Origin of the sequence: Burkholderia sp. LS-044, from assembly GCF_004803625.1 — a bacterium.
GTDB lineage: Bacteria > Pseudomonadota > Gammaproteobacteria > Burkholderiales > Burkholderiaceae > Burkholderia > Burkholderia cepacia.
In genome coordinates, this window is record NZ_SSWO01000008.1 from 56859 (window position 1) to 114322 (window position 57464).

The window sequence follows — 57464 nt, forward strand, 5'->3', positions numbered from 1 at the left end:
CGTGCATCGTTGCATCCATCGGCGTCGACATCATGCTCCTGGGCGCCTGCACGGGCTCCGCGATGCCTTCGCGGTCGATCTGTGCCGCGAGTTCGGCGGCCATCGTGAAATCGAGGTGCAGATACAGCGCGAGCAGCGGGCGCTCGGGCGTGGCGTCGGTTTCCATGCTGAACGGCACGGGCACGGACACCGCCAGGTAGTGATGCTCGTCGTACAGATAGCGCTCGCCGCCGAAGTAGCCGCGCTTGCAGCCCTGGCACACGATCACGATGCCCGGGTCGTACAGCACCGGCGTGCGCGACAGCGCGCGGTTCGACCGCAGGATGCGCACGCTCGGCAATGCCGTCAGGTTGTAGCCTTCGTCGGGCGCCAGCGCGCGCAGCAGCGTCACCAGACGCTTCCGGTCGCGCGGCGGCAGCGATGGGGATCGGGCGGAGGCGGGCTCGAGGCTCATAGTTTTGTGCAAGAAAATCAGCGGAATCGGGCTTATTCGACGGGGGTCGTCAGACTAGTATGCACGCTCCAATCGACATACGGGAGAAGCTCACATGGCATCCGCAAACCTCATGCTCATTACCGGCGTCAGCAGCGGCTTCGGCCGCGCGCTCGCGCAGGAGGCGCTTGCCGCAGGTCACACGGTGGTCGGCACCGTGAGAAGCGCGCAGGCGGCGCAGGCTTTCGAAGCGCTGTCCGCGCGGGCATTCGCGCGCGTGCTCGACGTGACCGACTTCGATCGCATCGACAGTGTCGTGGCCGAAATCGAGGCGAACGTCGGGCCCGTCGACGTGCTCGTGAACAACGCCGGCTACGGGCACGAAGGGATCATGGAAGAAGCGCCGCTCGCGGAGATGCGCCGGCAGTTCGACGTGAACGTATTCGGCGCGGTGGCGATGATGAAGGCGGTCGTCCCGTTCATGCGCGAGCGGCGGCGCGGGCGCATCCTCAACATCACGTCGATGGGCGGCCACATCACGATGCCGGGCATCGCTTACTACTGCGGCAGCAAGTTCGCGCTGGAAGGCATTTCCGAAGCCGCCGGCAAGGAACTCGAGCCGTTCGGCATCGCGGTGACGGCCGTGGCGCCGGGTTCGTTCCGCACCGACTGGGCCGGCCGGTCGATGATGCGCACGCCGCGCTCGATCGCCGATTACGACGCGATCTTCGACCCGATTCGCCAGGCGCGCGAGGAGAGGAGCGGCAAGCAACCGGGTGATCCGGTGAAAGCGGCGCGGGCGATACTCGCCGTCGTTGCGGCGCAACATCCGCCGGCCCATCTGCTGCTCGGCAGCGATGCGCTGCGGCTCGTGCGCGGCAAACTCGCGGCACTGGACGAGGAAATCCGGGCGTGGGAGGCGGTGACGGTATCGACGGATGGTTGAGGGGCGTAAGTCGAGATGTGAGCTGTCAGTTAGTCAGCGTTAGTTCAGGTCTGGGATTGCTTCGTCAGGGCCGTGATCGACCCCGAGCTGCCATTCGACTCGGTGGGTCCTCAGCGGCCGCTGTCCAACTGGAACGGCCACCGTGGCAGGCGTACGCGAAGCCGTGTGCCACGACCGCGTCCTTCCACTCCGCATTGCTACGCGAGCACCGCGCGCAGTACGCCTCTACGATTGACCGATCTGCTGCGCAACGTTTGGCGTCGTGCGGCCATCCGGTATCGATCGAGTAGACGAGTCGTCGAAGTTGCGCAGGCAGGTCGTTCCCGATTTGCAACCAAGGATTGGTCGACCGTCGATGACGGTCGGGCACGACTGCTGTTTCAGGCGAATGCCGGCTGGTTCTTGACGCTGGGACGTTCCCGCATTCTCGTGTACCAATCCAGCAGCGCCCCGCACTCCGCAGGCACGGTTAACTTCACGATTGACGCAAAGACGAGACCGCCGATGACGGTGATGTCGGCCATAGAGAAGGCATCCCCAGCGACAAACGGCTGCTTTTTCAGGACGTCATTGAAGTAGTGCATGCCCCTCAGGGCTTTGTCGCGCTGACGAAGCCCCCATTCGGCGTTCTGATAGAGCTCGACGTTGGGTCCCAACCCTGGCGTGGCATGGTGGAAATAGACACTGATTGCGTCGAGCAACTCCAGCTCGGCGCGCTTGCTCATCATGTGGATCACGCCTTTTTCGAGTGGTGTCCTGCCGGTCAGCGTGGGTGCGCCATCGAGCGTATCGAGGTATTCGGTAATGGCTGTGCATTCGGCGATGCACGTTCCGTCGTTTAGTTCGAGGACCGGCAGCGTTCCCGAGTAGTTTTTCTCGGAGATGAACTCGGGCCTTTTGTGCTCCCCCTTGTAAAGGTCGACCATCACGAACTCGACGCGCGATCGCAGACCTTTCTCGGCCAGGGCGATACGGACGCGCGTCGGATAGGGGCCTTTGGGGAAATCGTAAATCGTCATGATCGGGAGTTGGGTTACGTCGAAATCGGTGGTGCTGAAAGCCATGCGTGCCTCTCTATGCGGTTTGTCACACGGGGTCGGACGATATGGGGAGTGGATATCCACATCTACCTAACGTTCGTTAGGTTTACAGTAGAAGGTATAATTGCCGGTGTCAACGGTCGTGGAGGCGGTAGCAGAGTGAAGAACGAGTCAGGCTTGAGTTCCAGGGAGCGAATCCTGGTGGCCGCCACAAAGATTGCCCAGGCGCACGGCTACAGCGGGCTGAACTTTCGTGATCTCGCTGAAGCTGTCGGCATCAAGGCCGCGAGCATTTACCACCACTTCGCAAGCAAGGCCGATCTTGGCGCAGCGGTGGCGAGGCGGTATTGGGAGGAATCGGCAGCTGCGCTGGATGCGATTTTGGCCGAATCCGCAAATCCGATCGATTGCCTGCGCCGCTATCCCGATACGTTTCGCAAAGCGCTTGAGCATGGCAATCGCATATGCCTGTGCAGCTTCATGGCTGCCGAATCTGATGACTTGCCGGAAACGGTGACGAAAGAGGTCCAGACTTTTGCCGATGTGAATGTTGCGTGGCTGAGCAAGGTGCTGTCCGACGCGGCCGTGGTCAGCGCCGAGGATAGCGAACGGCGTGCTCGCGCCATCTACGCCGCCGTCGCTGGCGCTCAGCTCATTGCCAGGAGTCGCTCCGATATTTCTGTCTATGACGGGTTAATTGAAAGTTATCGCATTGCGGGTCTTCTGCCGGCATAGCCGCATCGAGCAAGTCGGCTTTGCGGACTTTCGTCTCAGCGAGGTACGGACGGCCGCTTTTCGCAGTGAACGGATCTACGAACGTAGGATCAGGCGTCACCCATGATGTCGCTTCCTGATCGAATGGGGCCGGCCCCGCTCCGTGACGGATGACCGGCGCAGATCGACCCACTCCAGCCGGTCGCCGTGCCAACAGTGTAAGGGCAGGTAACGGAGCACTCCGGCCGGAAACGCCGTTCGACGGGGGAAAGGAGTCGAGGTACGGATCGGAGGGGGGCGGAAGCGATGGTGGGGGCACGAAAAGCGTCTACGGCCTCACAAAAGTCGCCGCGCGTCCATGTGCGCGCCGCGCGCCGGTCAAAGCAGCCGTGGCGTGCCGACCCAGACCAGCACGGCTTCGTCGTCGCGCGTGTTGGTCCAGATAGGCGGAATTGTCGATTCATAGTGCGCGCTGTCACCCACGCCGAGCACGAACGTTTTGCCTTCCAGCGTGATCGTCACTTCACCGCTGAGCACATGCACGAATTCCTCGCACGCGTGCGTGGTTCCTTTGCCTGGTCGCTCGCCGGGCGACATGCGCACGAGAATCGCTTCGAGTTGGCGGTCGCCCGGCCGAATCGACAGGCGCGCGAGCAGATCGGCGGAATCGGCGAAGGCGAAGTACCGCAGATCCTTACGGCGTCGCACGCAACTTTCCTCGGTCGGCGTATCGATGAAATAGCTGGCGGACACGCCCAGCGCTTTCGCGATGCTCGCGAGCGAAGTGATCGACGGGCTGGCGTGATCTCGCTCGACCTGCGAAAGAAAGGGCTTGGAAAGCTGCGAGACGGTCGCGACGTCGTCCAACGTGCGACCCTGGCGCTGGCGCAGCAAGCGAATCTTGCTGCCGACGGAGACGGAGCGCCGGGTTTCGACCGTTTTCGATGCCATTGACCTGCCTCATTTCTTCAGTGCTCGTACCGCCTCTTAACGCGCCGGCCTCCAGATTCCGACCGACCTCATTAGTCGGGCCTAGTGCGACCATGCATCCGTTTGCTCGCCCAGCAACAACCTCCGCGCCAGGGCCAGCGCCTCGTCTTTCGTCGCAACCGTGAGCATGGGATAGCCCCAAAATTTTTCGTATACCAAAGCGAACGCCTTGGTCGCCAGTCGCTTGGCGGTATTCGGTTCGATGTAGATCCCTGCCTTGACGAAGGTCCGCAATTCGCTCTTGTGGCGTTTCATCCAAAGCGAGGTTTGCTTCCTTTCTTCCGGCGAATGTTCGTGTTCGCCTTTATCAAGCCCCTCGTCGTTGAGTAAGACGAAAACTTCCTTCCGTGCGAGCAATCCCTCGAACTCGGCAAAAGGCGAGACTGTGGGGTCGGTGCCTGGTGCGTTTAGTCGCATCCAGACCAAGGGGAACTTCGAGGCGTCAATCAACATGCCAATACTCCTTCGGCGCATCACGGGAAATAGCTGGCAGTCCCACTTCGTCAAGAAAAATGGGATACCCCTCCGGACCGGCAGCGCAATAGCCCTGGCGAGCAGAACGACCAGCATGGTCAATCACACGATACCGGCGGAATGACTGGACGTCATTGCACAAGTTGGCCATAATATTTTTCAATTAGGCCAGCGCCTCATCTTGGATCCGAAGCCCGATACGCATCATGTCAAGCATTGCCATCACCGATCCGGCCGTGGCCAAGGACGTGGATAACCTGCCCCGGCCCGTTGTCGCCCTGAGTGCCATGTCGGTAGCCAAGGGCTGGGAACATGCGAGGCATCGGCACCGCAGGGCGCAACTGCTTTACTCCGTCCGTGGCATCCTCAACTGCGAAATCGAAAACGGTGTCTGGATCGTGCCGCCGCAATGCGCGGTATGGATACCGGGAGACTTGCCCCACTCGGCACGGGGATCCGGTGAAACCGAATGTCATTGCCTGTTCGTGGAGCCTGATGCCGCACCGGATCTTCCGAAAACCTGCTGCACGATCTCCGTCTCGCCGTTGCTGCGCGAGTTGCTTCTGAAGGTGGCCGGCTTCCCCGCGTCATACCCGCCGGGCGGCCGGGAAGACCGACTGATTGCCGCGTTGCTGGATGAGTTGGCGGCGGCTCCGGTAGAAGACCTGCATTTGCCGATGCCGCGTGATCCGCGATTGCGCCGACTCGCGGAAATGCTGTTGGCCGATCCTACCGACAAAACTTCAAAGGGCGATTGGGCCACCCGCATTGGCATGAGCGAGCGAAGCATGAGCCGGCTTCTGCTGCACGAAATCGGCATGAGCTTCGGACGCTGGCGCCGGCAACTGCATGTGATCCTTGCGCTTCAACGCCTGACCATCGGCGAAAGCGTGCAAACGGTGGCGCTGGAACTGGGTTACGAAAATGCCAGCGGGTTCATCACCATGTTCCGCAAGGCGGTAGGCAAGCCGCCAGCACGATACCTTTCCGATCGAACGACAAACGCGCAGTCTGATGCCGTACGCGGCATCGTGCTTCCCGATTAAGTCTCACCTTGAGTGGAGCGTGCCGTCGTCCACCGAGCATGGAGGCCAGGCAGCAAAAAGCGGCGAGGCGCTGTCAGATCGGGCGACCTCGGTTTAAGGTCACCTATTCTCTTCTCCTGCGGAACGGCCGACATTCCGCACACGTCACGGTGATGGTAAAAGCTGGCTCGTTGTCGAGATCGAAGCCTTCCTTGGTCGCCAGTGATCGGAGATGCTCGTGCAATGCCCGATCCTCAATAAAAACCAATCGCGCGCCACAGCGGCAGCGCACGGTGTCGTTCTGAAGGTTCTTCCTGTCCGGCTTGAGCGCGTAGAGTGCGCGGCCTTGTGCGCCCTCCGTACGGACCAGCAAGCCGGAGGTCCATAAATCATTCAGCGCACGGTAGATCGAGGCCGGTTTGAGGCTGTCGAGTTGCGTGCAGAGGATGCGATAAATTTGACTGGCATCCAGACAGCGCGGCGCCGCCTGTTCCAGTACGGACAGGACACGGGTACGAGCGATCGTCGGTCGCAGTCGGCTGGCCGCCAATCGTTGTTCCTGAGACGACATCGGCGGTGTGGTCGCCGGACAGGCTGATGTGGTGTGCTTCATCGTGTGTTTGCCAGACGGCAGGCTCCTGCTACCGAATGATGTAATCAGGTCAATGATCCGAGGCGGGTCGTCGTGCGGGTCCATATCCGTATTCCTTCGCTATGCTGAACTTCCGGTTGTTCGCGACAACGCGGAGCCGCGTGGCTAATGGTTGGCATCAGACATCGGCGCGACGGTGAGATCGCCCACGCGCCGATGCCCTCAAGCATTACTGCGTACTGGCCTGTTCCCAGCCACCGCCAAGCGCCTTGAATACGCTGACTCGCGCAGAACCGACTCGCTGGTCAGCAGCGGCCACCTGGGCTTTCGCGTCGATCAGACTGGTCTGTGCCACGATCACGTCGAGGTAGCTGATGGAGCCGGCGCGGTAGCGCTGGTCGGCCAGCCGGAAGGCATTCTCGGCACGGTTACGCGCCTCTACCAGCGCATCGCGCTGCTGCATCGCCGCGCCATAGGCGCTCAACGATTGCTCCGACTCCTTCAGTGCATTCAGCACGGCACCGTCGAAGCTGGCCAGCGACGCCACGCTTTGTGCCTTCGCCTGCGCGATGCGACTTCGAGCCACCATCATGTTGGGGAACGTCCACGAGATGAGTGGCCCAAAAGAGAAGGACAAGGTGCGATTGCCTTTCAGGTAGTCGTTGCGCAGGTAGTTACCCGAAGCGCCCAGCGTGACACGCGGATAGAGATCCGCCACGGCCACGCCGATGCGGGCGGTATCCGCCGCCAGTTGGCGCTCGGCCTGACGCACGTCGGGGCGACGACGCAGCAGCGCAGTGCCATCGCCGACCGGCAACGCACCGGAAATCTCGGGCGCCTTGGTGCAGGCACGCGCCGGTTCCGGCACTTGCGAGGGCGTGCGCCCCGTCAACGCGGCCAGCTCGAACAGTGCGGCTTCGCGCTGGCCTTGCAAGGGCGGCAATGCGGACTGGGCCTGGGCTAGCGTGAGGCCAGCCCGTTCGACATCCAGATGCGACGCCGAGCCCGCGTGCGCCTGGCTGTCGATGAGATCCAGGCTGCGCTGGGCCAGTTCGACGGACGAGCGCGCCACGCCGATGGACTCACCGTAGCTGCAGGCGTCCACATAGGCCCGCGTCGTCTCCGCAACAACAACGACCCTGGCGGCATCGTAGGCGGCGGCGACTGCATCGGTGTCGTCGCGGGCAGCCTCGATGTCGCGCCTGACCCGACCGAACAGATCGAGTTCATAGGAGACGTCGAGGCCCGCGCTGTAGCTCCATTGCGCGGGGGCCTGGCCAGTGCCGGACCACGTGGTCTGATCGCGCCCGTATCCCACGCCTCCTGACATACTGGTCGAAGGGAATTGCCCGCTGCGCGCTTCCGTGTAGATGGCCCGCGCGCGATCGAGGTTGGCCATCGCCACGCGCAGGTTGGGATTGGCCGACAAGGCTTCCTGCACCAGCTTGTCGAGCGCGGGGTCGTCATACAGCTTCCACCAGTTCGCGGGCAGCGCTTCGGCAACATCCGTATTGGATGGGCGACTGACGAATGGGCCTGCAGCGGTTTCCGGTAAGGCCGGCGCGTGGTAATCGGGGCCGCTGGCGCAACCTGCGGTGATAACGGCAACGGCCACTGCCATGAAGGCAGCGCGCGGAGAGGGAAGCGTCGCCGGACGCGACACAACAGGCATCGCAGGAACCGGTTTAAAGGGCGACATCGGGAGCCTCCGCAGTAGCGAGTTCGCGGGCGCGAGAACTTTCCGCTGTTGCCCGGTGATCCTTGGCAACGAAGCTGTAGATGGTGGGTAGTACGAACAGCGTGAAGAAGGTGCCGACCATCATGCCCATCACCACCACGATGCCGATGGAGAACCGGCTGGCCGAGCCTGCGCCGTCTGCAAACAACAGCGGCACAAGGCCGGCGACCATTGCCGCGGTGGTCATCAGCACGGGACGCATCCGCACCGCCGCTGCCTTCTCGATCGCCTCGATGCGGCTCAGGTTTTCGTGGTGCTGGATATGGTTGGCGAAAGTGACCATCAGGATGCCGTGCTTGGAGATCAGGCCGATCAAGGTGACCAATCCGATCTGGGTGTAGATATTGAGCGTGGCAAAGCCCAGCCACAGCGGCACCAGTGCGCCGCAAACCGCCAGCGGCACCGTCACCAGGATCACCAGCGGATCGCGCAGGCTCTCGAATTGCGCCGCCAGCACCAGGAAGATCACCACCAGCGCGAAGCAGAATGAGATCAGCAGACGGTTGCCTTCCTGCACGAACTGGCGGCTGTCGCTGAGCCAGTCCACACTGGTGCCGGGCGGCAGCGGCTGCGATTGCAGGAACTTCACAGCCTCGCCCATGCTCACGCCCGGCGCCGGCAGCATTTCGAGCGTGGTCGAATTCATCTGGCCGAACTGGGTGAGCTGGTTCGCTTGCGGGCGCATCTCGACATGCGTCACGGTCGACAATGGCACCAGTGCGCCGGAGGTCGTTTTGACATAGAAACGCCCGAGGTCTTCCGGTGTCATACGCTCGGCGCCGCGCACTTGCGGGATCACGTCATAGGAGCGGTCGTGGAAGTTGAAGCGATTGACGTAGTTTTCGCCGACCAGCACGGCAAGGGTATCGGCGACAGACTGCATGGTCACCCCCATTTCGCTGGCCTTCGCATTGTCGATCGTGATGTGCGCCTGCGGGCTGTCGTAGGACAGGTCGTTCTGCACGTAGAGGAACAGACCGCTGGCATAGGCCGCTGCCTTGATCTTTTCGCCGGTCTCGTACAGCGTCTTGAAGTCGTCGGGCGAGCGCAGCACCATCTGCACCGGCAGGCCGCCGCTGGAACCCGGTAGCGGGGGCAACTGCACGGCGGTCAACGTCTCGCCGTCGATGGCGCCGCCGGCGGCTTGAATCTGCCCCTGGATCTCGGTGGCCGACCGCTTGCGTTTCGACCAGTCCTTGAGGATCGCGCCACCCAGCATCATGTTCTGGCCACCGGCGGAGTCGCCGATGTTCATGAAGCTGCTGTCGAACTCGGGAATCTGCTCGAACAGCTTTTCGATCTGCTGAGCATAGCGGGCGGTGTAGCCGACGCCCGCATATTGCGGGGCCTTGGTGACGACGATGACGGCGCCTTGATCCTCGGTCGGCGCCAGTTCGCGGCGAGTGCCGGTGAACAGCACCGCGATGGCGGCCAGCACGGCCACACCGACCAGCAGCACCGCACCGCGAGCGGCTAGCGTGCGGGCCAGCAGGCGCCCATAGAACGCCGTCAGCCCTTCCATGTAGTGCTCGACCCGCTTCGCCAGCCGTCCCTCGCCCTGCCTGGAACTGAGCAGCATCGAGCTCATCACCGGCGAGAGCGTCAGCGCGACCACTCCCGAGACGATGACCGAGCCGGCCAATGTGAAGGCGAACTCCTTGAACAGCGCGCCGGTCAGTCCACCCATCATGCCGATTGGCGCATAGACCGCCGCCAACGTGATAGTCATGGCGATCACCGGCCCGACGATTTCGCGTGCGCCGAGCAGGGCCGCGCGCACAGGTGTCAGCCCCTCCTCAATGTGTCGATGGATGTTCTCCACCACGACGATGGCATCGTCCACCACCAGACCGATCGCCAGCACCATCGCCAGCAGTGTCAACAGGTTGATCGAAAAACCGCAGACCAGCATCAACGCAGCGGTACCGACCAGCGACAACGGAATGGTGACGACCGGAATGATCACCGCGCGGAAAGTGCCGAGGAACAGGAAGATCACCGCGATCACGATCACGATGGCTTCCACCAGCGTGTGTTTGACTTCCTCGATCGAAGCATTGACGAAGCGCGCTACGTTGTAGTTCGGCGCTACCGTCAGTCCTGGGGGCGCCATTGCGCGAATCCTGGTCAGCAGTTCGTTGGCCTGCTTGACGATCTCCAGTGGGTTCCCGGCCGGCGTGGGCTGGATGGCGACGAAGATCGCGGGTATGCCGGTGGCGAACGAGAGGCTATTGTAGTTTTGGCCGCCTATTTCCACGGTGGCGACATCCGACAACCGCACTACGCCTCCGCCGGGGCTCGACTTCACGACCATCTGGCGGAAGTCCTCGACGCTGCGCAAATCGGTGGCCGCGCTGATGTTGGTGACAGTCAGCGCGCTCTTGAGCTGGCCCGGCGCGGCCTGCACGTTGTTGGCGCGCAGCGCGGCCGATATCTCGCCGGCCGACAGCCCGCGCGCGGCCAACCTCACCGGGTCGATCCAGATGCGCATGGCCAGCGTCTGGCCGCCATAGACGTCCGCCGAGGCCACCCCCGGAATGCTGGTGAGCAGAGGTTGCGCAACCCGCGATGCGAAATCCGTCACTTGCGGAATCGACAGCGTCTTGCTGTAGAAGGCGATGTACTGCACCGCTGTACCGCCCTCGGTGGACTTGCTGATGACCGGATCGGTGATGCCCGCCGGCAACTGGTACTTGACCTGCTGCACCTTGGCAAGGATTTCGGTCATCGCGCGATCGGCGTTGGCGTTGAGCACCAATCGCACCTTGATCTCGCTCTTGCCTTGCGTGGTGGTCGAACTCAGGTATTCAATACCGCTGGCCGTGGCGATGGACTGCGCGATCGGCGTGGTCACGAAACCCTGCATCACGTCCTGGGTTGCCCCCGGAAGCGTGGTACTGACCGTGATGGTGGCGTTTTCGAGATAGGGGTATTGCCGCACAGGCAACAGGAAAATCGACGTGGCGCCCATCAGCAGAATGAGCAGGCTGACGACCAGTGCCAGGATGGGCCGACGGATGAAGATGTCTGTAAAGCGCATGGCGTGGTTTCCTTTACCGCGCGCTGGCGCTGGAGGACGCAACGGCCGGGGCGTCAGGAGTCGCCGTTGCCGAAGGGGGCGTGCTGTTGATTTTTACGGTCGCACCGGGCGGAAGACGGTTCTGGCCAGCCATCACCACGATGTCGCCAGGCTTGATGCCTTGGGATACCAGAACCTCCTCCCCGAGCCGGCGGCCGGTGATGACCGGCACGGCAACCGCCTTGCCGACTCCCTGCGCGTCGGCGCCTTTCACGACCACCACGCTGTCACCAGAGGCCGAAGTCTGGATCGCCGTCAGCGGCAATACGATATTGTCCGTCGTGGCGGGCAATACCAGCCGCGCCGTCACATACATGCCGGGTTTCAGCAACCGGTCGGCATTGGGCAACAGCGCCTGAACGGCCACATTACGGGTTTCTCCATCGATACGCGGTTCGATGGCGCTGATCCTGGCGGTGAATACCCGCCCCGGCACAGCATCCACCGTTACCTGAACCGGTGCGCCCGACGTCAGCCTGGGCATATCCTGCTGCGGCAACGTGAAGTTGACATAGAGCGGATCGAGCTGGGTCAGCGTGGCGATCGCGTCACCGGCATTGAGATACTGACCCAGGTTGATCCGTCGGATACCTAACTGACCGGAGAACGGCGCGCGAATCGATTTTTGCTGAATGCGTGCGTCCAGTTGCCGGACTGCCGCGGCAGTCTGGGCAGCGTCCGCCTTATGTTGTTCGAGCAATTCGCGCGGTTCCGCGCCGGTAGGCGCCAACGCTTGCGAACGCCTGAGTTGCAACTGGGCGAAATCGGCTTTGGCCACGGCAGCGGCACGATCTGCTTGTTCGGGGGCATCGTAGAGCTGAATCAGCACCGCCCCTTCCTTCACGGACTGGCCTGCGTCGAAATTGACGGCGGTCACTCGCCCCGAGGTATCGGGAGCCAGCAGCACTTCATGCACGGCTTGCAGGCTGCCAACGGCCTGCCACTCGTCGGCCACACTGCGAGGCTCTGCGCGGATCGTCGAGACAGGCATCGGCGGCATGGCCTGTTGTTCTGCGCCGCCGCTTCGAACAGCGCGCCAGGCATACAGCAGGCCGAAGACAACGACCAGCCCAACAACGCTTATGACAATGGGTTTGGTACGGGAGATAGCGGCGGTGCTCATGCGCGCCCCGCTCGAGCAAAGGGGATCGAGATGGCGCTTGAACGGCCGCGCATGGCCGATCTACCGATGATATGTGAGTGCACGGGTATTCCTCGGGAAGGACGAAGTACTCGGCCGGCCAGAGAACAGGCATGGCAGGCCACGATGAGGCGCAGCCTACCCGTGCAGCCACACTTCTACATTGCGAAATCTAGTCAATTTATTTCGCAATACGGCCATCTCGATGGAAAGACATACACTTGGCCTGATTGAACAAGGAATTGGCCAAATCTCGCTACGGAGGTGTGTCGGCGAATCGGTAAATTGACGATCCCGATAATGCAAATGAGTCTCGTTTAATGTCTAACACGCCTCATATTGAAGGGCAATGTGCGGTACATCGCTCTCCCTTTCATCAATCCCTTGGCAGAAGTTCAGGTTCGATCGATGCGATGCGCGAAGGGCTCCCGGCGTGTGGCTTGCGTGTCGTCCGTACCGTCCGACATACATTGCTCAACGCAACGATTGCCGCAGCCGTCGCCGTCGCTGCTCCAGACGTGTTCGCTACTGAAGGAAAGCAAGCGCAATCAACCACTGAGTCGCCGGATAGCGGCACGTCGGCATCGAGCGCAGAGAGCACAGTCCTTGAGCCCGTCACGGTCACCGCCCGGAAAACGACCGAACGCCTTCAGGATGTGCCTGAAAGCATCACGGTTTTGCAGGCGAAGACCCTGAAGGAATCGCCCTTCGATCCAGGTGTGGCTATCGCCGGCCATGCGCCCAATGTGCAATGGGTCAGCCGCGCCACAGGCTCCCAGTGGTTCTCAATTCGCGGTGTCAGTTCACTTGGGACGCCTGCCAACTACTCCGATGGCACGATCGCATTCAATGTCGATGGTGTGCCGAACAGCATGATGAGCGCGTCGAACATGTTGCTCGATGTCGACCATATCGAAGTGCTGCGCGGCCCCCAAGGCACGCTATGGGGAACCAATGCGCTGGGTGGCGCCATCAACGTTGTCACGAAGCAGCCTGACGGAACTCGGGATGTTCACGTGACAACCGAGGTCGGCGAACACGGCTATCGCATGGGCGAGGCAGTTCTTGGCGGCAATATCGTGCCCGGACAACTTGACGGACGGATGGCGATCCGTTACGGCCATGAGAATGGCGATATCAGTAGCCGTTACACCGACAAGCTGGGCAAGCGCGACATCGGTGCATTCCGTGGAGGACTACGCTTCACGGGGCTGGACGACACGATCATCACAGTGACGGGTAACTATCTGCATGATCAGGCTAACTCCCCGCTCTATGTCCTGCGTAGCGCCAGTCAGTTTCCGACCAGTGGCATCCTGACCGAGCCGGACTTGAAGACAACGCAAGCGGGCGCCACCGTGACCGTCGAGCATTTTTTCAAGAATTTCCAGCTCACTTCCATCAGTTCCTACCAGCACAACAAGCTGGAAAGCGAACTCGATCTCGTGGACAAACTTGTCTATGACGCGATCGGGTTCCCCGCATCCAGTAACGTAGGCCACTCAACGGATCAGGAGAACATCTTCAGCCAGGAGATTCGGCTGAATTCACTCGAGGGTGCCCCGGTTCGCTGGGTCGTCGGTGCCAGTGCCATGCGAACCAACAGCATACGCTGGTGCAGCAGTACGCAGTGCGCGCCGCCTCCGTATTCCGGCTCAGTCGCGATGAAAAGCAATCTCGACACGACCAACCTAGGACTGTTCGGGGACGTTTCGATCCCCTTTGCGAACCGCTGGGAGTTCTCGATCGGCGGCCGGGTAAGCCATGACAATATCGAGATGAAGCAGGACAACTCCCTGGGCCTCGCTTCGCTGACCGGCTCCAACTCAACGTCGCAAACCTATCCGACAGGTCGGGTAGCACTATCCTTCAAGTGGACGAACGACATTCAAAGCTACGTGTCGGTTGCTCGTGGTCACGCGTCACGGGTGTACCCGCTTTTTAGCTATCCGGTCGATGGCATCGTGGGCAACCCCTATCCGGCCGCTTTGGGGTGGACTTACGAAGCGGGCGTCAAGGCCGATCTTCTTAGCCATCGTCTTCAGATCGATGCCAGCGTCTATCACAACGACATCAAGAACGGTGTCATGTCCTATCTCGATCCTTCGCTTGGCGCCTTTCGGACAACATATCAGGACTACAAGACCAGTGGTTTCGAATTGCAGGCGCGCGCGCTCATCGCTGAAGGCTTGAGCTTCTCCGGGGGCGTCGGCTACATCCATAGCGAACTCGGAGCCAACGGCGCCGCAGTCAATACGGTCACTGGCAATCCTGTTCCGAACACACCGAAATGGACGGCGACGGCCGGGCTGCAATACGAAACCTCAGCCAAGGCGATTCATTTGCCTGGCAAGCTCTCCGCCGACCTTCAATACCAATACACAGGCAAGCGCACCGCGGACATCGACAAATCTTATTACCTTGATGCCTATAGCCTTGTGAATGCCCAGATTGGATGGAAAAACAAGGATCTCGAAGTCTATCTGTTCGGCCGGAATCTTTTCGACAAACGCTATGAAACCTTCGGCAGCCTGTACTCCGGCATGCAACTGGTTTCGGTCGGTCGCGGCCGTACCTTGGGGGTAGGCCTGACCAAAAGCTTTTGATTGCCGCCAGTAGGGTCGTTTGGTCATCTAGCCGCCCCAGCGCATCGAGAGATTTCACGTTATGGCGAGCAAGGGGCAGCACTATCGGATCGTATTCGCGGGCTGTGGCGTGACTGGCCTGCCGATCGCGTCCACAATCGGTGCTCGAACTGTGCCCGAGCGTCCCCCCAGGCCCACCTGATGGTCCGTCGCGCGGTGGCGCGCGCCACCTTCGGCACGGCGCTGGAATGGTTCGACTTCGCGTTGTACGGTGTCGTCGCGGCGGCGATCTCCGAAGCTGTTTTTCCGTCGCTCGACCCGACCGCGTCGCTGGTGAGCTTCTGGGCGGGACTCGCGGCCCGTCCGCTCGGCGCGGTGATCTGCGGCACGCTCGGCGCAACCTGATGCTGGTCACGGTGTCGGTGATGGGGCCGTCGTCGTTCCTGATGGGCCTGTTCACCGTCACTTCATCAAGGGCCGTTGGCGACCCACGTCTGCTTCTCGAATCCGCTCGGAGTCGACGGCGGCTTCAAATGTGCAACCGCCGTTCGAGGAACGTAGAAGTGTGTGCAGATCTCGGTGGAGTTGACCTGCCTACGGCGAGTGAGTTAGCGTGGCAATATGCAACGCAATCTGATTCCTTTCGTGACTGTCATTACAACGACGACCATCGGCAACGGTGGGTCGTCCTTGATGCGCACGCGGTAATCATCGTCGCTGCATATTTTCAGGGGCCCCGCCGGCAAAAGACGGGGCCTTTCGCGTTTACGGCTGATCGTCTTTCGTCGGTATCACACCAGCACGGAGTCGTCATGAGCAAAGTAGATCATCACAGCCGAAATTGCGAACAGGAGGTGATGCTTGTTATCTCGATTCAAACCCTTCCAGGCAAAGGCCACGAGCAAATCGCGGCATATGAAAAATTAGCGCCGCTTGTGCGCGCGGAGCAAGGCTGTCTCCAGTACGATCTCCATTCCGTCGTCGGCGACGAAAATAGATTTGTCTTGATCGAACGCTGGGCGTCAACTGAAGCATTGGCGGCACACGACGTAACGCCTCACATGATTGCGGCCGATGCACATAGCCCGACCTTCAGGGCGGCACCGGCACGGGTTTTACAACTTGCTCCCGATAGCCTCGCGTAGTCGATCTGCCAACGCAGCCCGCGATCGGGGCCGACCCAGATAGCGTAGTGATGGGCCGCCCGTCGTCAGGTGGACTTCTGCTGAACGCCCGTCGTCAGAGCTAGACAGGCCGCTCGCACGCGAAGTGGCCATCTTTGGTGACGAACATCCGAATCGGCTTGCGACTCATTCGATATCTCTCGGTCGCGAAAGTCCGCTGTCCCGCGCGGCATCGACATTCGACTGTCGTTGGAAGCGTGCAGGTGTATGGCGCATTATGACCGAACCGAGTCAGACGATCTGACGCTGTCTGTTCGGTCCAGTCCAGCCTTATACAGTTGACGCAGCGCCATCGTTCGCCCTTCGGGCGGGGGAGGGGGCACGTTGGTCGGATTGTTTACGGCCGCTTGCATCGTGGCGTCATCGTTTAACAATACTGTCCGATAATGGCTCCCGGCCAGAGTGCCATGTTCATCCACGTCACAGGAGCATCGCGATGCCATACGTCACAACGAAGGATCACGTCGAGATTTTCTACAAGGACTGGGGCCCGAAGGACGCGCAGCCCATCATGTTCCACCATGGCTGGCCGCTGTCGAGCGACGACTGGGATGCGCAGATGCTCTTCTTCGTCCAGAAGGGCTACCGCGTGATCGCGCACGACCGGCGCGGCCACGGCCGGTCGGCGCAGGTGTCGGACGGCCACGACATGGATCACTATGCGGCCGATGCGTTCGCGGTCGTCGAAGCGCTCGACCTGCGCAATGCGGTGCATATCGGCCACTCGACCGGCGGCGGCGAAGTGGCGCGCTACGTCGCGAAGCACGGCGAGCCGGCCGGCCGCGTCGCGAAGGCGGTGCTGGTCAGCGCGGTGCCGCCGCTGATGCTGAAAACCGATTCGAACCCCGAAGGCTTGCCGCTCGAGGTGTTCGACGGCTTCCGGAAAGCGCTTGCCGACAATCGCGCGCAGTTCTTCCTCGATGTCCCGAGCGGCCCGTTCTACGGGTTCAACCGCGAAGGTGCAACCGTGCATCAGGGCGTCATCCGGAACTGGTGGCGGCAGGGGATGGAAGGCAGCGCCAAAGCGCATTACGAAGGCATCAAGGCGTTTTCGGAAACGGACCAGACCGAAGACCTGAAGTCGATCTCCGTGCCAACGCTCGTGCTGCATGGCGAGGACGACCAGATCGTGCCGATCGCGGATGCCGCGCTGAAGTCGATCAAGCTGCTGAAGAACGGCACGCTGAAAACCTATCCGGGCTATTCGCACGGGATGCTGACGGTCGACGCGGACGTCCTCAACGCCGACCTGCTGGCTTTCGTGCAGGCGTAACGGTGACGCTCGGCGCAGGCCCGCTTCGGCGGGCTGCGCCGTTTTTGGACGGCTGGCGGCACCCGGTAACCGTGGCCGGTAGCGCCCGTCAGCCCCGTCGCGCCGTCGCCCAGGCGGCCGGTTCGCCGGCCGCAGGGCTCAGCCCGGCCCGTTGAAGCGGATGCCCGGAAACGTCAGGCGCGGCATCCGGCCTTCCAGGAACGTGAGGAGTTCGCGCACCTGCGCGGCTTTGCCGGAGTCTTCCGGCCAGACGAGGTAGTACGCGTCGCCGGTATTGACGGCCGTCTTGAACGGCAGCACGAGCTGCTTCTCGTCGATTGCCGTCGCGCACAGCGCGAGATCGCCGATCGAGATGCCGTGGCCGGCGATGGCCGCCGCGATGCCCTGTTCGAGCATGTCGAACACCTGCCCGCGCGTGATGTCGACGTCCAGGTCGTGCCCGCTGCCCTTGAGCCAGCGGCGCCAGTCGCGCCGGTCGGGCGACGGGTGGATCAGCTCGCACGCCGCCGGATTCGTGCGTGCGACCGTCGCGGTCGCACGCGAGCACACCGGAATCAGCCATTCGTCGAACAGCTTCACGCACTGCGTGGCCTCGCCGAACTTGCCCGTGCCGAGCAGGATCGCGCAATCGTAGGATTCGCTGAAGAAATCGACGGTGTCGACATCCATCCACACGCTCGCGATCTGCACCTCGAATGCGGGCCGCGTTTCGCGAAAGGCGGCCAGCGCGTCGAGCAGCCAGCGCATCGTGAGCGTGGACGGCGCCTTGAGCCGCAGCACGTCGCGTTGCGACTGGAACAGCATGCAGGCTTCCTCGATTTGCCGGAAGCCGCGCCGCAGGCCCGACGCGAAGATCTGCGCTTCCGCCGTCACGGTCATCCTGGGGCCGCGCCGGACGAACAGTTTCCGGCCGAAGTAGGCCTCGAGCGTCCTGACGTGCTTGCTCACCGCGCTCTGCGTGAGGCTCAGTTCCTCGGCGGCAAGCGTAAACGAGCCGGTGCGCGCGGCGCTTTCGAATGCGCGCAACGCGTAGACAGGGGGGAGCGGTTTGGCCTTCACGGGGTTTGAATATGAATAAAACTCATGTCATTCGACAGGATTTTCCGTTTTTCAGCAGCAGGCCGGGCGCGCCATACTGCAAAAAACCGTGCAATCCGCCGCGCTGAATCCAGATGATGCCATCGTAGCGCGCACGCGCGTCGATCCATCCAACAACTTTTTGTCATGGCACTCCATTACCCGCTGCTGTTCGCCTATCTCGCCGCGATCGTGCTGCTCATCGCGACGCCCGGCCCCGTCGTCATGCTCGTGGTCGGCACTGTCGCGCGGCGCGGGTTCCGCCAGGGCATGCTGACCGCGGTGGGCGCGAATGCCGCGAGCCTCGTGATGATCGCGGGGGCGATGCTGATGGTGTTCGGCGTCGTGCTCGTCAGCGATCGCCTGCTCACGGGGTTGCACGTGGCGGGTTGCGTCTTCATCGCGGTGCTGGCCGTCCGGACGCTGCTCGGCGAATGGCGCGCCGGCCGTACGCGCGACGGCAACGGTGCCGCACCAGGCGAACCGGCGTCGCAGGCGTGGCGCTTGCCGGGTGTGGTGCGCGGCTTTCTCGTCGGCATCGCGAACCCGAAGGACCTGCTGTTCTTCGTCGCATTCTTTCCGCAGTTCGTCGGCATCACGCCGGATTCCCGCGTGAGCCTGGCCATCCTGGCCGCGCTGTGGATCGCGGTCGATTTCACGATCATGACCGGCTACATGGCCGCGATCAACCATCCGCTGATTCACCGCAAGCAACGATGGATCACGGCCTCGTCGGCGGGTGCGCTGCTCGTGATTGCGCTTGCCGGGCTCGGCGGCGCGATCGCGGGTGGCGCGTAAGCCAGCGGGCGATCTGCGTTACGTTTCGTTTGTCCTGTTTTTTGTCGAGCTCAATCATGTCCGGCACCGCCCCGACTTTCTCCGAGCACCTCTTTTCCTATGGCACGCTGCAACTCGAACCGGTGCAGCTCGCCACCTTCGGCCGCAAGCTCGACGGTCGCGAGGATGCGATGCCCGGTTACGCGATGACGATGCTGAAGATCGACGATCCGGAGGTGGTCGCGACGAGCGGGAAGACGCATCATCCGGTGGTGGCTTATACCGGCCGACCGGGCGACCGCGTCACGGGCACCGTGTTCGCGATCACGCGCGAGGAGCTGCAGCACGCGGACGACTACGAAGTCGACGCGTATCGCCGCGATCGCGTGGTGCTGGAATCGGGCGTCAGCGCGTGGGTGTACGTGGATGCGGGTTCGCCGCGCCCGGAATGAATCCGGGGCGCGGGAACGATCGACGTCGTCGCGTGTTTCCCGCTACCCGTTGCGCAGGAACACGACATAGCCGCGGAACCACGGGTTTGCCGCGAGGTAGGGCGGCGCATCCCATTCGCCGCCCTGGATGATGCCGATGCGAAACGGCAGCTGCAGCCGCGCGACGCGCGGCAGGTAGTCCGCGTAGTCGGGGATCGTGCGGCGGCCCTGGTAGGTCTGCACGACGACTTCGTCGACGATCCCCCTGAGCTGGTTGACCTGGTCGGTATCGATGCGGCTGCTCCAGTCGAGCAGCCCCGTGATGCTCAGCCGGCAATCGGCGGGCAGCGTCTCGCGCAGCGTCCGCAGGAATTCGAGGTAGTCCTGCAGGTGGCGCGTGCGTGCATCGAAGTCGATCTGGATACCGGTGATGGTGCGACCCGACGCGCGCCAGCGTTCGAGTTGCGCGAGCATGATCTGCGTGACGCGCGGCGTCCAGCGCAGCGTATGCGCACGATAGACGAGCCACACGCGCGCATGAGGCGCGGGTGGCAGCGCGACGCCCTGTGCGATGACGCGTACTTGCGACTCGTCCCGCGGGGAGGCCTCGATCTGCCCTTGCAGCACGTAGACGGCGCGGGCGCCGCGCACGACCGCCTGCGGTTTCACGCCCGCCCACAGCCAGAACGTGTCGTACTGCGCGGCATCGACGGTGCCGGCCAGCGCGACGCGTCCGGCCAGCAGCAGCGCCATACACGTGATAAACGCGACATACGCGACACGCTTCACGCGGCGCTTACCAGTAGTAGCGGAGTTTCTGCGCCCACACGCTGCCCGCGTAGCTGGCCTTCAGCGTATCGAACCAGCGCTTGCGCACGTTCTTCGGCACGTCCTTGCCGCCGCATTCGTTGGAGCCTGCCGGCGCATAGCACCTGATCGCGCGGTAGTACGCATACGCGCGGTCGGTCGGATTCGCCTGCGCATCGGCCATCACCGTCACGTAGCTCGACATCCGCTCGTACGGCTTGCCTGCGAACTGCGACGGCGCCGCGCCGAGCGTCGGCGGCACGCGCGCGGCGTTCGCCGCCGACGCGTTGCGCATCCACGGAGGCACCACATCGCCTTCGAGGTTGGCCGTGAGCGGGTTGACGCGCACGAACTCGGCGAGGCAGTTCAACCCTTTCGCGTCGGCCGGATTCTGCTGGAGCGTCGCCGCGATGTCGCGCGCGGACGGGCACGTGTAGCCGTCTTCGGTTTTCGCACCGGACGCGACGAACGGCTTCAACGGATCGGCAGGCGTGCCGGACACCAGCGCGGCATCGGCGATGAACTCGGCGTAGTGCGAACGCGTGAGTTCCTTGTACAGCAGCGTGTACAGCGCGGTGTCGCGCAGCGCGCCGCCGGCCGCCGGGTTTTGTGCCTGCGCGCGCAGCAGGTCCGCGTTGGCGGCGCGCCGCAGCAGCACGGCGCGGATCGCGGCGTTCTGCACGGGCGAATCGTCGGCGAACGCATCGTTGACGAGCCCGGCCTGTTCCAGGTTGATCGCGAGCGCGAGTTCCAGCGCCTCGCGCTGGAAGCGGAATTTCGCGAGCGGGATCAGGTCGCGCCACAGCTGGCGCGCCTTGTCGGCCTGGCCGCTATCCTCCAGCGCGAACCCGCGCAGCGCCTGCTGGCTCAAGCCGAAGTAGTCGAGCGGCTCGGCGGGCGCCTGCGGCAGCAAGGCGAGCGCGGCGTCCGGCTTGTGCCCGATCTGGACATACCAGGTCGCGAGCAGGTAGTCGTAGAGCGCGGGCGCGTTCGCGAAGCGCGGCTTCTGCGCCTGCAGCTCGTCCAGGGTCAGCGGCTTGCTGCGGCTCGAATCGCTGTTGTCCGAGGTGCGCATGCGCAGCAGGTCGACGGTCGCGAGCACGGTCGGCGACTGGATCTGGCGCGCATCGAATTCCGAGCCGAACAGCAGCTTGCTGTCGAGTTCGTTCGCCAGCTGGATCAGCGGCACGTTCGACGTCGCCGGCGACCAGCGCGCGAGCGCGTGGCCGTACAGGTCGGCCTGCTGCGTGACGTTGCCGCCGAGCCACGCGACCCGTCGCAACAGCCCGTTCGCGGAGGTCGCGTAGCGTCCCTGCGGATAGATCTTCAGGTAGGTGCGAAACACCGTATTCGCGGCGTCGAGCGACACCTTCGTCACGCGGCCGAGCGACGGCGTCGGGTTGTCGTTGTCGAACACGTTGGCCTGCGCGGCGTTCAGCTGCGCGCGCCCGGCCATGTAGAGCCCGGTTTCCTTCAGCCACGGGTTCGCGCTGTGCGACGCGTTCGCGAAGGCCCGGGTCGCGGTGAGGAAGTCGGCGCGGTAGAACGCGTTCGTGCCGTCGAGGTACGCGGCGAACTGCTGGCCGAGCGGCGACTTGACCGGCGGTTTCGTCCACGCGGCGCTCGCGGCGCCGGCGGCGCAGGTCTTCTGCGCGATGTCGGCGCGGGCCGCGCGCAGGCGTGCGGCTTCGTCGGCGGGGAGGCCGCCGGCACCGCCCAGTGCGTCGTTGAACGCGTCGGCGCCCGAGTTCATGCTGCGGCAGATGCTGCCTTCGCCGTCGGCGTAGCGGTTCGACGACGCGTCGCCATCCGCCGCGTTGTCGGCCTTGGCGGTCGTGTCAGGCTCCTTCTGCCCGATGTAGATCCACCCGGAGAAGTCCATCGGAAACGGCACGATGATCTGGTTGATCCGGTCTTTCGCGGGGATCGTCTTCGGGTCCGGAAACGCCTGCGCGACCTTGGCGCTGTCGACCATCATCAGCATCGCGTTGATGCGCGTGTCGTTCGCGGGGCTCAGCATCGGCAGGTTGGCGCACGAGTAGGCGGTCTGCCGGAGGGTGGTGGGCGCGTAGCAGCCATCGTCGCCGCTGGCATGGGCAGCCGGAATCCAGAACAGGCCGGCCGCCAGCGCGGCGAACAGGTGTCGGTGCAGCAATGGGTTTCTGGGCATTTTTTTCTTGTGCCGGGTGTGGGGCCGCAGCGGCCGGGTCTCTCAGGTGAGGCGTTTCGCCTCGGCGCGTATCGTACCGCACCCGCGGCCCCGGCCGCGAGCGCGCGCAGGCGGGCCCGCGAAATGGAAGTCCACTCAGTGTGGACGCATCGCCACCTTGAATCCGGACCGCCTGAATTAAGATGCAGCCGGCAGCGACGGACCTTCGACGATAGACGTCGGTCGTCGTCCTCGCTGCCCGAAGGGGGCGGTCTGCCGAAGGCGGTGTTCGCATCGATCCGCACGACGGAGCCGAGCATGACGGGGGCGAACGGACGCCGGTTTTCGTGCCTGTTCAATAGCATTGCTTATCAAGAAACCGGTCGGTGCGGTACAGCGTGTCGGCGAACGGCAGACGAGAGTAAGCCGGAAAGAGAAAAAGAGGATTCCGATGAAACCCATTGCATGGATGGTCATGGCAGCCGCGCTCGCGCTGTCCGCATGCGGCGGTGACGACGTTGCCACGAACGGCGGCGCATCGTTGTCGTCGCCGAACAATCCCGGTTCACCTTCCGGTTCGACCTCGCCCGGCGGCGGTTCGAATGGCGGTTCGAACGGCGGCTCGAATGGCGGGCCGACGGGCGGCGGGACCACGCAGCCGCAGGCCGGCTGGTCGAAGGCCGCCGCGGTGGACGGCAAGGGGCCGGAAGGCGAGCCGAGCGTGACCATCGACGCGAGCGGCAACGCGCTCGCCACCTGGATGACCAACGGCACGGCCGGCACGACCGGCAACGAGATGTGGGGCGCGCGCTATGTGCCGGGCTCGGGTTGGGGAAGCGCGACGCGGCTCGACACGAGCGACGGTTCGCATGCGATGAATTCGCTGACCGGGGTGCAGCCGCAACTGGTCGGCAACGCGAGCGGGCAGGCGGTCGCATTCTGGACCGAGTGGACGCCGGGCCCCAACACGTACGCCCTGTGGGCGCGCCCGTACACCCCGAATGGCGGTTGGGGCACCCCGGTCGCACTGGTGCCGGACATGGCCGGTTCGTCCTATTCGGCCGGCATGGACAGCCAGGGCAACGCGCTCGTCACATGGACACAGTCGATCAGCCTGCTCGACACGCGCATCGCGTGGACGCGCTATACGCAGGCCGGACAGTGGTCGCCGACGGCGCTGGTCCAGATGCCGGTGCAGACCGGGCCGGGCGCGGTGACCGGCGATACCGACAACGTGAGGCCGATGCTGTCGGTCCTGTCGTCCGGCCGCGCGGTGCTTGCATGGCGGCAGACCAACCATACGAAGTCGGCGCTGTGGACGGCCACGTACGACGCGACCAACGGCTGGACCAACGTCAACCAGGCCGTATCGAATACGAGCCTGTTCACGACGATCATCTCGCCGGTCGCCGGCATGGACGCGAAGGGCAACATCACGCTGCTCTGGGGGCAACTCGACGTGACGGGCGGGAAGATCTACACCGCCACGATGTCGCAGCGCTACGTCGCCGGAACCGGATGGCAGCCCTCGCAGCCGGTGGCGCCGGCGATCGCCGAGCCGACGGGTTTCATCGCGACGCCGATGCTGGCCGTCAACGAAAACGGCGTGGCCGCCGCGATGTGGGCGGAAGGGGGCGCGGTCCTGCAGGCGAGCGTGTCCGATGCCGGCGGAAACTGGGGGGCGCTGCAGCGGCTGACGGAACACCTGAACGGGGCGGCGCTCCAGTACCCGCCGCTGGTGATCGACGCGGCCGGCAACGTGACCGTCGCCTGGCAGGACACGGGCACACCGAACGCGTCGCTCCTCCTCGTGGCCGGCTATCGGAACGGGGCGTGGAGCACGTCGACGCTGGATCCGCAGGACGGGTCATGGCCGGCGCTGGCCGTCAATGCCGCGGGGGCGATGGCGCTCGTCTGGCAATCGTTCGTCGCGAACGTCGGCAGCCAGATCCAGTCCAGCTTTTTTACGCCGGGCTCGTAATCGTGCCCCACCGGGAATTCGAAGGAGAAACCATGAAGCAGATCCTGCAATGCGCCGTCACCTTGCGGACGGCGCTGGGCGCGGCGGCCGCCGGCCTCGTGTTGTCCGCGTGCGGTTCGACGCAGATGAACATGGTCGACGTGCAGACGTCGACCGCGAAGACGCTCGGGCTCGCGTCGTCGGACGAGATCACGATCGCCAACGTGCAGTACGGGAAGAAGGACGGGCTCGGTGGCCAGAAGGTGAGTTACGACGCGACGACCGGCAAGGGGCGGCGCTTCGGCTGTACGGTGTTCATGATTCCGGGGCTCACGCCGATCGATCGGCCGACGTACAACAACTGGGAATGCCATCCGCAACGCTGATGGCCGCGACGACGACGGCGCCCGTCGCGGGGCGCCCGTCGACCGCCTCGGTGGACGAGGTGCCGCGCCGGCCTTGCGCCGGCGCAATTTGGTCCGATAATCTGCGAACCGATCTCTCCTCTCGTGTCGGCTCGATAAAAACACTGTCATGGATCAAGCGGCATTCGTCCCCGTTTTCAAATTTCGCACCATCGACTACCCCGAGCGGGACAGGTTCCACGTCTGGGTCAAGGACATGCTGTGCGACTGCCGCCTGGAAGACGACGGCGGCCACGGCGCGTTCGACGCGGAAGCGAGCGGTGCGGCACTCGGCCCGCTGATCCTGTCGGGCCGCCACTGGCGATCGCGCGCGCCGGCCTACCGGGTTCATCGGACCACGCGGCGGATCCGCCTCGACGGACAGGATTCGATCCGCTTCACGCTGCTGCTCGGTGGCCGGATGGCCAGCCACACCGGCGGGCCCGAACTGGTCAAGGGCGCCGGCGACGTGTTCGTGTACGACGTCGCGCAGATCAACGACTGCAGGGTCGAGGCCGGCGACGTGATCAGCCTGGTCGTGCCCAGGTACCTGCTGCCGAGCCATGCGGCGCAGGCGCACGGCCAAACGCTGACGAGCGGCGTCGGGCGGCTGCTCGGCGACCACATGCTGTCGCTGTTCCGCAATCTGCCGAATCTGCGCACGCACGAGATCCCGAGCATCGTCCAGTCGATGCTGCTGCTGCTCGCCGCGGCGGTTGCCCCGACCGCGCAGGCGCTGCACGACGCACGCGGCCCGATCGACGGGGCGCTGGCCGAGCGGGTCCGCCGCTACATCGACGTGCATCTGCTGGAGCCCGACCTCGATCCTGACCGGATCTGCCGCGACATCGGCGTGTCGAGAGCGCGGCTCTACCAGCTGTTCAAGGAAGACGGCGGCGTGATGCGGCAGATCACGCGGCGGCGGCTGCGTCATGCGTACCACGTGCTCGGCGACCCGCAGCGCCGGCATCAGCGCATCGCGGAGATCGCGTGGGCGCACGGTTTTCCCGACGAGAAGTATTTCCACCGGCTGTTCAAGGCGGAGTTCGGCCATACGCCGAAGGAAACGCTCGAATGCGCGGCCGCGCCGATTCTGCTGCCGTGCGATGCGGCCGGCGATCGATGGGCGGATGGCGGCCGGCTGGCGGGATGGACGCTGCCGTTCGGCGTGCTCACCAACTGAGCGGGCCGCGCGTTCCGGCCGCCGCGAGGCGGCTCGTTTCGTGCGTCACGCGTACACGCTGCTGGCCGCACCGCCTTCATCGACCTCGTCGATCGCGGCCCGCAAGTCGTCGATCGCCACCATCAGCTCGCGCACCTGCCGCAACGACGGGTACTGGTGCAGCACCGCGTGCCATTGCGGCATCGTCAGCAGCGCGTGCCAGACGACGCCGAGGCCGTCAGGAACGGTGTGCGGCTGTTGCGCGAGTGCGCTCGCGTACTCGAGGCTGGCTTGCGCCGACAGCAACTGCATCCGGCTTGCGGCGCCCAGCAGGCGCGGCGTCGCGTCGGCGGACGCATCGCAGCAATAGAGCACTTCCCGTTGCAGCGCGGCGTCGTCGGTCGTCAGCGCCCGCAGCGACGCGCCGTGCACGCGCACCGTGCCCTGGTGCGTCTCGAACGAATAGATCGTGTCCGGGTCGGCCTGAGCGAGCAGGGTCAGGCCGCGCAGCAGCCGCGGCAGATCGGTCGTCGCGGCATCCGCGGACGCTTTCGCTTCGACGAGGAAGCGCACGTTCCACGCGGGCGCCGGGTCGTCGTCGCGAGGGCGTTCGAGCAGGATCGCGTCCCATTCGGTTTTCGCGCGATCGTGCCGGCCCGGTATCGACGACGGCACGCGCATCGACGTCACCACCCGGTACGTGCGGCGTGCGTCGACGGCGTCGAGCCTGCGGGCCAGCGCGTCGAGCGCCTGTGCGGCCAGCGCTTCGACGGCTGCGCCGCGCTGCTGCGATGCGACGCCCTGTGCAACGGCGACCGAGCTGCCTTCGAGCGGGCCCTGGCGGACCCACAGCGCACGGTAGCGGCGCACGTGCTCGTCCGATGCCAGGGCGTCGACACGCAGCAGGCGTTCGAGCGCGGGGCTGTCTTTCAGCTTGACGATGTCCTGTTCGAAGGCCGTGTCGGTCTTCATGTCGGGCAGTGCGAGCAGGTGCCGCAGCGTGTCGTGCAGATCGGCCCACGACGCGCCGGTGGCGGCCGCATGCAGCCGCGCGAGCCCGTCGCGTTGCCACGGCCGGGCGCTGCGCTCGAGCTTGGCCGGGTGCGCGATCGCGTTGACGGCCGAGTGCAGCGCGCGACGGTCCTGCTCCGCGTGTGCCGACAACGACGCGTATTCGCGCACGCTCGGCGCATCGTGCCGCAGCACCGCGGCCTGAAACGCGGGATCGCCGGAATGTGTATCCATCGCATCGCGGATCATCTGCGCGAGGGCGTCGATGAAGCGCTGCCGCAGCGCCGCGTCGGGCGTGTGCCCGTCGCTTCGCATCCTGCGCGCTTCCTCGATCACGATCGCAAGCGTGGCGGCCGGGTTCGCGGCGTCGGCCGGCGACGACGCGCTGTCGAGCGGCGGCAGCCGGTAGCGGCGCACGACGGTGCGCAGGGTTTCGTCGAGCAGGGCGGGAAGCGGTGTCAGCGACATGTTCGATATCGGCGTGAAAGCGGTGCGCATGCCACGGGGTAGGGCGCGGTGCGCGCGGGGATGTGCAACGTTATCACGTCGTACGGAAGATGCAGGGGGGCGCAGCGCGCTACGGGCGGTCGTTCAAGGGGATGTCGCCTGCCGGCTCGCTGATCGTCGGGGCGATCGTGCTGGTGCCTGCCAGCCTCGCCGCCGACCGTTCGTGGACGCTTCACCCGTTGTCGTGCTCGCTGCCGGCACGGGCGGCGAGCGCGTTCGTCATCTACTTCCGGCTCGTGCAGACGCTCGGTTCGGTCGGCACGACGGGGCGCAGGCCTGTCTGCGCGTGCCGATCAGCATCGGCATCGGCATGGCGCTGCTCGGGGAATCGCGGTCGGCATCGGCGTGGCTCGGGCTCGCGTGCGTCGTTGCCGGCGTGGCCGCAATGACGTTGCCGTCACGACAGTGCGCGCAGCCGCGCGCCTGACACCTGCCGCGAAGCCGGCCGCGCAACGCGCGCGGCCGTCGCGCTGCGGCCAGCGATCAGTGATCAGTGACAGGCCCGGTCAGCCGGGCCCGCGCGCCGCGTGCATCAGGCCGTCAACGTCACCGACAAACTGCCGAGCTCGCCGAAGCGAACCGTCAGCGCATCGCCGAGCGGCACGTCGATCGCGCCCGCGTACGATCCGGTCGTCACGATCTGCCCGGCGCGCACCGGGTCGCCGCGCGATGCGAGGAAGTTGACGAGCCACACCAGCGGCTTCAGCGGATCGCCGTCCGGGTGGCGGCCGTCGATCGTGCGGTTCAGCGCGCCTTCGAACGACAGCGCCAGCGTCTCGAGCGGCACGTTCAGCCCGTCGGGCACGACCGGGCCGACGCACAGCCCCTGGTTGAATTGCCCGTCGGCCAGCAGCTCGAACTTCGACGCGCGCGCGGGCTCCGCATAGCGGCAGCCGAGCACCTCGAGCACGATGCGCACCTCGCGGATCGCGTCGCGCACGTCCTGTTCGTCGTACGGCTGTTCGCGCGCGGGCAGGTCGCGATCGAGCACGAACGCGATTTCCGGTTCGATTCGCACGATCGGGCCGCCGACGACGCGGTACGGCGCATCGGCCTCGCGGATCGTCGACGCGAAGATCGGTGCGAGGATCACGCGGTCGGGCGGCGGCAGCGCGCATTTCCATCCGCCGACGGATTCGCCGAGCAGGTCGGCCACGCGCTGCTGGATCGCGAGCGCGGTGTCGATGTCGTCGGGGCGCAGTACATCGGGCAGCAGCGGGCCGGGCGAGCCGGCATGGCGGGCGGCGACGAGATGCTGGGCGGCGCCGTCCACGCGTTCGGTAGTCGTTGTCATGTCGGTTGAGCGAGTTGAAAGTGGGCCGGCAAATAAGGGCCGGACGAAAGTCGCACATTCGATGATAGCGCCTTCGGCATGGTGACCGCCCGATTCCGGTGCGCACGGGTGGCGCGCGGCCGCCGCGGGCCCGGTGGATTCCGTCGCGCGCCGGCGGGTTCGACAAGCACGCGTATCGCGTGCCGCATACGCGAGGATGCACAAGGGTGCGGGCTCCGGCGCGCGTGCCGCGCCCTGCGTCGGCCGGTCGCAGCCGGCATGGCCGCTCGCTTGATCGCCGTCAACATTCGAACCCGCCGTCCGCCGATGATGGTGACAGGGCCGCGCGCACCCAGCCGCGCGGCAATTCACCCCAGCGAGGTTTGCATGTACAAGAAGATCATGGTGGCCGTCGACGGCAGCGCTTCGTCGAAACTGGCGCTTGCCGAGGCCGTAAAGGTCGCGCTGGCAGGCGACGCGCAAGTCAGTGCCGTGTATGTGGTCGACAAGTCGGTGCTGTTCACTTACGCGGGCCGTTTCGATCCGCACGCGCTCGTCGAGGAAATGCGCGACGACGGGCGCAAGGTACTGCGCGAAGCCGAGCAGGTCATCGCGCTCGCCGGTGCGAAAGGCGAGGCCGAACTCGTCGAGACGGAGAGCATCGGCGAGGACATCTCGGAACGCCTGCAGCGCTACGTGAAGGAAGGCGGGATCGATCTCGCGGTGGTCGGCACGCACGGGCGGCGCGGCATCCGGCGCGTGCTGCTCGGCAGCGTCGCCGAGCGCTTCGTGCGCGGCTCGAAGTGCCCGGTGCTGCTGATTCGCGGCGACGATGCCGACGTAGCGGCTGCGGCCGCCTAACCCGGAGGGGGCGCAATGATACGCCGCCAATCCCGGATCGTCGTCGCGGCGATCGCCGTGTTCGTCTCGCTCGTGGGGATGATGGCCGTCGTGACGGGGCTATTGTTCGACAACGCGATGGCGCTGCGCGGCGGCGCGGTCGCGCTGGTCGTCGGCGTGGCCGGCTTCGTCGTGATGCTCAATCCGGGCGCGAAAGGCGAGGAGTGACGCGTTGCGCGGCGTCGCTCCCTGAATCGACCGGTCGAACCACGTCAGCGCTTCGTCGTCGCGACCGAGGCGATGGAGCGTCCAGCCCTTGCCGTCGAGCGCATACGGGTCATCGGGTGACTGCGCGAGGCGCGCATCGATCATCGCCATCGCACGATCGATCGTCAGGCCGGCGTTGACGAGGTCGTAGCCGATGCCGTTCATCAGGTCGCCCGAGAAATTGCCTGCGTCGAGCGCGGTGTCGATGCGGCCTTTGTTCCGCTCGGCAATCGCCAGCGCGATCATCTAGGCCGCGATCTGCTCCCGGAGTGCCCGGCCGGGGTGCCCGCCGCCCCCGGAACGCCGCGCGCGACGTTTCCGGCCGCGCGCGCTTCTGTCAAACTGGCGCCCATGAAACCGCGCCTCGCCTTACCGCCTTCCTCCGATTCCGCGCCTGCGCCCGCAGGTTATCCCGACGCCGACGAACTGGCCGCGCTGCGCGCATGGTACGCGGGCATGACCGTGCGCCAGGCCGTCGAACGCTACCTGCCCGATCGTCTCGGCGAAGGGCGCTCGGCGCGCGGCGTGATCGGCGGGATTCGCCGCCGCCTCGTGCGCGTCGCGCGACAGGCCGGCCGGCCCGATCTCGCGGAGCGTCTCGGTCATCCCGACGGTGAGCGTATTCGGGAGGCGAAGGCGGCCGCCGAAGCGATCGGACTGCTGCGTCATGCGCGCGCGCCGGTCCCGCAGATCAGCGACGACGTCGGCCTGTGGCTGCCCGCGCGTGCGGTCACCGCGCTGCGGGCGCACGGGATCGCGACGCTCGCCGATCTCACGGTGCGGATTCCGCGCCGGCGCCAGTGGTGGCGTGCGATCGCGGGCCTCGGCGTGGCCGGTGCGCGGCACATCGAGGCGTTTTTCGCCGCGCATCCGGACCTGACCGAACGGGCGCGCGCGCTGATCGCGGCGACGCCGCGCGGCAGCATCGTGCCGTGGGAGCAGTTGAAGCTGCCGCACGAGGTCGACGGCTCGGCCGGCACGTTCCGCGCGCCGCGTGCGACCAGCACGCTCGATGCGGACAACGATTACGCGGCCGTGCACGCGTGGCTGTCGCTGCACGAATCGGCCGCGACGCGGCGTGCGTACCGGAAGGAGGCGGAGCGGCTGATCCTGTGGGCGATCGTCGAGCGCGGCCGCGCGCTGTCGTCGCTGACGACCGAGGACGCGGTCGCGTATCGCGCATTCGTGCGGCGCCCGAGCCCGCACGAACGCTGGGTCGGGCCCGTGCGGCCGCGCGGTGCGCCCGACTGGCGGCCGTTCTCGGGCGCGCTGTCCGCGCGTTCGGCGGCGTACACGCTGTCGGTGCTCGGTGCGTTGTTTCGCTGGCTGATCGAGCAGCGCTACCTGCTGGCGAATCCGTTCGCGGGCGTCAAGGTGCGCGACACGCGCGGCGCGAACGCACTCGACACGTCGCATGCGTTCACCGAAGGCGAATGGCTGCTCGTGCGCACGATCGCCGACGGGCTCGAGTTCCGCACCAGCACGGCGGCCGGTGCGCCGCAATCGGGCTGGACGCCGGCCGCCGCGCAACGGCTGCGCTTCATTCTCGATTTCGGTTATGCGACCGGGCTGCGCGCGAGCGAGCTGGTCGGCGCGACGCTCGGCGGCATCGAGACGGATGCGCACGGCGACACGTGGCTGAAGGTGGTCGGCAAGGGCGGCAAGGCCGCGCGCGTCGCGCTGCCGCCGCTCGCGCGCACGGCGCTCGACTGTTACCTGGTCGCACGCCGGCTGCCGGTCACGCCGGTGCGCTGGCGGCCCGATACGCCGCTGATCGCGAGCCTCGCGGAAGACGGCGCGGCCGCGATCACGAGCGTGCGGCTGTGGAAGGTGATGCAGCGTTTCTTCACGCAGACGGCCGATCAGGTCGAGGCCGACAACCCCGCGCTCGCGCAGAAGCTGCGGCAGGCGAGCCCGCACTGGATGCGTCATACGCATGCGACGCATGCGTTGGCGCGCGGCGCGGAGCTGACGACCGTGCGCGACAACCTGCGGCATGCGTCGATCTCGACGACGTCGATCTACCTGCACGGCGACGACGTGAAGCGGGCTCGGCAGATGTCGAGCGCGTTTGCGGCAGACAAGTAACGGCGTCGCGCCGATCCGGCAGGGGCCGCGCGCGCGTCATGCCGGTTGTCGGCCCGCGTCGGGCTGCGCGAGGTGCTGCGCCGCACGCGCCACGACCGCATGACGATCGGGCCGCACGCGCTCGAACAGCGCGGACACCGACGCGAGAATGTCCGGCGCGGCCTGCTCGGGACGTCCGCAGTCGAACGGCGGCTCGGGCGCATATTCGATGCCGAGCTGCACCGCTTGCGCGTAGGCCGGGCCGGCCAGGTCGGCCATCACCGAGAGCGCCATGTCGATGCCGGCGGTGACGCCGCCGCCCGTGACGACCGGGCCGTCGCGCACCACGCGGCCTTCGTCGACGATCGCGCCGAACGGCGGCAGCAGGTCGCGCCACGCCCAGTGGCAGGCGGCCCGCCGGCCTTGCAGCAACCCGGCCGCGCCGAGCACCAGCGACCCGCTGCACACGGAGGTAACATAGCGGGCGCCGAGCGCGAGCCGGCGCACCTCGCGGACGAATGCAGCGTCCGCGATCGCGTCGATCACGCCGAGCCCGCCCGGCACGCAGACGAGATCGGCGTGCGCGATGTCGGCGAGCCGCTCGACCTCGGCAACGGTCAGGCCGCTGTCCGCGCGAATCGATCCGCCGCGCACCGAGGCCCGCCGGATCCGCGCGCCCGGCAGACGCCAGAACACTTCGTCCGGCCCGGTGAAATCGAGCTGCGTGACATGATCGAACAATGCGAATACGACGATGAACGGCGTGGTGGCCATCATGATCTCCCCAGGTATGAGCGGCGTGTAGCATCGCGCCGCGCGCTGTCCGTCGCAATGTCATTTCTCCCGCACTTTCTGCCATGACCCATCGCGTCGCCATGCTCGTGTATCCCGGTTTCCAGGTGCTGGATGCCGCCGGGCCCGTTTCCGCGTTCGAGATGGCCGACTACGCGCGCGAGCCGTATTACGCGGTTCGCATCGTCGCGGCGCAGCCGGGGCTGGTGCGCAGTTCGTCGGGCGTGAGCTGGCACGCCGAGCCGTTGCCGGATGCGGCGGACCTCGATACGTTGCTGGTCGCGGGCGGCGACGGCGTCGATGCCGCGATGGCCGACGCAGCGACGTGCGCGTTCGTGCGGCGCTGCGCGGCGCGCGGCATCCGGGTGGCGAGTGTCTGTTCGGGCAGCCTGCTGCTGGCCGCCGCCGGTGTGCTGGACGGCCGGCTGGCGACCACGCACTGGGGCTGCGGCGAGCGGTTTGCCCGGGCGTTTCCGCAGGTGCGGCTCGCGCTCGACCGCATCTATGTGAACGACGGGCCGTTCTGGACGAGTGCCGGCATCACGGCCGGCATCGACCTGACGCTCGCGTTGATCGGCGAGGATCGCGGCGAGCGGCTGGCGCGCGCCGTCGCGAAACGTCTGGTCGTGTACTACCGGCGCCCCGGCGGACAGTCGCAGTTCTCGGCGCTGATCGAACTCGACAGCGCGCAAGGGCGCTTCAAGCCGTTGCTCGACCACATCCGCCGCAATCTCGGCGCACGCTTGCGCGTGAGCGACCTGGCCGAGCAGGCGTGCATGAGCCCGCGTCAGTTCGCGCGGGCGTTCCAGACGGAAACCGGCCTAACGCCGGCCAAGGCCGTCGAGAAACTTCGCGTGGAAGCCGCTCGTGCGGCGCTTGAAAGCGGGGCGGCGTCGCTGCAGCGCGTGGCGAACGAGTGCGGTTTCGGCGATACCGAAAACATGCGGCGCAGCTTTCATCGCTGGCTGGGCGTCGCGCCGTCGGCATTGCGTTCGTAGGCGGGCGTTGTCGCATTGTTACGTCGTCGATCGCGATCGTCTCGCTCGGCCGCGCGCCGTCATGTGACTGTCACGACACGACACGCAGCGTGTTGCGGGCCGCGAATGCCTGCACGTGCCTGAATGCGTCCGAATGCGCGTTCCGCCGACGAATGGATGACGCACCGCAGCGCATCCGCCGATCAGGCGGAACGGTCGGGCGCACGCAGCGGTCATACACCTTTTGCAAGGAGCAGGGATGGCATCGAGCCAGGGGACAGTCGATTTCATCGTCGAACAGATGGCGGCGGCCGGCACGGTATCGGCGCGCAAGATGTTCGGCGAGTACGGTATCTATTGCGACGGCAAGATGGCGGCGCTCGTCTGCGACGATCGGCTGTTCGTCAAGCCGACGCCCGAAGGCCGCGCGTTTCTCGGCACGTGCGAGGAAGGTTCGCCGTACCCGGGCGCGAAGCCGCACCTCGTCATCTCGGGCGAGCGCTGGGACGATCGCGAATGGCTGTCGGCGCTGATCCGGATCACCGCCGCGCAGTTGCCGGTGCCGGTAAAGCGGCGTCGATAACGGCCTTTTCGCGTGCAATGTTGCGCTGCGGCCAGGCGTATTCTGTGACACATGCGCGCGACCATCGCGCGCCAGGCGGGAGCACAAGAATGAAGACATCCGGACATCCGCGCGGCACGTGGCTCGCCCGCCGCGCCTGGTACGCGCTCGTCGCGGCCCTGTGTACGGGCTGGAGCGCGCTGTCGTTCGGCGCGGACGATGCGGCGGCGCTGCTCGACCGTTACCGCAGCCTCGGCGCGCAACTGAAGGACAACGCGTTTCACCGGCCGCTGGTGCTCGAATCGACGGAAGCGTCGTCGTCGCTGAAGGGCGACATCTACGCGGTGGTCGACTATCCGTTCGCGGTCGTGAGCGGCCAACTCGACGATCCCGCGCAGGGCCCCGCGAACTGGTGCGCGGTGCTGATCCTGCACCTGAACACGAAATACTGTCATGCATCGGGCGGCGGCAACGGCCCGGTGCTCGACGTGAACCTCGGCCGCAAGATCCAGCAGAAGCTGTCCGACACCTATCGCGTGCAGTTCCGCTATCGCGTGGCGGCCGCATCGCCCGACTATTTCCAGGTCGACCTGACCGCCGACAGCGGCCCGATGGGCACGAAGGATTACCGGATCGCGCTGGAGGCCGTGCCGGTCGGCGCGTCGCGCACGTTCCTGCATCTCACGTATTCGTATGGTTTCGGCACGGTCGGCCGCATGGCGATGAAGACCTACCTCGCGACCGTCGGCAGCGACAAGGTCGGCTTCACGAACGTCGGCGGATCGGCCGCGCAGCCGCAGTACGTCGGCGGCGTGCGCGGGCTGCTGGAGCGCAACACGATGCGCTACTACCTCGCGATCGATGCGTATCTCGCGACGCTCGACAAGCCGCTCGACCAGCGCCTCGCGCGCTGGTTCGACGCGACCGAGCAGTATCCGCAGCAACTGCACGAGGTCGAGCGCGGCGCGTATCTGCAGATGAAAGCGCAGGAGGTGCAGCGGCAGCAGGCGGCGCGATGACGGTGTGGTTCCCGGTCGCGCCGCCGCGCGTCAGTTCGACGCGCCGCCGACCGTGCGGATGCTGTGCCACTGCCCCTGTTCGACGCGGAACAGCGTGTACGGCGGCTTGATCAGGTCGCCGCGCTCGTCGAACGAGATCTTTCCGGTCACGCCGGTGACCGATACGCCGGGCAGGCTCGCGACGATCTTGCCGCGATCGAGCGAATCGGCCTTGCGTACCGCCGCGATCATCGCGAGCGCCGCGTCGTACGAGAACGGCGCATAGAGCTCGACATCCTGGTTGAAGCGTGCCTTGTACCGCTGCGCGAACGCGACGGCGGACGGCAGCTTGTCGAGCGCCGGCCCCGGTTCGAGATCCTGCGTGCCTTCGCCCGAGGTGCCGGCGATCTTCAGGAATGCATTGCTTTTCAATGCGCCGGCGCCGAACAGCTGCGCGCGGATGCCGAGCGAGCGCATCTGCTTGACGAGCATCGCGCCCTGTTCGTCGAGGCCGCCGAAGAACAGCAGGTCGACGTTGTTGCTCTTCATCGTCGTCAGGATCGCGCGGAAATCGACGGCCTTGTCGTTCGTGTATTCGCGCGACACGATGCTGCCGTGCGCATCCTTCACGCCCTTCTCGAACGCGTCGGCGAGACCCTGGCCGAACGCGGTGCGATCGTCGATGATGCCGATCCGTTTCGCCTTCAGCTGCTCGACCGCGAAACGGCCGGCCACCACGCCGCCGACGCCGTCGTGCCCCATCGTGCGGAACACGTTCTTGAAGCCTTGCATCGTCAGCTGCGGATTGGTCGAGCCGGGCGTGATCATCGCGACGTTCGCCTGCTTGTAGACGGCCGACGCGGGAATGCTGCAGCCCGAGTTGTAGTGGCCGATCACGCCGACCACGCCGTCGTCGACGAGCTTCTGCGCGACCTGGATCGCGATGCGCGGATCGGCCTGGTCGTCCTGCACGTCGAGCACGTCGAGCACGAAGCGCACGGGCTTGCCGCCCACGGTCGGATGTTTCGCGTTTTCTTCGTCGAGCGCGAGTTGCGCGCCGTATTGCAGATCCTTGCCGACGCGCGCGACGGGCCCCGTCAGTGGGCCGGCGAAGCCGATCTTGACGGTTTCCGGGTCCGCGGCCTGCGCGGATGCGCCGACCGTGCCGATCGAGCAGACGGCCAGCCAAGCCAGCCAGTTACGACGATTCATGATGGATGCCTCCTTGCAGTGGTGAAAGTCGCGGCGCGCGTCAGAATCGCGCGGCCCGGTACGGTGCGAGGTCCAGCGGCGGTGCGCGCTGGGCGACGAGGTCGGCGACGATTTGCCCGGTGATGCCGGCGAGCGTCACGCCGAGATGCTGATGGCCGAATGCATGGATCACGCGCGCGCTGCGCCGCGCGCGGCCGATCACGGGCACGCCGTCCGGCAGCGTCGGCCGGAAGCCGAGCCAGCTGCGCGTCGGTGCGCCGAGCGACGGCACGGCTTCGCGCGCGGAACGCGTGAGCAGCGCGACGAGCGACGGATTCATCGGCGCGTCGAAGCCGCCGAGTTCGACGGTGCCGGCCGCGCGCAGCCCTTCGTCGAGCGGCGTCATGTAGAAGCCGCGCTCGGCCCAGCCGACCGGCCGCGAGACGATCGGCTCGTGCGCGCCGAATTGCACGTGATAGCCGCGCTCGGTATCGAGTGGCACCGTATCGCCGCACGCGGCCGCGAGTGCGCGCGAGCGGGCGCCGGCGGCAATGACGACGTGATCGAACGCGCGCACGGCACCGCCCGCATGCACGTTCACGCTGTCGCCGGCGGGCTCGATCCGTTCGACGCGCGCGCGTTCGAGCGCGGCGCCGCCGGTGGCGAGGTGCGCGAACAGGGCGCCGAGGAATCCGCATGGATCGGAGAAGTGCCAGCTTCCGACGAACAGCACGCCGCGCGTGAAGATCGGCGCGAGTGCGGGCTCGAGCCGGCGGATCGCGCTCGCGTCGAGCGTTTCGAACGGCACGCCGAGCCGGCGCCGCAGCGCGAGCGACGGCTGCGCGGCGTCGAACGACGCCTGCTGCGCATACAGGTACAGGCATTCGCGCGGCCGCACGAACGCGGCGAGCCGCGACGGTGCAAGCAGCGGCGCATAACCGTCGGCGGCGCGCGATAGCAGCGCGGCCAGCGCGGTCGCGCTGCGTGCGTGGCGCGCGGGCGTCGATGCGAGCAGGAACCGCGCGAGCCACGGCGCGCCGTGCAGCAGGTACGGCCAGCGGATGCGCAGCGGGCTGTCGGCGGCGAACAGGAAGTGCGGCATGTCGCGGAACACCGACGGGCCGTTCACCGGCACGCAGCCGTACGGCGCGAACGTCGCGGCATTGCCGAACGACGCGCCCTGGCCGATGCCGGCCGGATCGAACAGCGTCACGCGATGCCCGTCGCGCTGCAGCCATGCCGCCGCGCCGAGCCCGATGAAGCCTGCACCCACGATGGCGACATTCGCCATGACGCGTTCCCTCCGGTCCACATGATTCACACAAAGTTGCGATCAAGAATCACACAGTAATTTTTTGTGTGCAATCAAAATGAGATTGTGTGGCGCTAGTGTTTACCCGATTCCAACTGGCTGATTCGACAGACTTTTCAACTGACGTTTGACGGAAGGGGGATGTCGGATACAATCGCTGGGCAGGTCAAAATGGCAGACAAACGCTTTTTGTGTGGTCACGGGCGATAAATGGCATCAGACAAACTTTCCGGCGAGCGCGACGGCGGCGCGCCGGCGCAGGCGAAGCGGCCGACCTACGTCGAGGTATCGAGCTCGATCGAGGAGGAAATCCGCAGCGGCATGTATCCGCCGGGCAGCCGCCTGCCGCCGCAGCGCCAGCTCGCGACCGAGCTCGGCATCAACGTGTCGACCGTGTCCCGTGCGTACAAGGAATTGCAGCTGCGCGGCCTCGTGATCGGCAGCAAACGGCGCGGCTCGCTCGTCACCGGCGGCGCGATGCCGAGCATCGAGCCGGCCCGCGCGTCGCTCGCGGCGGGCAACGGCGTGATCGACCTGACGGTGAACCGCCCGGCCACCGGCGAGTTTCTCGCGAGCCTCGCGCAGACGTTCGGCACGCTGCCGAACGACCCGCGTTTCGCCGCCCTCCAGGAATACCAGCCGCCGCAGGGCCCCGACTGGGCGCGTGCCGCCGGCGCGCAGTGGCTCGCCGCGCCGGGCTTCGTGCCGTCGCGCGACCAGGTGGTCGTCACGAGCGGCGCGCAGCACGGGCTGTACGCGGTGCTGAACAGCCTGATCGGCACCGACGGCGTGATCGTGGCCGACCGCCTCACGTATTACGGGCTCAAGGCGCTCGCGCCGGTGTTCCAGTTCGAGATCGTCAGCGCGCCCGCCGACGACGACGGCCTGCTGCCCGACGAGATCGAGCGGATCTGCCAGCGCATGCCGGTCAAGGCGATCTTCGTCGTGCCGAACCTGCAGAACCCGACCGTCACGACGATGAGCCTCGCGCGCCGGATGGCGCTCGTCGACATCGCGCGCCGCCATCACGTGACGATCATCGAGGACGACGTGTACGGCCCGCTCGTGCGCGACCGGTTGCCGGCGATCGCGGGGCTGTGCCCCGAGCTGACGTTTCATATCGGCGCGACGTCGAAGATCCTCGCGCCGGGGCTGCGCCTCGGTTACCTGAGCTGCCCGCGCGACAGCGTTGCACTGTGCGCGGAGGCGGTGCGCACGACCGCATGGATGCCGGCCCCCACGTCGATGCTGATCGCGACCGTGTGGATCGAGGACGGCACCGCCGAGCGGATCATGGGCGCGCAACTCGCGGAGATCCGCGCGCGCGTCGATCTCGCGCGGGAGCTGCTGCCGGCCGGCCAGCTGAAATCCGACCCGGCGTGCATGTTCGTGTGGTTGCGCCTGCCGCCGCCGTGGCGCGCCGACGACTTCGCCGCGAACGCGAAGGCGCGCGGCGTGATCGTGATGCCGTCGTCGACGTTCGCGGTCGATCGCGCGGAGATCGAGCACGGCGTGCGCATCAACCTCGCGTGCCCGGCCTCGCGCGACGAACTCGTCAACGGGCTGCGGATTCTCGCCGGCACGTTGAAGGACCGGCCGCGCGCGCTGTTCGGTTCGATCTGACGGCGGCCGCTCAATCGAGCAACCCCGCGACGACGTCGACGATCCGCTGCAGCAGCGCTTCGTCGTAAGGCAGCCACGGCACCGCGCGCAGCGGCGACGGCGGCGGCTCGATCGCGGCATCGACGGGTTCGCCGTCGCGCATCACACGTCCGGTCGCGCAATGCACCGACCACGCGCCGACGCGCACATGCCGTTCATCGATCGTCATCTTCCCTTGCGCCACCGGCCCGGCGAACACGAGCGACAGCACGTGCCGGCGATGCCGCGCCATTGTGCCCAGCGGCACGTCCGACAACCGGTTCAGGCGCTGCCAGCGTTGTGCTTCGAGCTCGCGTTGGCGCACCGGGTCGACCGTGAGCGCGGCCGTCGCCGCGCGTGTTGTGTCGTCGTCGAGCGCGAACGCGGCGACGCTGACGAGCAGATCGACCGCGCGCGCCACTTCCGAGAACACCACGCGATCGATTTCGCCGATCGGCAGCGGTATCCAGTGCCGGTCGTGCCGGCGTTCGAAGTGCAGCCGGCGCGACGTGCCGTGGCTTTCCGAGCCCGGATAGAGCCGCGCATCGACGAAGAAGGTCGCGCGCACGTCGCCGAATTCGCGGACGAGCCCGTCGTCGTACGCGCGGATCGACCAGCCTTCGCGACGCGCGACGCCGACCAGCGGCCGGCTCGACAGCACGTGGCCTTCGAACATTGCGGAATCGCTGGCGGACGCGTCGCCGTCGGCCGGTACGTAGTATTCGCGGAAGGCCTGCCTGACCGGCTGCCGCAGCGTGCGGCCGACGATCGCGCGTTGCCACGCGAGCCGCTCGTCCGCATCGGCCAGCAGCGGATGCCATAGCCGGATGTCGCTGTCGCCGGCGATGTCGATCGCGTGCCCGGCCGCGTCGCGCAGCACGACCTTGCCCTTTGCGATCTCGGGCATGAACGACTGCGTCGACCCATCGCGGCCTCGCGCGTGCCAGATCGTGCGTGCCGCGAACGCGGCGCCGGCCGGCGCATCGACGAGGCGCTCGCGCCATTCGGCGTGGCCGAGCGTCATCGACTGCCAGAAGCCGGCTTCCATGCAGGTCGCGAGCATCGCGAGCTGTTTCTTGTCGGGCTTTGCGTCGAGCGTCATGCGCAGCGCGGTGTGCGGCCGCTCGCCGAGCGCGCGTTCGGCCGGCTTCAGGTTGCGTGCCAGCTTCTTCTGCACGCCGGCGTGACGCACGATGGCGAGTGCGTCGCGCAGCGCGCGCACGCCTTCGGGGGTCGGGATCGTCTCGACCGCGTGGCCGAGCGCGATCGCGAGCGACTGGGACGGCGCGGTCTTCGCGGCCGTCGGCGCGACGCACACGCCGGTCAGCAGCGGCCCGATCAGCGGGCGCAGCCACGCTTCGTCGCGATAGGCGGCCACACGGGCGGCGCGGGCGACGACCTGCGCGTCGTCGGTCGTGAATGCACGATCGGCCTCGTATGGGGCGGCGCCCGCATGGAGCGCCGCCACGTGTTGCGCGGCTTCCGTCAGCGCATCGCGCGCGAACGCGACATACGCGGCGTCTTCCGCGAGCGTGACGGCCGGATCGCTCAAGTCGAGCCACAACCGCCTCGGCGCGAAATAACCGTTGTTCGTCGCGGCCAGCGCGAGCAGCCCGGCCAGCCCGAGTTCGGGCAGCACGTCGAGTTCGCGCACGCGAAACGGCGAATCCGCCAGAGCCCGCGCATACGTGTCGCGTCGCGCGGAGAAGTCGCGGCGGCCGGCGAACCGGTCGAGCGTATACACGCCATACGTGCTGGACTCGGTGCGCACGTCGCCTTCCTCCGGCTCGCCCGCGATGCGCGCGAGTTCGGCCTGCAGCGCGGGCGACGGCGGCGCGTCGAGGCAGGGCAATTCCTCCAGTGCACGTTTCCAGCCGCCGGCCGGGATGTCGCGGAACAGTTCGAGCGCGGCATCGGCGTCGACGAGCGGCACGAGTCCGAGCGCATCGATCTGCCGGTGCAGCCAGCGCGAGAAATCGGCGCGCGGATCCTCGAATGCCTGGTCGTGCAGCATGATCTCGTACTCGACACGGCGCAGGGCCGGCCAGACCGCGCCGAGTGCGTGCGCGTCGAGCGTCGACAGGTCGATCGGCGCGCCGGTGAAGTGCGGATGGTCGGTGCGGCCGGTCAGCCGCGCGACGAGCTCGTCGACGAGGGCGCGATCAGTCATCCGTGGGCCTCGGTGCCGGCCGCGTCGTTCCTGCGCCATTTCTGTACGTTCCGGGCGGTGCGGATCACGCCGCCGAGGTCGGATGCCTGTTCGATCGTGTACTGCATGGTCTGACTCCGGGAATGAAAACCGAGCGGACGCACAGTATTGCACCCCAATTGATGCGGTCGGGCGGAAGGCCGTGCGGCGGGCGTTCCGGGCCGATCCGGCCACGCTGTGTGCCGCTTCCGGCGGCCCGGCCATTTCATAAGACGTACAGTTCTCCCGCGATGCGCGATTCGCGCCGAACTGTACTCTTGTTCGCGTGGACGATGTGTGTACTCGTCGCCAACTGTTCTGCTCTTAAGATTCCATCATCAAGGGCACAGTGCCGCAGATCCAGTCGTACCGGAACCCTGTTGGCGCATCTTCAAGAGCGAGCCAGTGCGATGGAAAAGGCAAAACCGGAGGGAAAGATCAGGAACCACGATGGCCCGGTCGACGGGCGGAACCCGTGCGTATCGGATGCGCGCAGCGGGGCGGGGCGGCTGCGCAGGCCGGCGGGAGGCACGCGATGAAACTCTATGAAAAGCTCGCGGACGACATCGAGCGCCTGATCCGCCAGGGCGTGTACCGGCACGGCGACCGGATTCCGTCGGTGCGGCAGGCAAGCCAGCAGCACCGGATCAGCATCACGACCGTGCTGCACGCGTATCTGCTGCTGGAAAGCCGCGGGCTGCTCGAAAGCCGCCCGCAGTCCGGCTATTTCGTGAACCTGCGGCGCGACGACGGCCATGCGCCGGTGCGCGAGCTGCGGCCGTCGAAGCCGATCGCGATCTCGTCGTCGGTCGACGTGAGCCGGCTCGTGCTGTCGACGCTGCGCTCGATCGGCACCGACGACGCAGTGCCGCTCGGCTCGCCGTACCCGGACCCGAGCCTGTTCCCGTTCGAGAAGCTGAACCGCTATGCGTATGCAGCCGGCCGCGACAAGTCGCTGTGGGGCGTGACGGACGGATTGCCGCCCGGGCATCCGCGGCTGATCCGTCAGATTGCACGCCGCTACCTGGAAAACGGGATGTCGGTGGACCCGAACGAGATCATCGTGACGGTGGGCGCGACGGAGGCGATCAACCTGTGCCTGCAGGCGGTGGCGAAACCGGGCGACACGATCGCGGTGGAATCGCCGACGTTCTACGCGATGCTGCACGCGATCGAGCGGATGGGGATGAAGGCGATCGAGGTCGCGACGCATCCGGAATACGGGATCGACATCGCGGCGCTGGCCGCGATCGCGAAGTCGCAGCCGATCGCCGCGTGCATGGTGATGCCGAACTTCCAGAACCCGCTCGGCTTCCAGATGCCCGACGAACGCAAGCGCGAACTGGTCGAGTTCGCGACGAAGGCCGGAATGCCGCTGATCGAGAACGGTGTGTATAACGAACTGTATTTTGGCGATGCACATCCGAGTTCGTTGAAGTCGTATGACCGCAACGGGATCGTGCTGCATTGCTCGTCGTTCTCGAAGAGCCTGACGGCCGCGTACCGGATCGGCTGGGCGCTGCCGGGCCGTTATCGCGATCAGGTCGAGAAGCTGAAATTCCTGAACACGCTCGCGACGCCGTCGTTGCCGCAGCTCGCGATCGCGGAGTTTCTCGAACGCGACGGTTACGAGCATCACCTGCGGCGCTTGCGCAAGGCGTATGCGCAGCAGGCGAACCTGATGCGGGCGATGGTGTCGCGGTTTTTCCCGGAGGGCACGCGCATCTCGAGTCCGGCGGGGGGGTATGTGCTGTGGGTCGAGTTGCCCGCGCAGGTCGATGCGATGCGGCTGTACCAGCTCGCGCTGGAGCAGGGCATCACGATCGGGCCCGGCTACATGTTCTCGATCACAGACAACTACCGGAACTTCATCCGCCTCAACTACAGCAGCCCTTGGTCGCCGGAGATCGAGCAGGCGGTGATTGCGGTGGGGAAGCTCGCCTCGGCTTGCATGAAGTGACGGGGGCGTGTTGTTGCTCGAGGGGGCATGACGAAGCCGGCTTGGGGCCGGCTTTGTTTCTGGTTTGGCGGGGGGAGGGCGATGAGCTTTGCCGCGTTGGCGTTGGCATGACAACGCCACACTGTTGAAGCTGCCATGCAGGCGTCGCTGCGCGGATTTGGGGTAATGCCGGTGAAGCCTCGAGTGTCAGATACCGTTGCGAGTGAACGAGTTGTACGTTTTGCATAACGAAACAGCAAACTCAGACCCCGGTCAGTATGCTCGCTGCTCGGTGTCTCCTGCAGGTCAAATCATGGAATAAGCAGCAACTTGCCAGAAGTCTTACGGCTCCACATATCGGCTTGAGCTTTTGCCGCATCCGCCAACGCGTATACGCCGCCATTGTGTACCTTGAGAACCCCTTCACGCACCCAACTGAACAGCTGCGCTGCATGCGAGCGCAGCAACTCCGGGGTCCGAATATGGTTCGCGAAAGAGGCATAACCGATCTTGATGCTCCTGGGTAGCCGGAACAGCTCTATCGTCGCATCTGCTCCTAGAACCGGTCCGTACCAGCAAAAGGTACCTGAATAACGCAACACATCAAGCGACGCCTGGAATGTCGTCGGTCCCGAGCCGTCGTACACCACATGCACGCCGTCTCCTCCCGTCATGTCCATCACGGCATCAACGAAATTGCCCTCGCGATCCACAATTACATGATCCACACCGGCGGCTTTAGCTAACGCAGCCTTAGATTCCGACGAAACACGGCCAATGACTGTACCGCCACGCAACTTGATGATTTGAGCCAACAACGAACCTACGCCCCCGGCGGCGGCATGCACCAGTGCGATATCGCCCTGCTGGATCGGATAGAAGTCGGTGGCGAAATGACTGGCAGTGAAGCCATTCATCATGAGCGACGCCGCGACACGGTCGTCAATGTCGTCTGGCACCTGCGCTAGCGCAGCCGCCGGCAGCACGACCTTTTCCGCATAGCTGCCTGGCGCATATGCCCAAGCCACACGCTGACCGACCTCAAGATCGGACACGCCCTCACCCAGTGCCAGCACACGTCCCGCACCCTCCACGCCAATTATTTTAGGATTGGGCATGTTGGTCCAGGCCATTCCTTGGCGAACTCCAATATCCATGAAATTCACGCCAGCCACAGCGATGCCGACCAGCACTTCATCCGGACCAGGAACCGGATCATTTCGCTCGACATACTCAAGCATGTCTACATCGCCAACGCCGTTCATCACCACTGCTCTCATCACACCCTCCAATACTGGAATGATTGTTCCATTAAAAGGCAAAAAATTTTCACATCAAGACTCGCATCGCCAACCGGCCTAGGGATGCCAATTCCGGATCGCTGGCACCTCCGCGTGCCGACAACCGAATAGCAGCAATATTTGCAACCAGAAAGCTTGCAGCCTGTTCGGCGTCAACTTCCCGTGAAACGTCACCTTGTGCCTGGGCCTCCTGCACCCTTTTTGTCAGCGCCTTGAGCAAGAATTTACCGATCCCTTCGCGCAATATCGTCAGTTCCGGCTCCGAGTCTCCGAACTCGCTGATTGAACCCACACCCAAACAGGGCCGACGGGCCTCATGCACGACGCGATTCATCATCGCGCGCAAACCGTCGATGGCCTTGTGACCTTGATTCAGCGCGTCAAGGTGCGCCTGACGTTCGGTGTCACCGTATCGCTTTACTGCTGCGCAATAGAGCCCCCACTTGTCGCCAAATGTGTCGTACAAGCTTTGTCGACCGATCCGCATTGCTTCGACCAGCATGCCGGCCGAGGTGCCTGCATAGCCATGCGAGCGAAAGACGTCGATTGCGGCGTCTAGGACCTGGTCAATATCGAACTCTTTGTTTCTAGCCATGAGGCCATTCTATCGATACTGGAACAAACAGTCAAAATAAGGTGATGTTCCGGGCTGGCCATAGATTCAACTACGCAGGTTCGCGAGTGTCGGCAATGGGAGGTGCATCTGCTCCACAGCCCCACATCACCGAATGCTGGCTTTGGCCGACGTCCCTCCATCCCGCATCCGGCAGGTTCCGAAGTAAACTGACCATCGGAATGGCGTCTTTCTGTGTTGCGTGAATGGCAACTATTCGCCGAACTGAGTCAGCCGATCTGGCGCCGTCTGTTTGATCTAGTCCATCCTTGTACAAATTCTTCGATCTCGTGCAGGCTCAGTGCGAACCGGACAGACCGCCGAACCGCCAGACTCATAACCGATGAAGGGGACCGGTGCAGATACTGCCTGCATGTATCGGATGGCGGCGAGAACGCGAGCGCCTCGCCTGCATCCATATCCGTTGACTGAATGACCAACGTCTCTTCCGAAAGTCAGAAGACCGCCAGTCCGCCAACAGCATGCCTGACATCCTCAATCATCCGACCTCACCGGACGTCATCGCCGAGCGTACCGTACGACGTGCCCGCCGTCGGCGAAGCACGAATGCGAAGACACCGAGCAGCACGACAACCACCGGCGCCGCGAGCATCAGCGGCCGGGCCCGCACGAGCAGCGGAACCGGGCCGCCGCTGCGCGCGACGGCCACGTCGTCGGGCGTCACGGTCACGTTCGCGTTGCCGTACTGCGCGAGCACGTAGTTCGCGATCGCGGCGACCTGATCGTCCTTCAACGGCTGGACGTAGGAATCCTCACCGAACGAGGGCATCAGCACGTGCTGGCCGCCCGCGTCTCGATCGACACCGTACAGGATCGCCGCAATCAGGTTCGACGGATTGCGCGAGCCCGTGGCGGTATTGTTCGACAGCGACGGATAGGCCTGACTCGGGCTGCCCTTGCCGTTGGCCTGGTGACAGCTCGCGCAGTAACCGCTGAACAGCGCTTCACCCGTCGTCAGCGTACCGTTCGCATTCAACGCGGTCGTGCCGCGCAACGTCGCTTCGCTGCTGACCGCGCGGCCGTGCGCGAATGCCGGTTCGGATTCGTGCTCGTCGCGGATCGGCTTCGTGCTGCGCAGATACGTGACGATCGATTTCAGGTCCGCGTCCGACAGATACTGCAGGCTGTTCTGCACGGCCTCCGCCATTGGCCCGGCCGCCTGGTTCTTGCCGGGTGCGCGGCCGGTCTTCAGGTACGACACCAGCTCGTCGTCGGTCCATGCGCCGATGCCGCTCACCGGATCCGACGTGATGTTCGGCGCATACCACGCGCCGAGCTGTGCACCGCCCAGGTTGCGGCTGAAGTCTTCGGCCATCAGCGCATTGCGCGGCGTATGGCACGCACTGCAGTGCGCGAGCACATTGGTCAGGTACGCGCCGCGATTCCACTGCGCATCGTGCGCCGGATCGGCTTCGAAACGCTTGTCCGACAGGAACAGCATGTTCCAGCCCGTCATCGCGACGCGCATGCCGAACGGGAACGGCAGGTTCGTCGCGGGTGCGGGCTCGTCGACCGGCTTCACGGCGTGCATGAAGTAGCTGTAGAGCGCGTGCACGTCGTTGTCGCTGAGGCCGCTGTACGACGTATACGGCATGGCCGGATACAGGCGCGCGCCGTCCGCGCGTACGCCTCCGCGCAGCGCGCGTGCGAACTGCACCTCGGTGTAGTTGCCGATGCCGGCCGTTTTCGACGGCGTGATGTTGCTCGAATAGATCTGCCCCATCGGCGACGCGATACCGTATCCGCCCGCGAACGGCTTGCCGCCGTCGAGCGCCGTATGGCACGCCATGCAGTCCGCCGCGATCGCGAGTTGATGGCCTTTTTCGATCAGCGCGGCGTCGGCCGACGTCGACGCCGCGCCAGTCGCTGTTTCCTGCGCGAACGCGGGCGTGCTGCCGACGCTGCCGAACAGCGCGAGTGCGATGGCCGCGCGGTAGCCGGCGCCGCGCAGCGTGCGAAGTTGTCGTTGGATCGTGTGTGTCATCGAATCAACCCTTCGCGAGGCTCGCGGAAATCGAATCCGCAGCCTTCAGGCCGAGGGCCGCCATCGACAGCGTCGTATTGACGACGGACGCCGACGGCATCGCGCCGCCGCCTGGCAACCACAGGTTCGCGTGATCGTGCGTGCGGCAGTCGCCGTCGACGACCGAGTTCTTCGGATCGGAGCCCATGATGGTGCCGCCCATGATGTGATTGTTCGCGTTCAGCGTCTTCGTGATGTTGAACTCGACCGCGTCGAACAGGCTGCCGATATGCGTGAGCTGCTTGCATGCCGCGTCGTAGCCACGCCGCACATAGTCGCCGACGTCGTAGTGAATGTCGGGGCACGCGAGGCCGAGCGGATCGAAGCGTGTCTTGCTGAGCGTCAGGCGGTTGTTCGGGTCCGGCAGCGGTTCGAGGCTGATCGACAGGTCGACGCCGTAGATCGCGCGGCGCCGGATTTCCTCGTCGAGCGCCTTGCCGACCAGGCCGAGCTTCAGCGCCTGCTGCGTGGCCGGCCCGACGCGCGAGATGTTGTTCAGGATCATCTTGTTCGCCGAATACTGCCCGCGGAAATCGCCGTCGCGCGGGCCGACGATACAGCTGCTCTGCGCGGGGCCACGGCCGAGCCACATCGGCTCGTTCGCGAGGAACGTGCAGTGGAAGCCCGAGTGATCCATCATGTTGCGCCCGACCTGGTCCGAGCCGTTCGCGATGCCGTGCGGATTGCGTTCGTTCGCGGCCAGCAGCAGCAGGCGCGGCGTCTCGATGCCGTTGCACGCGAGCACGAACATCTTGCCGCTGGCCTTGTGCGACTTGTGCGACGCGTCGTACCAGTGCACGGCCGTCACGCGATTGTTCGCATCGGTGTCGATCTTGTAGACGACCGATTCGGCGAGCACTTTCGCACCCTTGCGCTCCGCGCGCTCGATGTGGTGGATACCGCTGTACATCGCGCCGATCGGGCAGATCGGCTGGCAATTGTTGTTGCCGCAGCAGACCGGACGGCCATGCCAAGGCCGCGTGCTGCGCGCCTGCGGAATCGGGATCGACCGGTAGCCATGCGCATTGACGATTTCGGCGAAGCGCCGGTCGCCATGGCCCCACGGCACCATGTCCATCGGATACGGGCGGCTGCGCTGCGCCGGCGACTGCATCGCCGGATCGCTCGGCCCGGCGACGCCCATTTCCTCTTCCGCGCGGCAATAGTACGGCTCGAGGTCGTCATAGGAGATCGGCCAGTCGCGGCCGACACCGTAAGTCGACTTCATCCGGAAATCGACCGGTAGGTGCCGCCAGCTCGACGCGGCCCAGTGCCACGTCGTGCCGCCGACGGTGCGCAGATAGCCCTGCTGGAAACTCTGGCCATCCCGTCCGCTCAGGCCGACGTAGTTGTTCTTCGGAAAATACAGCGGGGCAGGCGCATTCGGCGCCTGCGGGTAGAGCCCCTGGAAGTCGGAGCCCACGCGATTGTCGAAGGGCATGTTGCGCCAGTTCTCGACCGCCTGACCACGCTCGATGCGCAAGCCGGATTCGATGACCAGCACCGAATGCCCCTGGCTGACCAACTGGTCGGCGATCAGGCCGCCAACCACGCCGGACCCCACGATCACGACATCGGCCGATACGTCGCCGTTCGATTCAAATACAGGAGTTCTCATGAGGTTCAGGCGTGCGGTTGCGGGTGCTTGGTAGTTGCTGACGCAACCGTTTTGCGGGGCGGCGCGACATCGGCCGGTGGCGGTTCGGCGGTCCACCATAGCGGGCCGTTCGAACAATAGGTCGGTGCGCTCATTCCGTCGTGGACGGTGTCGTACATCAGCGCATCGGCATAGGCGACCATCACGGCCTTCTGGCCGTGGCCGACGGTGCCCGTGTACCACGCGGCGACGATCGCGAGCGCCGTGTCGTGCAGGCCTGCGCCGTCGGCATCGGCCAGCAGTTGCGCGGGTGTCTGGCCGGCGCGGACGCGTTGCGCCAGCGCGGCTGCACGCGTGGCAAAGCCGGGGTCCGTGCGACGGAATGCGTCGACGAGGCGAGCAGCCGTCGTCGGGTCGAGATTCGCGTGGCCGGTGAGCGCTTTCGACAGCGCGAGAAAGGTCCGGGCGTCGAACGACGGCTGCTGCGCGAATGCATGTCCGGGTGCGGCGGTGAGCAATCCGACTTGCGTCAGCGCCGCCGCCATCATTTTCAGCACCGCTCTACGGGTCATGCCGGCGCGCGCATAAATGCGCGATTCATTTTTGTGTGGGGCCATGTCGTTTTCGTCTTTTTCGCGAGTCGTTGCTCGCATGTTTTCTTTCTTCCGAATATTCCGCGTCGGGAGCCGCTCCGGGCCGAAACGACCCGAATACGTCCCCCGCGGCGCTGCGTTACCTGTCCGAGCGCATCGGCAAACGACCATTGCCGGCTGGACGAGGAATTGCAGGCGCCGCATGCGGAGATTTTTATCTGTTCACGCGAGACAGCATTCGGGCACGAGATTATGGAACCGGTTCCATTCGTGCGTCCAGTGTCTCGTTCAAATTTCATCGCAACGGCGGAGTGTATCGATATCGGTCGAATCGCGTATTTTCAACACGGTATCGGCCCGCTGCGACCGATTCAGAACAAAATCGAAAGCTTTAAGTAATTAAAACGTCGGGATTCGACTGCTGTATTGCCGAAGTGAGCAGTGCGACGGCAGCGCGAGCGTCGTCGACGATACGGTTTTGCGACAGGCGCGAGGGAGTGCGACTTACTTGATTGCCGCGGCACCGGCTGCCGCGATGACACTATCCTGCACACCCGCGCCACCGCTGGCCCCGATCGCGCCGATCAGGTGCCCGTCGATCACGATCGGGATGCCGCCTTCGCCCGCGAGAATCCCCGGGATGCTGAGATTGGCGGTCGCGCCGTTGTTGATGGCGTTTTGCAGATCCCGGGTCTGTCTGCGGAATCGAGCCGACGCGCGCGCCTTGGCCTCCGCGATTTCAACCGATGCGAGTTGCGTCCCGTCCATTTTGTCGCACGAAACCAGGTTCCCGCCGCTGTCGACCACGGCAATCGCGTATTTCCAGTTTCGGCGTCGCGCCTCCGTTTCGGCGGCGGCCATGGCGGTACGCGCCTGCGTCAGCGTGATGGGCGGGCCGTAAGGGATGTCGTATGGCAGTTGTTCGGGGACGGGCGCGGACGCGGTGGTTCGTGCTGATGCATGGGCCGCGAATATTGCGCTGGCTGCGATGAGAATCGGGAATTTATTCGAAAACATGGAGTGCCGATACGGATGTCCCTGATTACTTCAGGTGCCGGTGAATGAGAATGAACACGATGCGATTCCGCGACGATGCATTTCCCGGCTCGATTGCCGGGGCATGTCGCGATCGCGGGGAAAATATATTGCATCCTGGGTTAGCGTGCAGCGAAGCGGGGTGGTGCGTGTCGCCACGAGGTTTCCGGCGGCCAGCAGACGAACCTGCGCGGGGAGGTCCGCCCCGATATCGATCATCGCCGGCAGGGGCGTTGCGCACACATGCGGGTAGCAGAACGCTGGCCGGTCCGGCCAGCGATACCGCGGCTGGCATGTGTCGTCCGGATCAACTGAAGTGATGGCTGAACTCGAGCCACAGCGTGCGGCCGTACGGCATGTAGTAGCCCACGGTGTAGTACGGCCAGCCGGAGGAATCGTCGTGCTTGATCGTATTGAACACGTTGTTCATCACGAAGGTCAGTGACGTATCCCGCGAGAACTGGTGCGAGATGCTCAGGTTCGCGAGTGTGGTCGGCGTCAGATACGCGGTCTGGGCGGCGTTCGGTACCTTGCCGTAGCGCTCGAGCTGCACCGTCGACGTCCACTTCGGGATCGACCAGGTCAGGCTCAGCATGAGCTTGTCCGGCCATTCGGGGTTGCCGGTCGGGTTGGCGAGCGAATGCAGGAGATCCTGTACCGGGCCGTTCGTGTACTGCTGGTATTTGTGGCTCAGGACCTTGGTGAAGTTGGCGCTCAGCAGGAAGGTGCCGGCACGGCCGAGGCGAAAACGCCATTTGCCGCCGAGGTCGAAGCCCGTCGTCTTTTCCATCGCGGCGTTGATCGGGTTCACGAGGATCGTGTTGATCGCGCCGGGGTCGAGCACGGCCGTCAGCGGGTTGCGGATCACGCGGCTCAGCGCGTCCACGCAGTTGGGCGAGCTGGCGCTCAGTTGCCCCGCTCGGCACGCGGCCTCGGTTCTCAGCAGGTTGTCCGGATCGATGGTCGTCACCAGATTGTCGATGCGAATGTTGTAGTAGTCGGCCGACAGGTCGATGTCCGGCGTGGGCGCGAGCACGAAGCCGGCGCCCCATGATTTCCCGTTTTCCGGCTTCAGGTTCGCATTGCCCTTCTGAATGAAGTTCGAGCCCGGCGACACGTTCGCGTATTCGCATGAGGCGAGCGATTTCCCCGACTGGTTGCAGCGGAAGTAGTCGGTGGTCGATTCGAAATAGCCCTTCGACTGGCTCATGAAGATGTAATTCATGTCCGGCGCGCGAAAGCTCGTGCCGTAATTGCCGCGCAGCAACAGCTCGCGCAGCGGCCGGTATTCGAGCCCCAGGTCGTAGGTCAGCTTGTTGTTGCGGGTGCCCGCGAACGAGTAGTCGTCGTAGCGCGTTGCGACGTTCGCGGTCAGCTGGCTCAGGATCGGGACGCGCAGCTCGACCGCGGCTGCGTAGCGCTTGCGGTTGCCGCTCGCACCGGTCGCGCCGGCGGCGTTGTAGTAGACGCCCTGGTTCAGGGCAGGGTCGATCGAATTGCTGAAGCCTTGCGTGCCGTATTCGATCACGCCGGCGGCGCGCACGGGGCCGGCCGGCAGCGAGAACAGGTTGCCGTTGGCGGCGAGGCTGAAGGTCTGCGTCCACGTGTTGTTCCTGCTGGTCGATTCACCGTACATCGACGCGAACTGGTTCGGTGTGAGCGGGGTCGCGAAGCGTGCGGCGTTGGGCGCGTAGATCGGTGCGCCGTCGGCGGCCGTGCCGAGCTGCGGGCCGAGGTAATAGCTGTCGACGTTCGACAGCAGGCGCGGCACGGTCGCGCGGCTCTGATAGCCGGACGCGCTGTACGTGAGCTCGTAGTTCCAGCTGCTGTCGGGCACTTTGCCGCGCAGGCCGGTGATCAGGTTGCCCGCGACGTCGTTCCAGTGCTTGTTCCATACCGACGCGCCGCCGATTTCCTGGGGCGAGATGCGCTTGGTCCACGCCTCGTTCGCGCCGGTTTCCTGGTTGAAGAAATAGCCGGTCGTCGCCGCGGCCGACGTCCAGCTCGGGCCGCGCGTGTTGTTCTCGGTCTGGTTCCAGGCGGTCGACACGGAGCCGAACAGCGTGACGAGATCGCTCAGCCGGTATTCGACGCCGCCGTACAGGTTCTCGCTGACATTGTTCGTTTGCGTCGTCCAGTACGACGGCTGCGCGCCGCCGCTGCCGCAGTACGCGCCATTGCGGGTGCCGACGGTCGAGGTGCCGCCGAATGCGCCGATGCCGGCGAGCGGGCCGCACGCGCCGGCGGCGCCGACGTAGCGGCCCGTGTCGAGGTTCTGGCGCGCCCAGGTCTTGGTCGGCGGTTCGCCTTCGAGCGTCGACGACGCCATGAAGTCGCGCTGCCCCGACCAGATCGGGTTGGTCTTGCTGATCTCGAGACCGAACACCGTGCTCAGCGCGCCGAATTCCTTGCCGCCCGACACCTGCAGCCGCCCGTTGCCGCCGCCGCCGTCCCAGGTGCGGCCGCCCTTGACGTTGACCTCGATGCCGTCGATGTGCTTCTTCATGATGATGTTGACGACGCCAGCAATCGCGTCCGAGCCGTACACGGCGGAGGCCGCGCCGTTCAGGATTTCGATGCGGTCGATCATCGCCGACGGAATGTTGGCCAGGTTCACGAAGTTGACGTTGCCGTCGTACGCGATCGGGTAGTCCGCCACGCGCCGGCCGTCGACGAGCACGAGCGTGTGGTTCGGGCCGAGGCCGCGCAGGCTGAGCGCATTCGCCGCCGGCGTGAACGTGTTGCCGTAGTCGGCGCCTTGCGTGAAGCCGGTATTCTGGGTTTGCGACTGGAGCGCGTCGAAGACGTTTCGGTACCCTTTCGATTCGAGCTCCTGACCGGTAATGACGGTGACGGGCGTCGCCCCTTCCTTCTCGGAGCGTGGAATGCGCGATCCCGTCACGACAAACGCCTTCAGCGATGCGGTGGCCGGTTTTTGCGTGGCAGCCTCGCCACGGGCCGGCGCGGAGGGGCTGGCCGCATTCGGCGGCGCGGCGGCGGCTCCCGACGCGGCTTCCTGTGCCGCGACGGGCATCCAGGGTGTCGCGAGGCCGGACAGGCAGAGCGCGATTGCGCCCACGCTCTTGATATGGAGCGACGTGTTTTGCATCTTCAAGTTGTGTTGACGAGCAAGTTCAATGGTCAGCAGTTGCCGGGTATCCATGCCGTTTGCGATGGCATGTCGACTCGCAACCCCCTGTCGTTCGCGCAATTCCTGTATTCGGATCGAGCACCCGGAATCACGGATGTAATCCGAAATGTGACGGGTGGCTCAATTTTTCCATCGGGTGCCGAATTCGAGATTAATGGTCGGCACACGTGGCGAGAGACTTTATCGATCGATTTTTGGTCGGGCAAATGATCGATGCTTGTATTGATATGGATAGGGTGGGGTAAATTGAAATCACGCTGGAATTGGATTTGTTTTTTTGAAAACAGGGAAAGACATCCGGATTAAGGCGGTGTGCGAGGTTGCGGCTGTTCGTTCGCCGCGGGTTCACTCCGTCGGGGCTGCGTGCCGCAACGGTCGATCGTCGTGCATGGAACCGGCGCGACCACGCTCGTATTGGCCGAGCTTGCCTCGATCAATGGCCTGCAATCCGCCGGAATGTACGACGTGCGCGGTGTTGGGGGCAGCAGATGATGCGTGCCCCGGCAGTTCGGCGGCGATGCACGGCGCCAGATGCCGATCCCGTTCGAGTCGACTCCTGCTTCGGGAAGCATCGCTTCCGACGAACAAATTCATGTGGAAGTTTGATGTGATTAAACTTGTTCAGATTATCGTGCGCACTGAAATGGGGAATGTTTGATGCAATTAAACTCGCGCATTCGTCGTCGTCAATTCGAAAAGTTTGATGTGATCAAACTTTTGTCTTTCCATCAAAAAAAGTTTGACGGTCAAAATTTTTTCTTGATATCTTCTGTAATCAACGGGTGGCGTCTTTTGATGGATTAATTCCTTATCGAATATCTTTGCCTTCCATTCGCATGATTGCGTCTGGGTAGCACTCCGTCGGTCTCTGCTCGAGCGGACGGGCATCCGTTTCATTCTCCGGAATCTAATCAATTTCGATGAGCAGGTATTTTCCCCGTATCGAGCGATCGACGGGCAGGAATCGTATTTTCGAAAATAAGTAAATCGGGCTTTCCGGGTTTCGAATCAGACACTGCCGCTATCCGGGCCGTGGGGCATCGTACATCGGCGACATTCGCGTTGGGGGACTGAAGGTGGGTATCAAGATCGAGGATGGCGTGCTCGCGTCCGGAGGCGGACCGGCGAGGCCCGGGCGCCAGCGGCAGTTCGGCGGGAAACAGCGGAACCCGGTGCGCCGCTTCGGCGGTATCGCGGCCGTTCTGCTGCTGCATGTGTTGCTGGTCTACGCGCTCCTCAACGGCCTCGCGACCAAGGTCGTGCAGGTTATCCAGCATCCGATCGAAACCCGCATCATCGAACCGGTGAAGCCGCCGCCGCCTCCGCCGCCTTTGCCGGTGGTCAAGCTGCCGCCGCCGAAGGCGACGTTGCCGCCGCCGCCGTTCGTGCCGCCGGCGGAGGTACCGGTGCAGGCGCCTCCGCAGGCAGCGATCACGCATCAGGCCGCTCCCGTGCCGTCCGCGCCGGCCGTGCAGGCACCCGTCGTCGCGCCGCCGGCGCCGGCGGCGAAGCCGGTCAGCCATGAAGTCGGCGTGGTCTGCCCGAATTCCGACCAGATGCGCGCATCGATGCAGTATCCAAAGGAAGCGCAGGAAAACAACATCACGGGCGACGTCACGATCGAATTCGTCGTCGATGCGGACGGCAACGTCACCAACGTACGGGTGTCGCAGTCGGCCGATCCAGTCCTGGATCGCGCTGCCTACAACACGGTCAAGCGATTCAAGTGCATGGCGCAGGGGCAGCCGGTGCGCGTCCAGGTTCCGTTCTCGTTCAACCTGAACTGACCCGTGCAGGGCCCTGGGGCGGCAGGACGGGAATTTCAATCGATCAGTTAAACGAAATAAGTGGAGTAGGTATGGCAAAGCGTTCACTGGCCGCACTCGCGGCCTGCATGTTGATATCCTCCGTCGCGCTCGAGGCGCTGGTTGCGCCGCAGCCGGCGTTTGCCGAGGCGAGCGCGCCGGTGGCCGTGGCCGCGACGGCGTCCGCGCCGCAGGCGGCTGCGGACGAGCCATTGCCGCCGCCTGCACCGGCGGCGACGCAGGCCGTCGAGAATCCGTACGGGCTCGGCGCGCTGTGGAAGAACGGCGATTTCGTCGCACGATTCGTGCTGATTCTGCTCGTGATCATGTCGATGGGCAGCTGGTACATCATGATCGCGAAGTTCCTCGAGCAATTCCGCGCGAACCGGCGTGCGAAGCTCGCGGACGAGCAGCTCTGGTCCGCGCCGTCGCTATCGGCCGGCGCGAGCCTGCTCGACGAGGCGTCGCCGTTCCGTTTCATCGCCGAGACCGCGATCGAGGCCGGCGAGCATCACGACGCGGCGTTGCTCGAGGCGGTCGATCGCAACACGTGGATCGACGTCTCGGTCGAGCGCGCGATCACCAACGTGTCGAACCGGCTGCAGGACGGTCTCGCGTTCCTCGCGACAGTCGGATCGACCGCGCCGTTCGTCGGCCTGTTCGGCACCGTGTGGGGCATCTATCACGCGCTGACGGCCATCGGCATCGCCGGGCAGGCGTCGATCGACAAGGTCGCGGGCCCGGTCGGCGAGGCGCTGATCATGACGGCGATCGGGCTCGCTGTCGCGGTGCCGGCCGTGCTCGGCTACAACTTCCTGGTCCGTCGCAACAAGTCGCTGATGGAGCGGGTGCGCAACTTCGGCGCACAGCTGCATACGGTGCTGCTCGCGGGCGGCAAGCGTACGGTGCGGGCCGCCGGTACGCCGGCCGCGTCGCTCGTGCACTGACGCAGGCGGGAGTGCGCGATGGCCATGAACGTCGGGCAGGACGACAACGACGACGTGATCGCCAACATCAACACGACGCCGCTCGTCGACGTGATGCTGGTGTTGCTGATCATTTTCCTGATCACGATCCCGGTCGTGACTCACACGATTCCGCTGGAGCTGCCGAAGGAAACGGTGCAGCCATTGGAGACAACGCCGAAAAGCATCGAAATCGCGGTGAATCGCGACGGGCAATTCTTCTGGGGCGAAACGCACGTGGACGGCCCGACGTTGCTCGCGAAGCTGAAGGGCATCTCGCAGATGTCACCGCAGCCCGACGTGCACGTACGCGGCGACGAGAACACGCGCTACGAATTCATCGGGCGCGTGATCACTGCGTGCGAACGGTCGGGCATCGCCAAGGTTTCTTTCATCACCGAGCCGCCGGCGCGCGGCGGGTAGGAGTCGACGATGGGAATGAACGTATCTTCGGGCGGCGGCGAGCCGGACGTGATGGTCGACATCAACACCACGCCGCTGATCGACGTGATGCTGGTGCTGCTGATCATGTTGATCATCACGATTCCGATCCAGATGCACTCGGTCCGGATGGACCTGCCGGTCGGCAATCCGCCGCCACCGTCGAAGCCGCCGGAGGCCGTGCAGATCGACATCGCCGCCGATGGCGCGACGACCTGGAACGGCGCGCGAGTGCCGGATCGCGCGGCACTCGAGCAAAAGCTCGCGCACGTCGCCGCGGAGCCCGTGCAGGCGGAGATCCGCCTGCGTCCGGACAAGCTCGCGCCGTACCGGGCCGTCGCCGGCGTGCTGGCAAGCGCGCAGCGTGTCGGCG

Annotated in this window: 48 protein-coding genes and 1 pseudogene (2 of these 49 cut by a window edge); 25 read left to right on the forward strand and 24 right to left on the reverse strand. The window is 65.2% G+C overall.

Annotation, left to right across the window (positions count from 1 at the left end; all coding sequences use genetic code 11):
- A protein-coding gene (locus E9536_RS21290) for an AraC family transcriptional regulator (RefSeq protein ID WP_111941905.1) crosses the window boundary here: on the reverse strand, nt 1-454 show its 5' end (the start). 518 nt of this gene lie to the left of the window's left edge; 454 of the gene's 972 nt are visible here — the first part of the coding sequence; its start codon is at nt 452-454; the stop codon falls past the left edge of the window.
- Nucleotides 455-548: 94 nt separating this feature from the next.
- Between E9536_RS21290 and E9536_RS21295 the strand changes: the two genes are divergently transcribed.
- Nucleotides 549-1379 carry an oxidoreductase gene (locus E9536_RS21295; RefSeq protein ID WP_136470589.1) on the forward strand — a complete coding sequence of 277 codons (831 nt, stop codon included), beginning with the start codon at nt 549-551 and terminating at the stop codon, nt 1377-1379.
- 380 nt (nt 1380-1759) lie between these two features.
- Here E9536_RS21295 and E9536_RS21300 read toward each other — a convergent pair whose 3' ends face one another.
- The gene (locus E9536_RS21300; protein WP_027792408.1) at nt 1760-2443 is read right to left on the reverse strand and encodes a glutathione S-transferase; all 684 of its coding nucleotides are present in this window, start codon (nt 2441-2443) and stop codon (nt 1760-1762) included.
- A 135-nt stretch (nt 2444-2578) separates the two neighbouring features.
- Here E9536_RS21300 and E9536_RS21305 point away from each other — a divergent pair, with 135 nt between their 5' ends.
- Nucleotides 2579-3154 (forward strand): TetR/AcrR family transcriptional regulator, encoded by a 576-nt coding sequence (locus E9536_RS21305; protein WP_060174789.1) that lies wholly within the window; start codon nt 2579-2581, stop codon nt 3152-3154.
- A gap of 357 nt (nt 3155-3511) precedes the next feature.
- Here E9536_RS21305 and E9536_RS21310 read toward each other — a convergent pair whose 3' ends face one another.
- Both E9536_RS21310 and E9536_RS21315 read right to left on the reverse strand, forming a co-directional pair.
- Complete coding sequence (locus tag E9536_RS21310; RefSeq protein ID WP_027792410.1) at nt 3512-4084, reverse strand: cupin domain-containing protein; 573 nt, start codon at nt 4082-4084, stop codon at nt 3512-3514.
- An 81-nt stretch (nt 4085-4165) separates the two neighbouring features.
- The gene (locus E9536_RS21315) at nt 4166-4576 is read right to left on the reverse strand and encodes a hypothetical protein (RefSeq protein ID WP_027792411.1); all 411 of its coding nucleotides are present in this window, start codon (nt 4574-4576) and stop codon (nt 4166-4168) included.
- A 227-nt stretch (nt 4577-4803) separates the two neighbouring features.
- Between E9536_RS21315 and E9536_RS21320 the strand changes: the two genes are divergently transcribed.
- The gene (locus E9536_RS21320; protein WP_124918731.1) at nt 4804-5643 is read left to right on the forward strand and encodes a helix-turn-helix transcriptional regulator; all 840 of its coding nucleotides are present in this window, start codon (nt 4804-4806) and stop codon (nt 5641-5643) included.
- A 103-nt stretch (nt 5644-5746) separates the two neighbouring features.
- Here the strand turns inward: E9536_RS21320 and E9536_RS21325 are convergent, their stop codons facing one another.
- The 4 genes from E9536_RS21325 to E9536_RS21340 form a co-directional block, all read right to left on the reverse strand.
- Entirely contained in the window at nt 5747-6319 is a 573-nt protein-coding gene (locus tag E9536_RS21325; protein WP_136470590.1) for a transcriptional repressor, read from the reverse strand.
- Between the two features lie 124 nt (nt 6320-6443).
- The gene (locus tag E9536_RS21330) at nt 6444-7913 is read right to left on the reverse strand and encodes a TolC family protein (RefSeq protein WP_230942777.1); all 1470 of its coding nucleotides are present in this window, start codon (nt 7911-7913) and stop codon (nt 6444-6446) included.
- Nucleotides 7900-10992, reverse strand: a complete 3093-nt coding sequence (locus E9536_RS21335; protein ID WP_136470591.1) for an efflux RND transporter permease subunit — start codon at nt 10990-10992, stop codon at nt 7900-7902. Before E9536_RS21335 ends, E9536_RS21330 begins: the two co-directional genes overlap by 14 nt.
- A gap of 13 nt (nt 10993-11005) precedes the next feature.
- Complete coding sequence (locus tag E9536_RS21340; RefSeq protein WP_136470592.1) at nt 11006-12154, reverse strand: efflux RND transporter periplasmic adaptor subunit; 1149 nt, start codon at nt 12152-12154, stop codon at nt 11006-11008.
- Nucleotides 12155-12492: 338 nt separating this feature from the next.
- Between E9536_RS21340 and E9536_RS21345 the strand changes: the two genes are divergently transcribed.
- From E9536_RS21345 to E9536_RS21360, 4 genes and pseudogenes are all read left to right on the forward strand, one after another.
- Complete coding sequence (locus E9536_RS21345; protein WP_136470593.1) at nt 12493-14778, forward strand: TonB-dependent receptor; 2286 nt, start codon at nt 12493-12495, stop codon at nt 14776-14778.
- A 180-nt stretch (nt 14779-14958) separates the two neighbouring features.
- Nucleotides 14959-15212 (forward strand): annotated as a pseudogene (locus E9536_RS21350) (MFS transporter); the annotation flags it as partial.
- A gap of 357 nt (nt 15213-15569) precedes the next feature.
- On the forward strand, nt 15570-15902 hold the full coding sequence (locus E9536_RS21355; RefSeq protein ID WP_136470711.1) for a putative quinol monooxygenase: 333 nt from the start codon (nt 15570-15572) through the stop codon (nt 15900-15902).
- A gap of 475 nt (nt 15903-16377) precedes the next feature.
- Entirely contained in the window at nt 16378-17214 is an 837-nt protein-coding gene (locus tag E9536_RS21360) for an alpha/beta hydrolase (protein WP_136470594.1), read from the forward strand.
- 138 nt (nt 17215-17352) lie between these two features.
- Here the strand turns inward: E9536_RS21360 and E9536_RS21365 are convergent, their stop codons facing one another.
- Nucleotides 17353-18273, reverse strand: a complete 921-nt coding sequence (locus tag E9536_RS21365) for a LysR substrate-binding domain-containing protein (protein ID WP_136470595.1) — start codon at nt 18271-18273, stop codon at nt 17353-17355.
- A 165-nt stretch (nt 18274-18438) separates the two neighbouring features.
- On the opposite strand from E9536_RS21365, the gene E9536_RS21370 reads away from it, so the two are divergent.
- Together E9536_RS21370 and E9536_RS21375 are read left to right on the forward strand one after the other, a co-directional pair.
- Complete coding sequence (locus tag E9536_RS21370) at nt 18439-19089, forward strand: LysE family translocator (protein WP_060084123.1); 651 nt, start codon at nt 18439-18441, stop codon at nt 19087-19089.
- Nucleotides 19090-19145: 56 nt separating this feature from the next.
- Nucleotides 19146-19520 carry a gamma-glutamylcyclotransferase family protein gene (locus E9536_RS21375; RefSeq protein ID WP_059697202.1) on the forward strand — a complete coding sequence of 125 codons (375 nt, stop codon included), beginning with the start codon at nt 19146-19148 and terminating at the stop codon, nt 19518-19520.
- A 42-nt stretch (nt 19521-19562) separates the two neighbouring features.
- Here E9536_RS21375 and E9536_RS21380 read toward each other — a convergent pair whose 3' ends face one another.
- Nucleotides 19563-20252, reverse strand: coding sequence for a DUF3142 domain-containing protein (locus tag E9536_RS21380; protein WP_048028434.1), 690 nt, complete (start codon nt 20250-20252; stop codon nt 19563-19565).
- A gap of 43 nt (nt 20253-20295) precedes the next feature.
- A complete protein-coding gene (locus E9536_RS21385) occupies nt 20296-22476 on the reverse strand; it encodes a hypothetical protein (protein WP_136470596.1) in 2181 nt (726 codons plus the stop codon).
- A 430-nt stretch (nt 22477-22906) separates the two neighbouring features.
- Here E9536_RS21385 and E9536_RS21390 point away from each other — a divergent pair, with 430 nt between their 5' ends.
- From E9536_RS21390 to E9536_RS21400, 3 genes are all read left to right on the forward strand, one after another.
- The gene (locus tag E9536_RS21390; protein WP_111941887.1) at nt 22907-24436 is read left to right on the forward strand and encodes a hypothetical protein; all 1530 of its coding nucleotides are present in this window, start codon (nt 22907-22909) and stop codon (nt 24434-24436) included.
- A 32-nt stretch (nt 24437-24468) separates the two neighbouring features.
- On the forward strand, nt 24469-24801 hold the full coding sequence (locus tag E9536_RS21395) for a hypothetical protein (RefSeq protein WP_034196211.1): 333 nt from the start codon (nt 24469-24471) through the stop codon (nt 24799-24801).
- Nucleotides 24802-24949: 148 nt separating this feature from the next.
- Nucleotides 24950-26002: an AraC family transcriptional regulator gene (locus E9536_RS21400; protein ID WP_060084118.1), complete on the forward strand. Its 1053-nt coding sequence runs from the start codon at nt 24950-24952 to the stop codon at nt 26000-26002.
- A 45-nt stretch (nt 26003-26047) separates the two neighbouring features.
- Here the strand turns inward: E9536_RS21400 and E9536_RS21405 are convergent, their stop codons facing one another.
- Entirely contained in the window at nt 26048-27460 is a 1413-nt protein-coding gene (locus E9536_RS21405; protein ID WP_136470597.1) for a 3-deoxy-D-arabino-heptulosonate 7-phosphate synthase, read from the reverse strand.
- 89 nt (nt 27461-27549) lie between these two features.
- On the opposite strand from E9536_RS21405, the gene E9536_RS21410 reads away from it, so the two are divergent.
- Nucleotides 27550-27888, forward strand: coding sequence for a hypothetical protein (locus E9536_RS21410; RefSeq protein WP_211097481.1), 339 nt, complete (start codon nt 27550-27552; stop codon nt 27886-27888).
- 143 nt (nt 27889-28031) lie between these two features.
- On the opposite strand, the gene E9536_RS21415 is transcribed toward E9536_RS21410, so the two are convergent.
- Complete coding sequence (locus tag E9536_RS21415; RefSeq protein WP_136470598.1) at nt 28032-28793, reverse strand: fumarylacetoacetate hydrolase family protein; 762 nt, start codon at nt 28791-28793, stop codon at nt 28032-28034.
- Between the two features lie 366 nt (nt 28794-29159).
- On the opposite strand from E9536_RS21415, the gene E9536_RS21420 reads away from it, so the two are divergent.
- The 3 genes from E9536_RS21420 to E9536_RS21430 all read left to right on the forward strand — a co-directional run bounded on the left by E9536_RS21420 (nt 29160) and on the right by E9536_RS21430 (nt 31967).
- Nucleotides 29160-29633, forward strand: a complete 474-nt coding sequence (locus tag E9536_RS21420) for a universal stress protein (RefSeq protein WP_027792431.1) — start codon at nt 29160-29162, stop codon at nt 29631-29633.
- Between the two features lie 15 nt (nt 29634-29648).
- Nucleotides 29649-29840, forward strand: coding sequence for a DUF2964 family protein (locus E9536_RS21425; RefSeq protein ID WP_021157890.1), 192 nt, complete (start codon nt 29649-29651; stop codon nt 29838-29840).
- A 390-nt stretch (nt 29841-30230) separates the two neighbouring features.
- The gene (locus E9536_RS21430; protein ID WP_136470599.1) at nt 30231-31967 is read left to right on the forward strand and encodes a site-specific integrase; all 1737 of its coding nucleotides are present in this window, start codon (nt 30231-30233) and stop codon (nt 31965-31967) included.
- Between the two features lie 36 nt (nt 31968-32003).
- Here the strand turns inward: E9536_RS21430 and E9536_RS21435 are convergent, their stop codons facing one another.
- A complete protein-coding gene (locus E9536_RS21435) occupies nt 32004-32720 on the reverse strand; it encodes a DJ-1/PfpI family protein (RefSeq protein WP_136470713.1) in 717 nt (238 codons plus the stop codon).
- 83 nt (nt 32721-32803) lie between these two features.
- Between E9536_RS21435 and E9536_RS21440 the strand changes: the two genes are divergently transcribed.
- From E9536_RS21440 to E9536_RS21450, 3 genes are all read left to right on the forward strand, one after another.
- Nucleotides 32804-33736, forward strand: a complete 933-nt coding sequence (locus E9536_RS21440; protein ID WP_136470600.1) for a GlxA family transcriptional regulator — start codon at nt 32804-32806, stop codon at nt 33734-33736.
- A 238-nt stretch (nt 33737-33974) separates the two neighbouring features.
- Nucleotides 33975-34298, forward strand: coding sequence for a TfoX/Sxy family protein (locus tag E9536_RS21445; protein ID WP_021157895.1), 324 nt, complete (start codon nt 33975-33977; stop codon nt 34296-34298).
- An 89-nt stretch (nt 34299-34387) separates the two neighbouring features.
- A complete protein-coding gene (locus E9536_RS21450) occupies nt 34388-35296 on the forward strand; it encodes a hypothetical protein (protein ID WP_060174745.1) in 909 nt (302 codons plus the stop codon).
- 30 nt (nt 35297-35326) lie between these two features.
- Here the strand turns inward: E9536_RS21450 and E9536_RS21455 are convergent, their stop codons facing one another.
- Together E9536_RS21455 and E9536_RS21460 are read right to left on the reverse strand one after the other, a co-directional pair.
- Nucleotides 35327-36487, reverse strand: coding sequence for a branched-chain amino acid ABC transporter substrate-binding protein (locus E9536_RS21455; protein ID WP_136470601.1), 1161 nt, complete (start codon nt 36485-36487; stop codon nt 35327-35329).
- A gap of 40 nt (nt 36488-36527) precedes the next feature.
- Nucleotides 36528-37757, reverse strand: coding sequence for an FAD-dependent oxidoreductase (locus tag E9536_RS21460; protein WP_136470602.1), 1230 nt, complete (start codon nt 37755-37757; stop codon nt 36528-36530).
- Nucleotides 37758-37988: 231 nt separating this feature from the next.
- Here E9536_RS21460 and E9536_RS21465 point away from each other — a divergent pair, with 231 nt between their 5' ends.
- Nucleotides 37989-39401 (forward strand): PLP-dependent aminotransferase family protein, encoded by a 1413-nt coding sequence (locus E9536_RS21465; protein ID WP_060084110.1) that lies wholly within the window; start codon nt 37989-37991, stop codon nt 39399-39401.
- A gap of 10 nt (nt 39402-39411) precedes the next feature.
- Here the strand turns inward: E9536_RS21465 and E9536_RS21470 are convergent, their stop codons facing one another.
- On the reverse strand, nt 39412-41589 hold the full coding sequence (locus E9536_RS21470) for a DUF4132 domain-containing protein (RefSeq protein WP_136470603.1): 2178 nt from the start codon (nt 41587-41589) through the stop codon (nt 39412-39414).
- Nucleotides 41590-42142: 553 nt separating this feature from the next.
- Between E9536_RS21470 and E9536_RS21480 the strand changes: the two genes are divergently transcribed.
- A complete protein-coding gene (locus E9536_RS21480) occupies nt 42143-43567 on the forward strand; it encodes a PLP-dependent aminotransferase family protein (protein ID WP_027792441.1) in 1425 nt (474 codons plus the stop codon).
- 290 nt (nt 43568-43857) lie between these two features.
- Here the strand turns inward: E9536_RS21480 and E9536_RS21485 are convergent, their stop codons facing one another.
- From E9536_RS21485 to E9536_RS21515, 7 genes are all read right to left on the reverse strand, one after another.
- Nucleotides 43858-44826, reverse strand: coding sequence for a quinone oxidoreductase (locus tag E9536_RS21485; protein WP_060193689.1), 969 nt, complete (start codon nt 44824-44826; stop codon nt 43858-43860).
- 49 nt (nt 44827-44875) lie between these two features.
- Nucleotides 44876-45442: a TetR/AcrR family transcriptional regulator gene (locus tag E9536_RS21490; RefSeq protein WP_124841073.1), complete on the reverse strand. Its 567-nt coding sequence runs from the start codon at nt 45440-45442 to the stop codon at nt 44876-44878.
- 517 nt (nt 45443-45959) lie between these two features.
- Nucleotides 45960-47465, reverse strand: a complete 1506-nt coding sequence (locus E9536_RS21495; RefSeq protein WP_081078869.1) for a cytochrome c — start codon at nt 47463-47465, stop codon at nt 45960-45962.
- 4 nt (nt 47466-47469) lie between these two features.
- Nucleotides 47470-49122: a GMC family oxidoreductase gene (locus tag E9536_RS21500; protein WP_060085601.1), complete on the reverse strand. Its 1653-nt coding sequence runs from the start codon at nt 49120-49122 to the stop codon at nt 47470-47472.
- A gap of 5 nt (nt 49123-49127) precedes the next feature.
- Entirely contained in the window at nt 49128-49898 is a 771-nt protein-coding gene (locus E9536_RS21505; RefSeq protein WP_247873483.1) for a sorbitol dehydrogenase family protein, read from the reverse strand.
- A gap of 300 nt (nt 49899-50198) precedes the next feature.
- Nucleotides 50199-50711 carry a heme-binding protein gene (locus tag E9536_RS21510; RefSeq protein WP_136470604.1) on the reverse strand — a complete coding sequence of 171 codons (513 nt, stop codon included), beginning with the start codon at nt 50709-50711 and terminating at the stop codon, nt 50199-50201.
- 325 nt (nt 50712-51036) lie between these two features.
- A complete protein-coding gene (locus tag E9536_RS21515; RefSeq protein WP_136470605.1) occupies nt 51037-53838 on the reverse strand; it encodes a TonB-dependent receptor in 2802 nt (933 codons plus the stop codon).
- Between the two features lie 1124 nt (nt 53839-54962).
- Here E9536_RS21515 and E9536_RS21520 point away from each other — a divergent pair.
- The 4 genes from E9536_RS21520 to E9536_RS21535 all read left to right on the forward strand — a co-directional run.
- Nucleotides 54963-55667, forward strand: a complete 705-nt coding sequence (locus E9536_RS21520; protein WP_059688577.1) for an energy transducer TonB — start codon at nt 54963-54965, stop codon at nt 55665-55667.
- Between the two features lie 71 nt (nt 55668-55738).
- Nucleotides 55739-56632, forward strand: coding sequence for a MotA/TolQ/ExbB proton channel family protein (locus E9536_RS21525; RefSeq protein ID WP_059696035.1), 894 nt, complete (start codon nt 55739-55741; stop codon nt 56630-56632).
- A gap of 18 nt (nt 56633-56650) precedes the next feature.
- Nucleotides 56651-57073 (forward strand): biopolymer transporter ExbD, encoded by a 423-nt coding sequence (locus E9536_RS21530; RefSeq protein WP_136470606.1) that lies wholly within the window; start codon nt 56651-56653, stop codon nt 57071-57073.
- Nucleotides 57074-57082: 9 nt separating this feature from the next.
- On the forward strand, nt 57083-57464 hold the 5' portion of the coding sequence (locus tag E9536_RS21535; RefSeq protein ID WP_027792450.1) for a biopolymer transporter ExbD. The gene runs 44 nt beyond the window's last position; only the first 382 of its 426 coding nucleotides appear in the window; the start codon lies at nt 57083-57085; the stop codon falls past the right edge of the window.

What these genes read in the sequence shown, in the direction of transcription:
- E9536_RS21415 (WP_136470598.1), bottom strand. Translation starts at nt 28,793, where the DNA reads ATGACAACGACTACCGAACGCGTGGACGGCGCCGCCCAGCATCTCGTC.
- E9536_RS21385 (WP_136470596.1), bottom strand. Translation starts at nt 22,476, where the DNA reads ATGCCCAGAAACCCATTGCTGCACCGACACCTGTTCGCCGCGCTGGCG.
- E9536_RS21345 (WP_136470593.1), top strand. Translation starts at nt 12,493, where the DNA reads ATGTCTAACACGCCTCATATTGAAGGGCAATGTGCGGTACATCGCTCT.
- E9536_RS21480 (WP_027792441.1), top strand. Translation starts at nt 42,143, where the DNA reads ATGAAACTCTATGAAAAGCTCGCGGACGACATCGAGCGCCTGATCCGC.
- E9536_RS21500 (WP_060085601.1), bottom strand. Translation starts at nt 49,122, where the DNA reads ATGAGAACTCCTGTATTTGAATCGAACGGCGACGTATCGGCCGATGTC.
- E9536_RS21430 (WP_136470599.1), top strand. Translation starts at nt 30,231, where the DNA reads ATGAAACCGCGCCTCGCCTTACCGCCTTCCTCCGATTCCGCGCCTGCG.
- E9536_RS21390 (WP_111941887.1), top strand. Translation starts at nt 22,907, where the DNA reads ATGAAACCCATTGCATGGATGGTCATGGCAGCCGCGCTCGCGCTGTCC.
- E9536_RS21510 (WP_136470604.1), bottom strand. Translation starts at nt 50,711, where the DNA reads ATGTTTTCGAATAAATTCCCGATTCTCATCGCAGCCAGCGCAATATTC.
- E9536_RS21425 (WP_021157890.1), top strand. Translation starts at nt 29,649, where the DNA reads ATGATACGCCGCCAATCCCGGATCGTCGTCGCGGCGATCGCCGTGTTC.
- E9536_RS21380 (WP_048028434.1), bottom strand. Translation starts at nt 20,252, where the DNA reads ATGGCGCTGCTGCTGGCCGGACGCGTCGCGCTGGCCGGCACCGTCGAT.
- E9536_RS21465 (WP_060084110.1), top strand. Translation starts at nt 37,989, where the DNA reads ATGGCATCAGACAAACTTTCCGGCGAGCGCGACGGCGGCGCGCCGGCG.
- E9536_RS21300 (WP_027792408.1), bottom strand. Translation starts at nt 2,443, where the DNA reads ATGGCTTTCAGCACCACCGATTTCGACGTAACCCAACTCCCGATCATG.
- E9536_RS21310 (WP_027792410.1), bottom strand. Translation starts at nt 4,084, where the DNA reads ATGGCATCGAAAACGGTCGAAACCCGGCGCTCCGTCTCCGTCGGCAGC.
- E9536_RS21470 (WP_136470603.1), bottom strand. Translation starts at nt 41,589, where the DNA reads ATGACTGATCGCGCCCTCGTCGACGAGCTCGTCGCGCGGCTGACCGGC.
- E9536_RS21335 (WP_136470591.1), bottom strand. Translation starts at nt 10,992, where the DNA reads ATGCGCTTTACAGACATCTTCATCCGTCGGCCCATCCTGGCACTGGTC.
- E9536_RS21325 (WP_136470590.1), bottom strand. Translation starts at nt 6,319, where the DNA reads ATGGACCCGCACGACGACCCGCCTCGGATCATTGACCTGATTACATCA.
- E9536_RS21340 (WP_136470592.1), bottom strand. Translation starts at nt 12,154, where the DNA reads ATGAGCACCGCCGCTATCTCCCGTACCAAACCCATTGTCATAAGCGTT.
- E9536_RS21370 (WP_060084123.1), top strand. Translation starts at nt 18,439, where the DNA reads ATGGCACTCCATTACCCGCTGCTGTTCGCCTATCTCGCCGCGATCGTG.
- E9536_RS21435 (WP_136470713.1), bottom strand. Translation starts at nt 32,720, where the DNA reads ATGGCCACCACGCCGTTCATCGTCGTATTCGCATTGTTCGATCATGTC.
- E9536_RS21440 (WP_136470600.1), top strand. Translation starts at nt 32,804, where the DNA reads ATGACCCATCGCGTCGCCATGCTCGTGTATCCCGGTTTCCAGGTGCTG.
- E9536_RS21445 (WP_021157895.1), top strand. Translation starts at nt 33,975, where the DNA reads ATGGCATCGAGCCAGGGGACAGTCGATTTCATCGTCGAACAGATGGCG.
- E9536_RS21360 (WP_136470594.1), top strand. Translation starts at nt 16,378, where the DNA reads ATGCCATACGTCACAACGAAGGATCACGTCGAGATTTTCTACAAGGAC.
- E9536_RS21525 (WP_059696035.1), top strand. Translation starts at nt 55,739, where the DNA reads ATGGCAAAGCGTTCACTGGCCGCACTCGCGGCCTGCATGTTGATATCC.
- E9536_RS21420 (WP_027792431.1), top strand. Translation starts at nt 29,160, where the DNA reads ATGTACAAGAAGATCATGGTGGCCGTCGACGGCAGCGCTTCGTCGAAA.
- E9536_RS21400 (WP_060084118.1), top strand. Translation starts at nt 24,950, where the DNA reads ATGGATCAAGCGGCATTCGTCCCCGTTTTCAAATTTCGCACCATCGAC.
- E9536_RS21515 (WP_136470605.1), bottom strand. Translation starts at nt 53,838, where the DNA reads ATGCAAAACACGTCGCTCCATATCAAGAGCGTGGGCGCAATCGCGCTC.
- E9536_RS21505 (WP_247873483.1), bottom strand. Translation starts at nt 49,898, where the DNA reads ATGCGGCGCCTGCAATTCCTCGTCCAGCCGGCAATGGTCGTTTGCCGA.
- E9536_RS21530 (WP_136470606.1), top strand. Translation starts at nt 56,651, where the DNA reads ATGGCCATGAACGTCGGGCAGGACGACAACGACGACGTGATCGCCAAC.
- E9536_RS21355 (WP_136470711.1), top strand. Translation starts at nt 15,570, where the DNA reads ATGAGCAAAGTAGATCATCACAGCCGAAATTGCGAACAGGAGGTGATG.
- E9536_RS21330 (WP_230942777.1), bottom strand. Translation starts at nt 7,913, where the DNA reads ATGTCGCCCTTTAAACCGGTTCCTGCGATGCCTGTTGTGTCGCGTCCG.
- E9536_RS21460 (WP_136470602.1), bottom strand. Translation starts at nt 37,757, where the DNA reads ATGGCGAATGTCGCCATCGTGGGTGCAGGCTTCATCGGGCTCGGCGCG.
- E9536_RS21490 (WP_124841073.1), bottom strand. Translation starts at nt 45,442, where the DNA reads ATGGCTAGAAACAAAGAGTTCGATATTGACCAGGTCCTAGACGCCGCA.
- E9536_RS21320 (WP_124918731.1), top strand. Translation starts at nt 4,804, where the DNA reads ATGTCAAGCATTGCCATCACCGATCCGGCCGTGGCCAAGGACGTGGAT.
- E9536_RS21410 (WP_211097481.1), top strand. Translation starts at nt 27,550, where the DNA reads ATGCAGGGGGGCGCAGCGCGCTACGGGCGGTCGTTCAAGGGGATGTCG.
- E9536_RS21455 (WP_136470601.1), bottom strand. Translation starts at nt 36,487, where the DNA reads ATGAATCGTCGTAACTGGCTGGCTTGGCTGGCCGTCTGCTCGATCGGC.
- E9536_RS21375 (WP_059697202.1), top strand. Translation starts at nt 19,146, where the DNA reads ATGTCCGGCACCGCCCCGACTTTCTCCGAGCACCTCTTTTCCTATGGC.
- E9536_RS21395 (WP_034196211.1), top strand. Translation starts at nt 24,469, where the DNA reads ATGAAGCAGATCCTGCAATGCGCCGTCACCTTGCGGACGGCGCTGGGC.
- E9536_RS21450 (WP_060174745.1), top strand. Translation starts at nt 34,388, where the DNA reads ATGAAGACATCCGGACATCCGCGCGGCACGTGGCTCGCCCGCCGCGCC.
- E9536_RS21485 (WP_060193689.1), bottom strand. Translation starts at nt 44,826, where the DNA reads ATGAGAGCAGTGGTGATGAACGGCGTTGGCGATGTAGACATGCTTGAG.
- E9536_RS21405 (WP_136470597.1), bottom strand. Translation starts at nt 27,460, where the DNA reads ATGTCGCTGACACCGCTTCCCGCCCTGCTCGACGAAACCCTGCGCACC.
- E9536_RS21295 (WP_136470589.1), top strand. Translation starts at nt 549, where the DNA reads ATGGCATCCGCAAACCTCATGCTCATTACCGGCGTCAGCAGCGGCTTC.
- E9536_RS21315 (WP_027792411.1), bottom strand. Translation starts at nt 4,576, where the DNA reads ATGTTGATTGACGCCTCGAAGTTCCCCTTGGTCTGGATGCGACTAAAC.
- E9536_RS21495 (WP_081078869.1), bottom strand. Translation starts at nt 47,465, where the DNA reads ATGACACACACGATCCAACGACAACTTCGCACGCTGCGCGGCGCCGGC.